The organism is Streptomyces sp. NPDC020845 (assembly GCF_044334165.1).
Classification (GTDB): Bacteria; Actinomycetota; Actinomycetes; order Streptomycetales; family Streptomycetaceae; genus Streptomyces.
In genome coordinates this window covers 57,672-115,342 of sequence record NZ_JBIRSJ010000026.1, presented here as the reverse complement: position 1 = coordinate 115,342, position 57,671 = coordinate 57,672, and the positions used below count along the sequence as shown (strand labels likewise).

Sequence of the window (57,671 nt, the reverse complement as noted above, 5' to 3'; positions counted from 1 at the left end):
ATTCTCGGCGACCAGCTTGACCGCGCCGGTCTGCAGATAGCGCAGACCGCCGTGGAGCAGCTTGGAGGAGGCCGAGGAGGTGGCGCCGGCGAAGTCGCCGGCGTCCACCATGGCCACCCGCAGTCCCGACTGCGCCGCGTGCCAGGCAGTGGTGATGCCCAGAATGCCGCCGCCGATCACCAGGAGGTCATGCGTTGCCTTGGACAGCTGTTCCCGGGTTTCGGCGCGGCTCGGAAGCGAGCCGGCAGCCGGGTGCGTCCCTAGGGCCGGGACGCTCTGCAGGGTGGTCATTGCTTACTCCTCGTCTTCGATCCAGCCCATGGTCCGCTCAACGGCCTTGAGCCAGTTCTTGTACTCGCGGTCGCGGATGTCCGCGTCCATACGGGGGGTCCACTCGGCGGCGCGGCGCCAGTTGGCGCGCAGCGCCTCGGTGTCCGGCCAGAAGCCGACGGCCAGACCGGCGGCGTAGGCGGCGCCGAGGCAGGTGGTCTCGGCGACCATCGGCCGCACCACGGGCGCGTCCAGGGCGTCGGAGAGCGTCTGCATCAGCAGGTTGTTGGAGGTCATACCGCCGTCGACCTTGAGCGCGGTGAGCTCCACGCCGGAGTCCTTGGTCATCGCGTCGACGATCTCGCGGGTCTGCCAGGCGGTGGCCTCGAGCACGGCGCGCGCGATGTGGGCCTTGGTGACATAGCGGGTCAGACCCGCGATGACGCCACGCGCGTCGGCCCGCCAGTAGGGGGCGAACAGACCGGAGAAGGCGGGCACGAAGTAGGCGCCGCCGTTGTCCTCGACCGAGCTGGCCAGGGTCTCGATCTCGGCCGCGCTGTTGATCAGCCCCATCTGATCGCGCATCCACTGGACCAGCGAGCCGGTGACGGCGATCGAGCCCTCGAGGGCGTACACCGGCTTCTGGTCGCCGATGCGGTAGCCGACGGTGGTCAGCAGGCCGTTGTACGAGTTGACGGGCTTGCCACCGGTGTTCATCAGCAGGAACGTTCCGGTGCCGTAGGTCGACTTGGCCTCGCCCTCGGAGAAGCAGGTCTGGCCGAAGAGGGCGGCCTGCTGGTCACCGAGCGCGGAGGCCACCGGCACGCCCGCGAGGACGCCCTCGGCGGTGGTCCCGTACACCTCGGCGGAGGAGCGGATCTCGGGCAGCACGGCCGCCGGGATCTCCATCGAGGACAGGATGCGCTCGTCCCAGTCGAGGGTCTGGAGGTTCATCAGCAGCGTGCGGGAGGCGTTGGTGACGTCGGTGACGTGCACGCCTCCGTTGGTGCCGCCGGTGAGGTTCCAGATCACCCACGAGTCCATGGTGCCGAAGAGGATCTCGCCGGCCTCCGCGCGCTCGCGCAGCCCCTCGACGTTGTCGAGCAGCCAGCGGATCTTCGGGCCCGCGAAGTACGAGGCGAGCGGCAGACCGGTCTCCCGGCGGAACCGGTCCTGGCCGACGTTGCGGCCGAGCTCGCGGCACAGGGCGTCGGTGCGGGTGTCCTGCCAGACGATGGCGTTGTGCACCGGCTCGCCGGTGTTCTTGTCCCACAGCAGCGTGGTCTCACGCTGGTTGGTGATGCCGATCGCCTTCACGTCGGCGGCAGTAATGCCGGCCTTGCTGATGGCCCCGGCAACGACTTCCCGGACGTTCTCCCAGATCTCGGTCGCGTTGTGTTCGACCCAGCCGGGCTTGGGGAAGATCTGCTCGTGCTCCTTCTGATCGACCGAGACGATGCGGCCGTCGCGGTCGAAGACGATGCAACGGCTCGAGGTGGTGCCCTGGTCGATGGCCGCGATGAACGGGCCGGTGGAGTGGGTGTCGGTCATGGTGTGCGGCTCTCCTGCGCGTCAAGAGGGGGTGGAATGGGGTTAGGGCTAGGCGAAAGCGATCTCGTAGATGCCGCCGGCGATGGCGCCGCCGATGAGCGGGCCGACGACGGGGATCCAGGCGTAGCCCCAGTCCGAGCCGCCCTTGTTGGGCAGCGGCAGGAGGGCGTGGGCGATACGGGGACCGAGGTCACGGGCCGGGTTGATGGCGTAGCCGGTCGGTCCGCCGAGGGAGAGGCCGATGCCGACCACGACCAGCGAGGTGATCAGCACGCCGATGACGCCCAGGCCGTGGCCGTCCCCGTTCAGACCCTGGGTGAGGATGGCCAGCACCAGGACGGTCGTGGCGATGATCTCGGTGGCCAGGTTCTGCACCGTGTTGCGGATCTCGGGGCCGGTGGAGAAGACACCGAGCACCGGGCCGGCGTCGGACTTCGCCTGGGCGGCGGCCTTGGCCGTGTCCTGGGCGCCGGGGCCGCCGACGATCTCGCGGTCGGTCAGATGGGCCTGGAAGTGGCCCAGGTAGGCGACCCACACCAAGGTGGCCCCGATGATGGCGCCGGTCATCTGGCCGAGCACATAGATCGGCACATCGCTCCACTCGGTGCCGCCCTCGATCGCGAGGCCCAGCGTCACAGCGGGATTGAGATGCGCCCCGGACAGGGGGGCCGAGATATACGCGCCGGTCAGTACGGCGAAGCCCCACCCGAAGGTGATGGCCAGCCACCCCGCGCCGAACGCCTTGGAGCGCTTCAAGACAACGCCGGCGACGACACCACCGCCGAGCAGGATGAGTACGGCGGTACCGATGGTCTCGCCAATGAAGATGTCGGAGCTGGACACCCGCGACTCCTTTGTCCTTCGTCCAGATGGACACCGGGAAGCGCCGTACCACGGGAATCAACCGATGGTCCGCGCCCCCTCGGTGAGGGCTGGTCGGCCCGCGGCGAGTCACACCTTAGCGAATATTGTCGTCAGATGTTCGACAATGCCGACCGACGAACGGCAGTTTTCTGCACGGTGAAGGTTGAGGTCAAGGGTCGTGTGACTGAAAACTCGTATCGGGATGAGCGGGGGTGAACCGACCGATACCGGCCGGTAACTCTCAGAAGCGACTGGCGCCCAAATCGCGGGAAACGGACCGTGCGCAGTCCCGCACCGCGGCGATCAGATCGGAGCGCAGCTCACCCTCCTTGCACACCCGCTCCACCGCTCCGGCGACACCCACCGCGCCCACCGGCATCCGCCGCCGGTTGTGGATCGGGGCGGCGATCGACGCCACGCCCTCCCAGGTCTCCTCCACGTCCGAGCCCCAGCCGCGCGCCCGGGTCAGGTCCAGGACGGACTCGAAGCCCGTCATGGAGGTCACCGTGCGGGGCGTGAACGCCTCGCGCTCGGCCTCGGCCGCCTCGCTGTGCGCCACCGGGTCGTACGCGGACAGCACCTTGCCCAGCGCCGTGGAGTGCAGCGGCTGCATCGCGCCGACCTCCAGCACCTGGCGGCTGTCGTCGGGGCGGAAGACATGGTGGACGATGAGCACGCCCTGCTGGTGCAGCACGCCCAGATACACGCTCTCCCCGCTGGAGCGCGCCAGGTCGTCGGTCCACACCAGGGCGCGGGCGCGCAGCTCGTGCACGTCCAGATAGCTGTTGCCCAGGCGCAGCAGCTCGGCGCCCAGCTGGTAGCGGCCCGACGCCTCGTCCTGCTCGACGAAGCCCTCCTGCTGGAGCGTGCGCAAAATGCCGTGCGCAGTGCCCTTGGCCAGCCCCAGCGACGAGGCGATGTCTGACAGCCCCAGACGGCGCTCGCCCCCGGCGAGCAGACGCAGCATCGCGGCAGCCCGCTCGAGCGACTGGATGGTCCGTGCCATCGCGCACCCCTCCTGACACTACGGTTCGACAATGCTGAACACTATCGGTCCATGCCGACCCCGTGGTACAGCGGGGAAAGGGTAAACGATCACAGACCCTCCGTGGGCGGCGCCCATCCCGCCCCATGCGAGCTGTCCCGTCACGTGGAACACCACTCGCCGAAAGCTCCCCGGCGGCTACTCTGGCTTGGTGCGCCCTCCGCCGAGGAGGGCGCAAAGCCGACAGCCGTCGCACCCAGGGAGCTCACCCATGGCCTCGCATACGCCTACGTCCGCAGCCACCGACCCCGCCGACCGGGTCCGCGCACTCCGCGAGGCCCTCGCCACCCGCGTGGTGGTCGCCGACGGCGCGATGGGGACGATGCTCCAGGCCCAGGACCCCACCCTCGAGGACTTCCAGCAGCTCGAGGGGTGCAACGAAATCCTCAACATCACCCGCCCCGATATCGTCCGCTCGGTCCACACGGAGTACTTCGAGGCCGGCGTCGACTGCGTGGAGACCAACACCTTCGGTGCCAACCACGCCGCGCTGGGGGAGTACGAGATCTCCGACCGGGTCTACGAGCTGTCCGAGGCCGGCGCCCGGGTCGCCCGCGAGGTCGCCGACGGATTCGCGGCCGACGGCCGCCTTCGTTGGGTGCTCGGCTCCATGGGCCCCGGCACCAAACTGCCGACGCTGGGCCACGCCCCGTACACCGTGCTGCGCGACGCCTACCAGGCGAACGCCGAGGGCCTGATCGCCGGCGGCGCCGACGCCCTGCTGGTGGAGACCACCCAGGACCTGCTGCAGACCAAGGCCGCGGTCCTCGGCGCCCGCCGCGCCCTGGACGCCTCGGGCTCCGACGCCCCGGTGATCTGCTCGGTCACGGTGGAGACCACCGGCACCATGCTGCTCGGCTCGGAGATCGGCGCCGCGCTCACCGCGCTGGAGCCGCTGGGCATCGACATGATCGGCCTGAACTGCGCGACCGGCCCGGCCGAGATGAGCGAGCACCTGCGCTATCTGGCCCGCCACTCCCGTATCCCGCTGTCCTGTATGCCGAACGCCGGCCTGCCGGTGCTGGGCAAGGACGGGGCGCACTACCCCCTCACCCCGGGCGAGCTGGCCGACGCCCAGGAGACCTTTGTGCGCGAGTACGGGATGTCGCTGGTCGGCGGCTGCTGCGGCACCACGCCCGAGCATCTGCGCCAGGTCGTGGAGCGGGTCCGCGAGCTGACCCCCACCGAGCGCAGCCCGCGCCCCGAGCCCGGCGCCGCCTCCCTCTACCAGACCGTGCCGTTCCGCCAGGACACCTCGTATCTGGCGATCGGCGAGCGGACCAACGCCAACGGTTCGAAGAAGTTCCGCGAGGCCATGCTGGAGGGCCGCTGGGACGACTGCGTGGAGATGGCCCGCGAGCAGATCCGCGAGGGCGCCCACCTGCTCGACCTGTGCGTGGACTACGTCGGCCGGGACGGCGTCGCCGACATGGAGGAACTGGCCGGCCGCTTCGCCACCGCCTCCACCCTCCCCATCGTGCTGGACTCCACCGAGGTCGACGTCATCCGCGCCGGCCTGGAGAGGCTGGGCGGCCGCGCGGTCATCAACTCCGTCAACTACGAGGACGGCGACGGCCCCGACTCGCGCTTCGCCAAGGTCACCCGGCTGGCCCAGGAGCACGGCGCCGCGCTGATCGCGCTGACCATCGACGAGGAGGGCCAGGCCCGCACCCCGCAGAAGAAGGTCGAGATCGCCCAGCGGCTGATCGCCGATCTGACCGGCAACTGGGGCATCCACGAGTCGGACATCCTCATCGACACCCTGACCTTCACCATCTGCACCGGCCAGGAGGAGTCCCGCAAGGACGGCGTCGCCACCATCGAGGCGATCCGCGAGCTCAAGCGCCGCCACCCGGATGTGCAGACCACGCTGGGCCTGTCGAACATCTCCTTCGGCCTCAACCCGGCCGCCCGCATCCTGCTCAACTCCGTCTTCCTCGACGAATGCGTCAAGGCGGGCCTCGACTCGGCGATCGTGCACGCCTCCAAGATCCTGCCGATCGCCCGCTTCGACGAGGAGCAGGTCACCACCGCCCTCGACCTGATCTACGACCGCCGCAGCGAGGGTTACGACCCGCTGCAGAAGCTGATGGCGCTGTTCGAGGGCGCCACCGCCAAGTCCCTCAAGGCCGGCAAGGCCGAGGAGCTGGCCGCCCTGCCGCTGGAGGAGCGCCTCAAGCGCCGCATCATCGACGGCGAGCGCAACGGCCTGGAGGCCGACCTGGACGAGGCCCTGCGAGAGCGGCCCGCCCTGGACATCGTCAACGAAACCCTGCTGGACGGCATGAAGGTCGTCGGCGACCTCTTCGGCTCCGGGCAGATGCAGCTGCCGTTCGTCCTCCAGTCCGCCGAGGTGATGAAGACCGCGGTGGCCCATCTGGAGCCGCATATGGAGAAGTCCGAGGACAGCGACGGGGCGGGCAAGGGCACCATCGTGCTCGCCACAGTCCGCGGCGATGTCCACGACATCGGCAAGAACCTCGTCGACATCATCCTGTCCAACAACGGCTACAACGTGGTCAACCTGGGCATCAAGCAGCCGGTCTCGGCCATTTTGGACGCCGCGCAGGAGCACCGCGCCGATGTGATCGGAATGTCCGGGCTGCTGGTGAAGTCCACGGTGATCATGAAGGAGAACCTGGAGGAGCTGAACCAGCGCAAGCTGGCCGCCGAATACCCCGTCATCCTCGGCGGGGCGGCGCTGACCCGGGCGTATGTCGAACAGGACCTGCACGAGATCTACGAGGGCGAGGTCCGCTACGCCCGCGACGCCTTCGAGGGCCTGCGGCTGATGGACGCGCTGGTCGCCGTCAAGCGCGGTGTACCGGGCGCGACCCTGCCCGAGCTCAAGCAGCGCCGGGTCCCCAAGCGCGCGGCGGCCGTCGAGGTGGCGACGCCCCCCGAGGATCTGGCGGGGCCGGTCCGCTCCGACGTGGCCACCGACAACCCGGTGCCCACCCCGCCCTTCTGGGGCAGTCGCGTGGTCAAGGGCATCCAGCAGGCGGACTACGCGTCCTGGCTGGACGAGGGCGCGCTGTTCAAGGGCCAGTGGGGCCTCAAGCAGGCCCGTACCGGCGAGGGGCCGAGCTATGAGGAGCTGGTGGAGACCGAAGGCCGGCCGCGGCTGCGGGGCTGGCTCGACAAGCTGCACACCGAGAACCTGCTGGAGGCGGCCGTCGTCTACGGCTACTACCGGTGTGTGTCCAAGGGCGACGACCTGGTCCTGCTGGGCGAGGACGGCAGCGAGCTGACCCGCTTCACCTTCCCGCGCCAGCGGCGCGGTCGGCGGCTGTGCCTGGCGGACTTCTTCCGCCCGGAGGAGTCCGGCGAGACCGATGTGGTCGGGCTCCAGGTCGTCACCGTCGGCTCGAAGATCGGTGAGGCCACCGCCGAGCTGTTCGCCGCCGACTCCTACCGCGACTACCTCGAGCTCCACGGGCTGTCCGTGCAGCTGGCGGAGGCGCTTGCCGAGTACTGGCACGCCCGCGTCCGCGCCGAGCTGGGCTTCGCGTCCGAGGACCCCGCGGACGTCACCGACATGTTCGACCTCAAGTACCGCGGCGCACGCTTCTCCCTGGGCTACGGGGCCTGCCCCGACCTGGAGGACCGCGCGAAGATCGCCGACCTGCTGCGCCCGGAGCGGATCGGGGTCAAGCTCTCGGAGGAGTTCCAGCTGCACCCCGAGCAGTCCACCGACGCGATCGTCATCCACCACCCGGAAGCCAAGTACTTCAACGCACGGTAACGGACCCGTCGCGTTCCGCGGCGTTCGGCGGGAAGCCGTCGGGCGCCGCGCGGCGGGCCGTCGTACACTGGTCGATCCGGTAGAGGCCGGTCGTCTTCCGCATCGTGAGAACCGCGAAAACCGCGAAACCAGCGAAAACCGCGAGACTCACGAGAACCGCGGAAGACGGCCGGCCTCCGTGCCCCTCTCCCGGAGGTGATCGGATGACCAGCAGCATCCCCGCCGTCGACCCTCGTACGGCCGAAGGCTCCGCTCTGCAAGCCGTCCTGCTCGACATGGACGGCACCCTGGTCGACACCGAGGGCATCTGGTGGGACACGGAGGTCTCCATCTTCGCCGAGCTCGGCCACGCGCTCGCCGAGGAGTACCGCGAGGTGGTCGTCGGCGGCCCCATGACCCGCAGCGCCTCCTTCCTGATCCAGGCCACCGGCGCGGACATCGCGCTCGCCGAGCTGACCGGGCTGCTGAACAGCCGCTTCACCGAGCTGATCGACGGCACCGTGCCGCTGCTCCCGGGCGCCCGCAGGCTGCTCACCGAGCTGGTTGCGCACGGCGTGCCCACCGCGCTGGTCTCGGCCTCCCACCGGCGGGTGATGGAGTCGGTGCTGCGCTCGATCGGCCCGGAGCACTTCGCGCTCACGGTCGCGGGCGACGACATCGGCCGGACCAAGCCGCACCCGGACCCTTATCTCTTCGCCGCCGCGGGGCTGGGCGCGGACCCGGCGCGCTGTGTGGTGGTGGAGGACACGGTGACCGGCGTGACGGCGGCCGAGGCGGCCGGATGCCAGGTGGTGGCCGTGCCGTCGCTGGCGATGATCGAGCCTGCCGTGGGGCGTACCGTCGTCGGCTCGCTGGAAGAAGTCGACGTCCCGTTTTTGCGCACTCTGATCACCGGAATGCACTGATCGCGCACCGAGCGTATTTCGGTTAGGACAGGCCGGGAAATGGACTGTCCTAATTCCGCTTACCCAATGGCATGACGGAAGAAGTGATGTTTCTCACCGCGCCCGCCGTCGACAGGGTGGCGAGGGGTCTGCCTCGAGTCCCGTCTGGTCTGATTTGTGCGGACCCATGTGTCCGGATTGATGGCATGTCAGTGGAAACGTGATGGCGTCCGGATATCGGTGAACCGTTACATGTTATCGGGGCGTGATAACGCCTCAACTTCGTTGTGTTCCAGTAGGGCTGGCGCCGCGGACTAATCTCTTCGCGAGTAGTTGATCGATCGCAGGGAGACTCCCGAGAATGAACCGTAAGTCGCTGGTGCTGCCGGTCCTGGCGGGACTGATGACCTCCACGCTCGCCGCGTGCGGCGGTACCGACGGCGCAGGGTCGGACGACGGGGCGATCGTCGTGGGGAGCACCGACCGCATCGAGGCCTCGAAAGTTGCGACCGCGCCGCTGGACCCGGCCCAGGCATATGACTTCGCCTCCTGGAGCGTGCTGCACAGCACCTTCCAGACGCTGATGAGACTGCCCCGCTCCGGAACCGACCCCATCCCCGACGCCGCCGAGCAGTGCGGCTTCCAGGACCGGCAGAGCGAGCAGTACCGCTGCAAGCTGCGCAAGGGGCTGAAGTTCTCCAACGGCCACGATCTGACCTCCGCCGATGTGAAGTTCTCGCTGGAGCGGGTGCTGCGGATCAAGGATGAGAGCGGGGTGTGGTCCCTGCTGTCCAACGTGGACAAGGTGGAGACCCCCAACGACCGCGAGGTCGTCATCCACCTCTCCAGCCCGGACGCCACATTCCCCTCCAAGCTCACCACGCCCGCCGCGGCGATCCTCGACAGCGAGGTCTACAAGAAGGACGCGGTGCGGAAGGGCTTCGACATCGTGGGCTCCGGCCCCTACACGGCGAAGACCGAGGTGGAGAACAACCGGCTGACGAAGGTGGTCTTCACCAAGAACTCCGAGTACCAGGGCGATATCCAGCCGCGCAGCGACAAGCTCGAGATGCGCTTCTTCGATGACGCCAAGACCCTGGAGAAGGCCCTGACCAAGGGCGATGTCGACGTCGTCAACCGCGGCTTCTCGCCCGAGCAGATCGAGCGGATGGACACCACCGGTATCAAGGGCATCCAGCTCCAGGAGACCTCCGGCCAGGGCATCCGCTACCTCGTCTTCGACACCTCGGCCCCGGTGGTGAAGAACAAGGCCGTCCGCCAGGCCATCGCGAACATCGTGGACCGCCAGGCGCTGGTGCGCGATGTGTACAAGCGGACCGCCGAACCGCTGTACTCGATGGTCCCCAACAACATCTCCTCGCACACCAACTCGTTCCACAACGAGTACGGCGACCCGAACGTCGGCGCCGCGCGCGATCTGTTGCAGCGGGCCGGCATCGACACCCCGGTGCAGCTGACGCTGGCCTACACCACCGACCACTACGGCCCTGAGACGGCCCTGGAGTTCAAGAAACTCCAGGCCCAGCTGAACGCCAGCGGGCTGTTCTCGGTCAGGATCAAGGGCGTCAAGTGGACCGAGTTCCGCCCGGCCGTCGTCAAGCGGGAGTACGCCGTCTACGGCATGGGCTGGCTGCCCGACTTCCCGGACGCGGACACCTACGTCGCGCCGTTCCTCACCAAGGACAACTGGCTCAACTCCCCGTACCACAACAAGACCATCCAGGACGAGCTGATCCCAAGGACCCGGCAGGAGGCCCAGCGGGCCCTCGCGGTCAAGGACCTCCAGAAGATCCAGAACCTCGTCGCGAGCGATGTGCCGTATCTGCCGCTGTGGCAGGGCAAGCAGTACGTGGCCGCCCGCGACGGCGTCGTGGGGACCGAGTACCTGCTCGACGCCTCGAGCATGCTCCAGCTGTGGGAGCTCGGCCGCACCAGCGACGGCTGAGTCCGGCTCGGGACCTGGGCAGGACGAGACAGCGCCGAGGGCCGTATCCCGCACCGCCAGGAGGCGGCGGGGGATACGGCCCTCGGCCTTGTCTTACGTACGTCGGTGCGCCTCGGCGCCTCGGTGCGCGCAGACGCGCCTTGAAGCGAAGCGGAGGGCTTGCACGCTACTGCGCGCCGGGGCGCACCAGCCCGCTCTCATACGCGTAGACGGCGGCCTGCACCCGGTCCCGCAGCCCCAGCTTCGTCAGCACATGCCCCACATGGGTCTTCACCGTCGTCTCGCTGACGAACAGATCCGCCGCGATCTCCGCGTTGGACAGCCCCTTGGCGACCAGCTTCAGGACCTCCACCTCGCGCTCGGTGAGGGTGTGCAGCGTGTCCGGCACCGGCTCCTCGCCGGACGGCAGATGCCCGGCGTACTTGTCGAGCAGCCGCCGGGTGATGCTCGGCGCCAGCATCGCCTCGCCCGCCGCCACCACCCGGATCGCCTGCACCAGCTCATGGGCGGGCGCGTCCTTGAGCAGAAAGCCGCTGGCCCCCGCGCGCAGCGCCTCCACCACATACTCGTCCAGGTCGAAGGTGGTCAGGACCAGCACCTTGGCCGGACCGTCCCGGCCCGGGCCGGTGATCTGCCGGGTCGCCTCCACACCGTCCATCCGCGGCATGCGGATGTCCATCAGCACCACATCCGGCTGCAGCGCCCGCACCTGGTCCAGGGCTTGCAGACCGTCCCCCGCCTCGCCGACGACCGCGAGATCCTGCTCCGCCTCGAGAATCATCCGGAAGCCGGTGCGCAGCAGCGGCTGGTCGTCGACCAGTAGGACGCGGATAGCCACAGGTTCTCCTTCGCTGGACCGCTAGACCTGCCCCATTCTGCCGGACTGCGCGGGCACGGCGGCCGCCGGATAAGGCGGGGGAGTCCCACCGAATTCCGGGCAATGCGCCTGGTGGTCGCACCAGCCGCACAGCTTGGTCTGGCGCGGCAGGAAGACGCCGGTCTCCATCGCCTCCGAGATCGCCTCCCACAGGGCCCGCACCTTGCGCTCCACGGCCAGCAGATCCGACTCGTCCGGGTCGTACGTCAGCACATCCCCGCTGCCCAGATAGACCAGTTGGAGCCGGCGCGGCACCGCTCCCCGCAGCCGCCACAGCACCAGGGCGTAGAACTTCATCTGGAACAGCGCCCCCGCCGCGTACTGCGGGGCGGGCGCCTTGCCGGTCTTGTAGTCGACGATCCGCACCTCGCCGCTCGGCGCGACGTCCACCCGGTCGATATAGCCGCGCAGCGTCAGCCCGCTGTCCAGCTTCGTCTCCACATACAGCTCCCGCTCGGCGGGCTCCAGACGCGTCGGGTCCTCCAGCGAGAACCACTGCTCGACCAGCCGCTCGGCATCCGCCAGCCACTGCTCCAGCCGCTCCGGCTCCTCCGCGCCGTCCTCCGTGCGGAACAGCTCCGTCAGCTCCGGCCGTGCCTTCAGCAGCCGCTCCCACTCGCCCGGCACCATCGAGCGGGCGCGCGAGGCGGTGCGCTCCGCGGCCGGGGCATCGAACAGACGCTCGAGCACCGCGTGCACCACCGTGCCCCGGGTCGCGGCGGCGCTCGGCTTCTCCGGCAGTTTGTCGATCACTCGGAAGCGGTACAGCAACGGACACTGCATGAAGTCCGCCGCGCGCGACGGCGACAACGACGGCTTCGACGGCGACGCGGCCGGCGGCACAGCGGAGGACCGACCGGACTGCGGCGCCCGATCGGCCCGTTCGGCCTTCCCGGTGGAGGTTCCCATGGCGCAGACCCTACGGCCCGCCACCGACAGCCGGACGCATACCATCGACGTCCGAGGTCCTCGCACTGCATGATCGTGGGGACCATACCGAAGAAGGGGTGCGAACCACGCATCCGACGAGGGGACACCGTGGACAACAGCGGGCAGCGGCAGTCCGACAGCGGGGGATCGGACCGGACGACCGAGCCCGAGGGCGAGAAGCCGCAGCGCCCCCGTGAGGCGGGCGGCGGCTTCCTGATGGGCCGGCCGTTCGGTGTGCCCGTGTACGTCTCGCCCAGCTGGTTCCTGGTCGCCGCGCTCATCACCTGGGTCTTCGGCGGCCAACTGGAGCGGGTGCTGCCGGAACTGGGCGCCGCGCGCTACATCGTCTCGCTCTTCTTCGCGGTGGCCTTCTACGCCTCCGTGCTGGTCCACGAGCTCGCCCACACCGTTGCGGCGCTGCGTTTCAAGCTCCCGGTGCGCCGGATCCAGCTCCAGTTCTTCGGGGGCGTCTCGGAGATCGAGAAGGAGTCCGAGACACCCGGCCGGGAGTTCGTCCTGGCCTTCGTCGGCCCGCTGCTCTCGCTGATCCTCTCCGGCCTGTTCTACCTGGGCATGCTGCTCGTGGAGCCGGACACGGTGGTCGGGGTGCTGCTGGCCGGGCTGATGATCTCCAACCTCATCGTGGCCGCCTTCAACCTGCTTCCCGGCCTGCCCCTGGACGGCGGCCGGATGCTGCGGGCCGTCGTCTGGAAGATCAGCGGCAAGCCCATGACGGGCACCATCGCCGCGGCCTGGACCGGCCGGGCGCTGGCGGTCGCCGTGCTGGTGGGCCTGCCGCTGGCCACCCAGACCGGCGGGTTCGGCGACGAGGCCGAGGGCTTCGGCAGCGTCGACTCGCTGACCGACGCGCTGCTCGCCGCCATACTCGCCGCGATCATCTGGACCGGCGCCGGCAACAGCCTGCGCATGGCCCGGCTGCGCGAGCGCCTTCCGGACCTGCGGGCCCGTACGCTCACCCGGCGAGCCGTCCCGGTCGCGGCGGACACCCCCCTCTCGGAGGCGCTGCGCCGCGCGAACGAGGCCGGGGCGCGCGCCCTCGTCGTGGTCGACGGCCAGGGCGCACCCACCGCCGTGGTGCGCGAGGCGGCCATCGTCGGGGTCCCCGAGCACCGCCGCCCCTGGGTCGCGGTCAGCGGCCTCGCCCAGGACCTCAAGGAGGGCATGCGGGTCTCCGCCGAGCTCACCGGCGAGGAACTGCTGGACACCCTGCGTGCCACCCCGGCCACCGAGTACCTGGTGGTCGAGGACACCGGTGAGATCTACGGCGTCCTGTCGACGGCCGACGTCGAGCGCGCCTTCGTGGCCGCGATGGCCAGGACGCCCTCTTGAGAGGCCGGCTTGCCTCCGGGCGCTCGCCGTGCCCATCAGCGGCCTCCGGCCGCGGGCCTGTCGACACTCCTCGACACTGCGCTCTGTCGCTCGTACCTCGCTCCGACGCCTGGCCTCGTCGCTTTCGACAGGGGCGCGCCCTTTGGCGCTCGCCCGAGCCTCACCGGACCGGCGGTCGGCGCGTCCCCACAGGCCCGGTAGGCTGGCCACATGTCCGAACCGACCGGTGCCGCCCGCCGTCGCGGGCCCTTCCAGGTCGGGGACCAGGTCCAGCTCACCGACCCCAAGGGACGCCACTACACCTTCACGCTCGAGGCCGGGAAGAACTTCCACACCCACAAGGGTTCCTTCCCCCACGACGAGCTGATCGGTGCCCCTGAGGGAACCGTCGTGCGTACCACGGGAAACGTCGCGTACCTCGCGCTGCGCCCCCTGCTCCCCGACTATGTCCTGTCCATGCCACGCGGTGCCGCCGTGGTCTACCCCAAGGACGCGGGGCAGATCCTGGCAATGGCCGACATCTTCCCCGGCGCGCGCGTCGTCGAGGCGGGCGTCGGCTCGGGGTCGCTCAGCACCTTCCTGCTGCGTGCCATCGGTGACCAGGGCATGCTGCACTCCTACGAGCGCCGGGCCGACTTCGCCGAGATCGCCAAGCAGAACGTCGAGCGCTACTTCGGCGCCCCGCACCCCGCCTGGCGGCTCACCGTCGGCGACCTTCAGGACAACCTCTCCGACACCGACGTCGACCGCGTCATCCTGGACATGCTGGCCCCCTGGGAGTGCCTGGGCCCCGTCTCCAAGGCGCTCGTCCCCGGCGGCATCCTGTGCGCGTACGTCGCCACCACCACGCAGCTGGCCCGCACCGTCGAGGCCATCCGCGAGCACGGCACCTTCAACGAGCCCGCGGCCTGGGAGACCATGGTCCGCACCTGGCACGTCGAGGGCCTTGCGGTGCGCCCCGACCACCGCATGATCGGCCACACCGGCTTCCTGCTCACCGCCCGCCGCCTCGCGGACGGCGTGGAGCCCCCGCTGCGCCGCCGCAGGCCCGCCAAGGGCGCCTACGGCGAGGACTACGCGGGCTGGGGCAGCGGCGGCGGGGCGGCCGCGGGCGCGGACAGCGCCACAAACGGCTCCACCGACCGCGGCTGACCCAAGCGCGTACCGCCAACCCCGCACCAACACCTGGGCGCGGCCACCGACTTCCGCCGGGATTTGCGCGGGGAGGCGGTGGCCGCGCGCTGTGAGATGTGGCACGATGCGGGGCACCCCCTGACGCCACCGCTCTCACAGGAGTCACGCCGCGTGCTGCCTCTGGGCCCGGACCTTCCGCACACCCACCCCCGGCCGGTGCACTGGCTCGCGACAGCGGCCGCCCTCGCCGCCGTCGTCGCCGGGGCCGCGGTGCTCCAGCCCTCCGACGCCAAGGCCACGACGGACCCCTCCACGGCCTCCGCACCGGGGTCGGGCGCCCCGGTGGTCAAGGCCCCGGACCCCACCGCCGCGGACTATCCCGTGGACTGCGGCCCGGCGAAACTGGACGTCACGGACCGCGCCTCGGGCGATCTGGACGGTGACGGGCGGCCGGAGACGGTGGCCGTGGTGCGCTGCCACTCCGAGACCGGCACCCCGCCCAGCGGCATGTATGTGCTGGCCCAGCCGGGCGGCAAGAACAGCGAGGGCGGCAACGACAGCGGGACGGCCGGCAAGGGCGGCAAGGGGAGCGGCAGTGGCCCGGCGAGGCCGCGGATCGTCGCCACCTTCCTGGATCCCAAGGAAGGGATGAGCATCAAGGATTTCGCGCTGCGCGGAACCAAGGTTTCGGCCACTCTGCTCGGCTACTCATCGGAGCAGGTGCCGCGCTGCTGTCCCGACCTTCAGCGCAAAGTCAATTGGCAGTGGAAGGACGGCAAGTTCGTCCTCAAGGCCCTGCCGGTTCCGGGCAGTGTCTGATCGATCACTCGGCGTCGGGCCCGTACACCTCGACCCGGTCGGACACTCGCCGTACATGGATGCACTCACCGGGACACTCCTTGACGGAATCCACGACCTCGGTGAGCAGGGGCAGCGGGACGCGTGTCGTCGCGCCCTGGTCCTGCAGCAATTCGTCGTCGGCGCTCTTGACGTAAGCTAGACCGTCGATGTCGAGTTCGAAGATCTCGGGTGCGTACTGGGCACAGATCCCGTCGCCCGTGCACAGATCCTGGTCGATCCAGACCTCAAGGTCACCGAGCTCCTCGTTCCGCACAGTCACGATCTGCCGTCCCCTGATACATGATTCAACATTGACTAAATAGCGCCAGCCTTGGCGGGTGTTGACCACCTCGACGATACAACCGGTCGCTTTCCGATGTTGTTGGGTGGGTATTCACCTGGCGTGAGGGAGTGCGCAAGGGTGAAGATCGGACACACGCCGACCGGGTTTGTGATCTAGGGGTTTCAACCCGCACCGGCCCAGGTAGGGTCAGGAAGCGTCCAGCTCCCCTTGGAGGAGGTGAGGACCGTGGCAGCCCACGACGACGACATCAACCGCGGCATCCGGCCGGGGCGGGGGTCTGACGACCCAGCCGGCCAGGTTGCCTATCTCGAGCAGGAAATCGCCGTCCTGCGACGCAAGCTCGCCGACTCTCCGCGGCACACGAGGATTCTCGAAGAGCGGATCGTCGAGCTGCAGACAAACCTGGCGGGCGTGTCCGCGCAGAACGAGCGGCTCGCCAACACGCTCCGTGAGGCCCGCGACCAGATCGTGGCCCTCAAGGAGGAGGTCGACCGGCTAGCGCAGCCGCCGGCCGGCTTCGGGGTGTTTCTGCAGGCGAACGAGGACGGCACGGCCGACATCTTCACCGGAGGACGGAAACTCCGGGTGAACGTCAGCCCGAGCGTCGATCTCGAGGACCTCAGGCGCGGCCAGGAGGTCATGCTCAACGAGGCGCTCAATGTGGTCGAGGCCATGGAGTTCGAGCGCGCCGGGGACATCGTCACCCTCAAGGAGGTCCTTGAGGACGGCGAGCGCGCCCTGGTGATCGGGCACACCGACGAGGAGCGCGTGGTGCGGCTCGCCGAGCCGCTGCTGGACATCACCATTCGCCCCGGCGACGCCCTGCTGCTCGAGCCCCGCTCCGGCTACGTCTACGAGGTCGTGCCCAAGAGTGAGGTCGAAGAGCTCGTCCTCGAAGAGGTCCCGGACATCGACTACACCAAGATCGGCGGCCTGGGCAACCAGATCGAGCTGATCAGGGACGCGGTCGAGCTCCCGTACCTCTACCCCGACCTGTTCAAGGAGCACGAACTGCGGCCGCCCAAGGGTGTGCTGCTGTACGGCCCGCCCGGCTGCGGTAAGACGCTGATCGCCAAGGCCGTGGCCAACTCCCTTGCCAAGAAGGTCGCCGAGGTGACCGGGAAGCCCGCGGGGAAGAGCTTCTTCCTCAACATCAAGGGCCCCGAGCTGCTGAACAAGTACGTCGGCGAGACGGAGCGGCACATCCGGCTGGTCTTCCAGCGGGCGCGGGAGAAGGCCAGCGAGGGCACACCGGTCATCGTCTTCTTCGACGAGATGGACTCCCTCTTCCGGACCCGCGGCTCCGGTGTCAGCTCGGACGTGGAGAACACCATCGTCCCCCAGCTGCTCTCGGAGATCGACGGCGTCGAGGGCCTGGAAAATGTGATCGTCATCGGCGCCTCCAACCGCGAGGACATGATCGACCCGGCGATCCTGCGCCCCGGCCGCCTCGATGTGAAGATCAAGATCGAGCGTCCGGACGCCGAGGCCGCGAAGGACATCTTCTCGAAGTACCTGACGGAAACCCTGCCGATCCACGGGGACGACCTCACCGAACACGGCGGGTCCCCCAAGGCCGCCGTCGGCGGCATGATCCAGTCGGTCGTCGAGCAGATGTACACCGAGTCCGAGGAGAACCGCTTCCTCGAGGTCACCTACGCCAACGGTGACAAGGAAGTCCTCTACTTCAAGGACTTCAACTCCGGCGCCATGATCCAGAACATTGTGGACCGGGCCAAGAAGATGGCCATCAAGGACTTCCTGGACCACAACCAGAAGGGCCTGAGAGTCTCCCATCTGCTCGCCGCCTGCGTGGACGAGTTCAAGGAGAACGAGGACCTGCCGAACACCACGAACCCCGACGACTGGGCCCGGATCTCCGGCAAGAAGGGCGAGCGGATCGTCTACATCCGCACCCTGGTCACCGGAAAGCAGGGCGCGGACACCGGACGCTCCATCGACACGGTGGCGAACACCGGTCAGTACCTGTAACACCGCGGTCCGGCTGCGGATGTCCTGGACGGGGCATCCGCAGCCGGATGCGCTTTTCGGACCGTGATTTCGGATGTGTATGTCGGACCTGTCAGCACAGCGAGCGGGCACCTACGAGCCGGACCGGAGCAATGACTGAAATGATCGCCTCAGGGCCGTGCAGCGGCTCTAGGCTCTGCGGTGCCGCGGCAGCGCGGTGCGGAGGATCGGGGGCCGCGCACGGACCGGAAGCACAGCGGTACTTGAGCGCCGAACCCGCCCGGGGGCGGCGCCGGGCAAGGAGGGCCGCATGACCGTACGGCGAGTAATGGGGATCGAGACGGAGTACGGGATCTCCGTCCCGGGCCACCCGAACGCCAATGCCATGCTCACCTCATCCCAGGTCGTCAACGCGTACGCGGCGGCGATGCACCGGGCGCGCCGCGCCCGCTGGGACTTCGAGGAGGAGAACCCGCTGCGGGACGCCCGCGGCTTCGACCTCGCCCGCGAGTCCGCGGACGCCAGCCAGCTCACGGACGAGGACATCGGCCTGGCCAATGTGATCCTCACCAATGGGGCGCGGCTCTACGTCGACCACGCGCACCCCGAGTACTCCGCCCCCGAGGTGACCAACCCCAGGGACGCGGTGCTCTGGGACAAGGCGGGCGAGCGCATCATGGCCGAGGCCGCCCTGCGCGCCGGCCAGCTGCCCGGAGCCCAGCCGATCCACCTCTACAAGAACAACACCGACAACAAGGGCGCCTCCTACGGCACGCATGAGAACTACCTGATGAAGCGGGAGACCGCCTTCTCGGACATCGTGCGCCACCTGACCCCCTTCTTCGTCTCCCGGCAGGTCGTCACCGGCGCCGGCCGCGTGGGCCTGGGCCAGGACGGCCATGAACATGGGTTCCAGATCAGTCAGCGGGCCGACTACTTCGAGGTCGAGGTGGGCCTGGAGACCACCCTCAAGCGCCCCATCATCAACACCCGCGACGAGCCGCACGCCGACGCCGAGAAGTACCGGCGGCTGCATGTGATCATCGGCGACGCCAACCTCTCCGAGATCTCGACCTACCTCAAGCTCGGCACCACCTCCCTGGTGCTGTCGATGATCGAGGACGGCTTCATCGCCGTGGACCTCGCCGTGGACCAGCCCGTACGCACCCTGCACCAGGTCTCCCACGACCCGACGCTGCGCCGCCTGGTCACGCTGCGCAGCGGCCGCACACTCACCGCGGTGCAGCTCCAGATGGAGTACTTCGAGCTGGCCCGCAAGTACGTCGAGGACCGCTTCGGCGCCGACGCCGACGAACAGACCCGGGATGTGCTCACTCGCTGGGAGGACGTCCTGAACCGGCTGGAGCGGGACCCGATGAGCCTGTCCGGCGAGCTGGACTGGGTCGCCAAGCGCGAGCTGATGGAGGGCTACCGGCGCCGTGACGGCCTCGAGTGGGACGCCGCCCGGCTGCACCTGGTGGACCTCCAGTACGCCGACGTACGCCCCGAGAAGGGTCTGTACAACCGTCTGGCGGCCCGCGGCAAGATGAAGCGGCTGCTGGACGAGGACGAAGTGTCCCGGGCCCGGAGCAAGCCGCCGGAGGACACCAGGGCCTACTTCCGCGGCCGCTGCCTGGAGCAGTACGCCGACGACGTGGCCGCGGCATCCTGGGACTCGGTGATCTTCGATCTGCCGGGCCGGGACTCCCTTCAGCGGGTCCCGACGCTGGAGCCACTGCGCGGCACCAGGAACCACGTCAAGGAGCTGCTGGACCGCTGCCGCACGGCCGAAGACCTGGTCCGGGTGCTCTCGGGGGGCTGAAATGGGCCGCGGCCGGGAATCATCGAGGTGGCCTCGGTGCGTTGTAACAACTGCGAGGCCGATGTCGGACCCGGCTTGTAGGGTCTGATCTTGACCGATCGAATCAAGCTGGGGCGAACCGAGCGGGGTGAGGGATATGGCGACAAAGGACACCGGCGGCGGACAGCAGAAGGCGTCGCGCACGACCGAGGAGGTCGAGGAGCAGGCGCAGGACGCGCAGGCGGCGGAAGATCTCAAGGAGCGGCACGAGAAGCTTTCGGATGACGTCGACTCCGTGCTGGACGAGATCGATGACGTACTCGAGGAGAACGCAGAGGATTTCGTGAGGTCCTTCGTTCAGAAAGGTGGCCAGTAGGCTGCTTTTACCTTCGATTCCAAGGCAAAGGTCGAGGGTTGCGCGGAGTGAACGAAGAGACGGAAGCGAGGCGCTGTTCGCGTTGCAAGCAGGACCTCCCGCGGACTGCCTTTGCAAGCAACAGGTCCATGCCCGATGGTCTCCAGGCGTACTGCCGGGAGTGCTACGCCGAGTACTACCGGCAACGCCAGGAGGCCAAGGGGAAGAGGGTTCGGGAGAAGGTCCCGGTCCCGCCGGGACACAAGCGGTGTCCGCAGTGTGAACAGGTGAGGCCACACTCCGAGTGGGAGCGCAACAAGTCCTCCTCGGACGGCTGGGCGAGCTATTGCCGTGCGTGCAGGGCAAACCGGAACCGGGTCAGCTATTTCAAGCGCAAGTACGGCCTCACTCCAGCGGAGTTGGACGCGCTGGTCGCCGAGCAGCAAGGCGTCTGCTGTATATGTCTTGCCGCCCCGGCTGTACATGTGGATCACTGCCATGAGAAGGGTAGGGTCCGTGGCGTACTGTGCTTCAGCTGCAACGCGGCACTGGGGCAGTTCAAGGATCGGCCCGACGTGATAAGGCGGGCTGCGACATACGTGGAAGGAAACGCGTGGAAGCCAATTCTCGTAGCACCGGGCGTCTACCATCTGCCTTCCTGACGCCTGGGTCGGCCTCGTTCATGGACTTCCTGTCCGAGCACCAGCCCGAGCTGCTCCCGGGGAAGCGCCCGCTCCCCCCGGTGCAGGGCGCGATCGAGGCCCCTCACGGCACGACGATCGTCGCGGCCACCTTCCCCGGCGGGGTCGTGCTCGCCGGTGACCGCCGCGCGACCATGGGCAACCTCATCTCCCAGCGCGACGTCGAGAAGGTCTTCCCCGCCGACGAGTACTCGGCCGTCGGCATCGCGGGCACGCTCGGCTTCGCCGTCGAGATGGTCAAGCTGTTCCAGCTGGAGCTGGAGCACTTCGAGAAGGTCGAAGGCACCACCCTCTCCCTGGAGGGCAAGGCCAACCGGCTGTCGACCATGATCCGCGGCAATCTCGGCATGGCCATGCAGGGCCTGGCCGTCGTCCCGATCTTCGCGGGCTGGGACGTCGACCGCGAGAAGGGCCGCATCTTCTCCTACGACGTGACCGGCGGGCGCTCCGAGGAGCACGGCTTCGCCGCCACCGGCTCCGGCTCCCTGTTCGCCCGCGGCGCGCTCAAGAAGCTGTACCGCGAGGATCTGACCGAACCCGACACCGCCACCGCCGTCGTCCAGGCGCTGTACGACGCCGCCGACGAGGACTCCGCGACCGGCGGCCCCGACCTCGGCCGGCGCATCTACCCCATCGTCACGGTGATCACCGAGGACGGCTTCAAGAGGCTCACCGAGGCGGAGGTCTCCGAGATCGCCCGCACCATCCACGAGCGGCGGCTCGAGCAGCCGGACGGCCCGCGGGCCTCGCTGCTCTGAGGGGACGGTTGACCCGGAATGCATTCGCCATTGACAGAAAGGGACGGATAGCCGGTGACGACGCCGTTCTATGTATCGCCCCAGCAGGCCATGGCCGACCGCGCCGAATACGCCCGCAAGGGCATCGCGCGCGGCCGCAGCGTGGTCGTGCTGCAGTATGCCGACGGCATCCTCTTCGTCGCGGAGAACCCGTCCCGCGCACTGCACAAGGTCAGCGAGATCTATGACCGGATCGCCTTCGCGGCGGTCGGCAAATACAACGAGTTCGAGAATCTGCGCATCGGCGGTGTCCGCTACGCCGACCTGCGCGGCTACACGTACGACCGCGACGATGTGACCGCTCGCGGCCTCGCCAATGTCTACGCCCAGACGCTCGGCACCATCTTCTCCAGCGCCGCGGAGAAGCCCTATGAGGTCGAGCTGATCGTCGCCGAGGTCGGGGACGGCCCCGAGGACGACCAGATCTACCGGCTGCCGCACGACGGTTCCATCGTCGACGAGCACGGCTCGGTCGCGGTGGGTGGCAACGCCGACCAGATCAGCAGCTATCTCGACCAGCGCCACGTGGACGGCATGACCCTCGCCGAGGCGCTGAAACTGGCCGTCGAATCCCTCGCCCGGGACAGCAACGGCGGCGAGCGCAGCCTCACCGCCGAGCAGCTCGAGGTCGCGGTGCTGGACCGGACGCGACCGCAGCAGCGGAAGTTCAAGCGGATGCTGGGCAGCCAGCTGACCCGCCTCCTGGAGAGCGCCACGGCCGAGGGCGAGGCCGCGACCGATTCCGAGGCGGATTCCGAGGCCGAGACGTCGGCCGAGGAGTCCTCCGAGACGGAGGAGTAGCCCTCCCCGCCACCTCACCCACCATGGCGCGCCCCGGCCCCAGCCGAGGCGCGCCGAGGCGTCTGCGGCCCCGGCAGTCGGCCTCGGGCATACCGACCGGCGCATGACGGGCGAAGCGGCAGGGGCCACCCCAACGGCGGCTGGGGGAGTGCCAGAGCGGCGTGCGGGCAATCCCTGGCTGGTGCGGGGCTAGCGTGGTGGCGGTGCGCTGGAGCCGCGGGGGACGAGTTCCACCGGGAGCGATGTGTCGCGTGCCGGCTCGCCGGCCAGGACCGCCATCAGGGCCCGCATACCGGCCGCACCGACCGCCTCCGCCGGCAGCCGTACGGTCGTCAGCTCCGGGTCGACCGCGGTCGCCAGCGCGAGGTCGTCGAAGCCGGTGACCGAGACGTCGTCCGGCACCCGCAACCCCAGTCGCCGGGCGGCCTTGCAGGCGCCGGCCGCCAGGATGTCGTCGTCGCATACGAGCGCCGTGGGGCGGGGGCCGGGGCGGGTGAGCGCCCGTTCGGCCGCGCGGCGGCCCTCGTCGACCGTCAGGGGGGCCGCCTCGGTGTGCAGGGAGGCGCTCGGGACCGCGCCCACCGCCGCCGCCAGGGCCCGCGCGCGGACCTGGAAGGTCCAGGTGTCCACGGCCGCCGCGACATGGGCGATACGGCGGTGTCCCAGGCCCAGGAGGTGCCCGGCGGCCTGTCGCATGCCGTCGGCGATGTCGAGGTTGACCGTGGCCGCCGCGGCGGTCTCATCGGGGGAGCTGTCGAGCATCACCAGCGGGAGCCCCCCGCCGCGCACCGTGGCCAGCGCGTCCGCCGCCATCGAGGAGGCGATCACGCCGTCGAGCGAGGCGCGCGCCGAGTCGAAGGGGTCGCGCGCCGGGCCTACGCCCTCCGGGGACGGGTAGAGCACCACCCCGAAGCCGCCCTCGGCGGCTACGCGCGCGGCGCCGGTGTACACCCGGGCGAAGAACTCCGTGGTGAGCGCCGGGACGACGAGCAGCGCGGTCCTGGTCCGGCCGAGGCGGAGGCTGCGCGCCGCGAGGTTCGGGCGGTAGCCGAGCTCGCGCGCGGCGGAACGCACCGCCGCCGCGGTGCGTTCCGACACGCGTCCGGCCCACTTGTCGCCCAGGACCAGCGAAACGGTCGCCTGCGACACGCCCGCGACCCGCGCCACATCCCGACTGGTCGCCCGACCCCCGGCCGCCCGCCGCCCCCCGCGCCCCCCGCCCGGTCCCTGGCCGGCACCGGTCTCGCCCGCCGTCCGCCCGCCCACGTGACCTGAGCCGCTCGCGCCGCCTGAGCTGTCCATGCCGCCTGTGCCATCCGCGTGCCCCGCACCCAGTCCCCGGCTGGCACTCGTCTCACGCGCCGTACGCCTGCCCACGTGACCCGAGCCGTCTGCGTCGGCCGCGCCGTCCATGCCGCCCCCGCGCCCCGCGCCGCCCACGCCGCCCGTGTGGTCCCGGCCCGGCGCCCCGCCGCTCGCGTCGGCCTCGGCGTCGGCCCCGGTCTCCGCCGAACCGTGGCTCTCCAGAGCGGCCGGACCCGCGAGCGCGCCCGCGCCCCCGCGCTGCGCGCCGGGGGCGCGCGCCCCGTCGCCATTCGCGCTCGCCACCATCGCCTTCCCCTCGCCATGGTCATCACGGTCGCCCACCGTGAGGTGGACCGCGGTCGGCAGCCATGGTACGTATAACGGCGGACGTTATACGTAAAACTTCGGGCCGACTCGCCCGAGGGAGCACACGAACCAGAAACCCCGAACAGAAAGGGCAGGCGATGGCCGCCGGCTACAGGGACCTGCTGCGCAGCAAACACGCGGCCCGCCTCCTCATCGGCACGCTCGTCGGCCGGCTGCCGAACGCCACCGCCGCCCTCGCCGTCGTGCTCTTCACGCGCGCCGAGGGCGGCAGCTACGCCCTGGCCGGTGTGCTGTCCGCGGTCTACGGCGTGGGCAACGCGGTCGGTCAGCCGCTGCTCGGCCGGGCCGTGGACCATTACGGGCAGCCGCGGGTGATGCTGCCCGCGGCGGTGGCGTCCGCGGTCGCCATGGCCGTGTTCGCCGTGGTCGGGCTCGATCCGTTGCCCGTCGCGTACGCCGCGATGCTGGCTGCCGGCCTGTTCACCCCGCCATTGGAGGGCGGGCTGCGGGCGCTGTGGCCGGGGGTGCTCGGGCGGGAGGAGCGGGTGCATGCGGCGTACGCGCTGGACGCCGTCGCGCAGGAGGTGATTTTCTCCGTCGGGCCGCTGCTGGTGACCGCCCTGGTGGCGCTGTGGTCGGAGGCGGCGGCGCTGCTGGTGATCAATGTGATCGGGGTCGCGGGCGCGCTGTCGGTCGTGGTCTCGCCGCCCTCCCGCCAGTGGCGCTCGGCGCCGCGCGAGGCGCACTGGCTGGGCGCGCTGCGTTCGCGGGGGCTGCTGGTGCTGCTGGGCACGTTCTTCTTCGTCGGCATCGCCCTCGGCTCGATCGGCGTGGCGGCCGTCGGCTACGCGGACGAGCACGGCGGCGGCATGGTCTCCAGCTATCTGCTCTCCGCGCTGGGCGTCGGCGCGCTGGTGGGCGGTCTCGCGTACGGGGCGCGGCCCTGGGCCGGCCCGCCGGAGCGGCGGCTGCGGGTCCTGGTGGCCGCGCTGGCGCTCGGCTATCTGCCGCTGGTCCTGGTGCCCGGGGTGGCCGCGATGACGGCCCTCGCCGGGCTCTCCGGCATCTTTCTGGCTCCTGCGCTCGCCTGTGTCTTCGTGGTCGTCGACCGGCACGCCCCGGGCGGCACGGTCACCGAGGCGTTCTCCTGGCTGGTGACCACCTTCGTGGTCGGAAACGCCGCGGGAACGGCCGCCGCGGGGCCGGTGATGGAGCACGGCGGGGTGGCGGCGGGCTTCGCCGTTCCGGGGGCCGCCGGGGCGGTGGCGCTGGCCGTGTTGCTGGCCACCGCGCGCTTCCTCACCGGTACACCAATCGGTACGCCAACCGGCACACCAGGGGGGACACCGGGTGAACCTCAGGCGGAAAATGATCGCAACCGTGCCGTCGAACCCGGTTTCAGAGCAGGCCATCAGGCGTAATGTTCAGGCATGGACCGCCGCATTTTCGGGCTGGAGAACGAGTACGGCGTCACGTGCACATTCAGGGGACAGCGCCGGTTGTCTCCTGACGAAGTGGCGCGCTACCTCTTCCGCCGTGTCGTCTCCTGGGGCCGCAGCAGCAATGTCTTCCTGCGCAACGGCGCCCGCCTCTATCTCGACGTGGGCTCGCACCCGGAATACGCAACTCCCGAGTGTGACAACGTGACCGAGCTGGTCACCCACGACAAGGCAGGCGAGCGCATTCTCGAAGGTCTGCTCGTGGACGCCGAGCGCCGCCTGCACGAGGAGGGAATCGCGGGCGACGTCTATCTCTTCAAGAACAACACCGACTCGGCGGGGAACTCATACGGCTGTCACGAGAACTATCTGGTGGCCCGACACGGTGAGTTCTCCCGCCTCGCCGACATTCTCATCCCCTTCCTGGTGACCCGGCAGCTGCTGTGCGGCGCCGGCAAGGTGCTGCAGACGCCGCGCGGCGCGGTCTACTGCGTCAGTCAGCGCGCCGAGCACATCTGGGAGGGCGTCAGCTCCGCGACCACCCGCTCCCGGCCGATCATCAACACCCGCGACGAGCCGCACGCCGACGCCGAGCGCTATCGCAGGCTGCATGTCATCGTGGGCGACTCCAACATGTCCGAGACGACCATGCTGCTCAAGGTCGGCGCCACCGATCTGGTGCTGCGCATGATCGAGGCGGGCACGGTGATGCGCGATCTGACCCTGGAGAACCCCATTCGGGCCATCCGTGAGGTCAGCCATGACATCACCGGACAGCGCAAGGTACGGCTGGCCAGTGGGCGCGAGGCATCCGCCCTCGAGGTCCAGCAGGAGTACTACGAAAAGGCGGTCGACTTCTGCGAGCGCCGCGGAATCCGTACCGGCACCGTCGAGCGCGTCCTCGAACTGTGGGGCCGCACTCTGGACGCGATCCGCACCGAAGAGCTGGACCGGATCGACACCGAGATCGACTGGGTGATGAAATACCGGCTGATCGAGCGGTACCGGGCGAAGAACAACATCACCATGTCCCATCCGCGGGTCGCCCAGATAGACCTCGCGTATCACGACATCCACCGCCGTCGAGGGTTGTACTACCTCCTGGAGAAGCGGGGTCAGGCGGCCCGGGTGTGCAACGACTTGAAGATTTTCGAGGGCAAGTCGGTGCCGCCGCAGACCACCCGTGCCCGGCTGCGCGGCGATTTCATCCGCCGCGCCCAGGAGCAGCGCCGCGACTTCACCGTCGACTGGGTGCACCTCAAACTCAATGATCAGGCGCAGCGTACGGTGCTGTGCAAGGACCCGTTCCGCTCGGTGGACGACCGTGTGGAGAAGCTGATCGCCGGAATGTGACGACGGCGCCCGGACGGCCCATGTCCGGCGCGGGGCCCCGTACGTTTCGCGTACGGGGCCTCCGGCACGTCGTAGAGTGGCGCGCATTGCCCCCGCAGGATCTACCCAACGAGGACTTTCGTGCGCCGACGTTCCGTACTTCTTGCCGTGCCCGCCGGCTTGCTCACCGTCGCGGGCTGCGGCAGCGAGAAATCAGGATCCGAAAAGTCGTCCAAGGCCTCGCCGTCGCCGGAGACCAGCAGCCCGAAGGCCGCCGAGCCCACCGGCAAGATCGTGAGCGGGCCGGTGCCGGCCATCACCGGCGGTACGAAGTTCGGTGAGAAGCCGAAGGTCGCCAAGGGCACGGGTACGCCGTCCCCGGACCTGGCCGTCAAGACGGTCATCAAGGGTGACGGGGCCGAGGTGGCCTCGGGCGACTATCTCCAGGTGCACTATCTCGGCCAGATCTGGAACACCGCCAAGGTCTTCGACAACTCCTACGACCGGGGGCAGCCCGCCGTCTTCCCGATCGGCGTCGGCCAGGTCATCCCGGGCTGGGACAAGGGGCTGGTGGGCAAGCAGGTCGGCAGCCGGGTGGAGCTGGCGATCCCGCCGGCTCTCGGTTACGGCAAGCAGGGCCAGCCGCAGGCGGGGATCAAGGGGACGGACACGATGGTGTTCGTCGTCGATATCAAGAACGCCTTCAACGGCAAGAGCTCGGCCAAGGGCGACACGGTGGCGCAGAGCAACCCCGATCTGCCCAAGGTCGGCACCGGGACCGATGGCAAGGCGCCGTCCATCGACGTCCCCAAGAAGGCCGCGCCCAAGAAGCTCGTCTCCGCCTATGTCATCGAGGGCGACGGGCCGAAGGTCAAGGCCACCGACTCGCTGCTCGTCCAGTACAAGGGCGTGCTGTGGGACGGCGGCAAGCAGTTCGACGCGACCTATAAGAAGGGCCAGCTGGCACAGTTCTCGCTGCAGCAGGTCGTCAAGGGCTGGGCGCAGGGGCTGACCGGCAAGAAGGTCGGCAGCCGGGTGCTGATCGTCATTCCGCCGGACCTCGGCTACGGAAAGCAGGCCCAGCAGGGCATCCCGGCCAACTCCACACTGGTCTTCTCCGTCGACATCCTGGCCGTTCTGTAAGACGGCGGTTCTGTAAGACTGGGCAGGTTGCCCACCACGTAAGAGGAGCAAGTTCGTGAGCATCGACAAGCCCGAGGTCGACTTCCCGGGCGGCGAGCCGCCGAAGGACCTGGAGATCAAGGACATCTGGGAGGGCGACGGCCCCGTCGCCAAGGCCGGAGCCACCGTCTCCGTCCACTACGTCGGCGTCGCCTTCAGCACCGGCGAGGAGTTCGACGCGAGCTGGAACCGCGGCACCCCGCTGCAGTTCCAGCTCGGTGCCGGCCAGGTCATCTCCGGCTGGGACCAGGGGGTGCAGGGCATGAAGGTCGGCGGCCGCCGCCAGCTGATCATCCCGCCGCACCTGGCCTACGGCGACCGGGGCGCCGGTGGCGGCCGGATCAAGCCGGGCGAGACGCTGATCTTCGTATGCGACCTGGTCGCCGCCTGAGGCCAGCGCGCCCAAGGCCCGTGCCCGCCTGAGGCAGGCGCGGTCAAGGCCCGCGGGTTGAGCGCCACGCCCGTGGCCCGAGCGCCCTCGTGGGGCCCCTGCCGCCCGGCAGGGGCCCTCGGCTTTTGTCCCGCGTCCCGGTAGCGGTACGGTCACGGTCGGAAGGTCACGAAGAAGGGGCGTCGATGGCGATTGCCAAGGCCGAGCGGCTGATGAATCTGGCGCTGTGCCTGTTGGGAACCCGGCGCCCGTTGACGAAGCGCGAGTTGCGCGAATCCATAGAGGCATACATCGAAGCTGCCGCGGCTGCTTCGGCCGCCAACTCGGCCTCCGGCTCGGGCGGCGACGAGGCGTTCAATCGCATGTTCGAGCGGGACAAGGACGATCTGCGTGAACTCGGCCTGATCATCGAGACCGTGGAGAGCGTCGACGGCGAAATCGGCTATCTCGCCCGCCGCGACAGCAACCGCCTCCCTGCGATCACCCTGGACGCCGAGGAGGCCGCGGCCCTCGGCCTGGCCGCGAAGGTCTGGCAGCAGGCCCGGCTCGCGGGCGCCGCCAGCGGTGCGCTGCAGAAGCTGCGCGCCGCCGGGATGCCGCTGGCCGAGGACCCGTACGACCCCCAGCCGGCCGGCGCCCTGGAACCGCGGATCCCGGTCCACGAGGCCGCCTTCGAGCCCCTGATGCTCGCCTGCCGCGACCGCCGCCCCGTCATGTTCGACTACCGCAAGTCGAACGCCGCCCGGCCCGAGCAGCGCCATGTCGAGCCGTGGGCGCTGGAGTGCTGGCGCGGCCACTGGTATCTGGCCGGATGGGACCGCGAGCGCACGGCGGAGAGGGTCTTCCGGCTCTCCCGGATCACCGGCAAGGTGCGCCTGCGGGCCGGCGCCTACGCCGCCGAGGTGCCCGACCACGTCACCGTGCGCGAGACCGTGGAGCGGTGGTCGGGGGAGACCGCCACCCGCACCGCCCGGATCAAACTGCGCTCCGGCCACGGCTACCCGCTGCGGGCCAGGGCGCTGCACACCCACCCGCTGGGCGACGGCTGGGACGAGCTGGAGGTCCCGTACGGACACGGGCTCGACGCCTGGCTGGTGGAGTTCGGCCCGGACGTGGTCGTCCTGGCGCCCGACGAACTGCGGGCCGATGTCATCGACCGGCTGCGCGCCGTGGCCAAGGGCTGAGGGGGGATTCCACATGGCCGGAAACGCCATTGACCAGACCCGCCGGATGCTGTCCCTGGTGACGTATCTGCGCGAGCGCCCCGGTGCCCATATCGCCGATGTCGCCCGCGCCTTCGGCATCACCGAGGACGAGCTGATCTCGGACCTGGACGTACTGCCGCTGTGCGGCACCAGCTTCCGCGGCGGCGACCTGCTGGACATCGACACCGACGGCGAGCGCATCTGGTGGCACAACCCCGACGATGTCGCCGAGCCGCTGCGGCTCGCCGCCGACGAGGCCACCGCGCTGCTGGTCGCCGCCCGCGCCGTGGCCACCCTCCCCGGGCTGCGCGAGGGCGACCGGGACGCCCTGCTGCGCGCCACGGCCAAGCTGGAGGCGGCCGCCGGCGAGGCGGCCGGGGCCAGCTCCCGGCTGTCGGTCACCTTCGAGTCCGAGGGCGGCGTCTTCGCCGACGTCGACCGGGCCATCGCCGAGCGCCGCCGCCTGTGGCTGCGCTACTACTCGCCCGCGCGGGACGAGCTCACCGAGCGCGAGGTCGACCCGATCCGGCTGTTCGCCGTCGGCCGTACATACATGGAGGCGTGGTGCCGGCTCTCCGAGGCGCGGCGCACCTTCCGTCTCGACCGGGTCGCGGAGATCAAGCTGCTCGACGCGCCCGCCGACCCGCCGCCGATCGAGCTGCGTGATCTGTCGGACCTGTCCGCCGGGCTGGTGCAGACCGGCGCCGAGGACCCGGAGGTGGTCGTCGAGGTCGGCCCCGGCGGGCGCTGGGTCGCCGAGTACTACCCGCACGACAGCGCGGAGGAGCTGCCCGACGGCGGCCTCAGGATCACGCTGCGCACCCCCGACCCCGGCTCGCTTCGCCGCCTGGCGCTGCGGCTGGGCAGGGACGGCAGGATCGTCTCCCCGCGGGGGCTGGCGGACAGCGCGCGGGACGCGGCGCAGCAGGCGCTCGCGGCCTATGGTGAGTGAAGGGACACGCACAGTGACCGCTGGGGGGAATCCCACCTCGGTGATCTTCAAGGCAGCCTGCCCGGACTGCCGTGGCCGGTTCGAGCTGGCGGCCACCGCCCTGCGGCTGGCGATCGGGGGGAGTGACCGCACCACGTTCTACTCCTTCACCTGCCCGGACTGCGGATCGGCGGTGCGCAGACCGGCGGGGGAGCGGATCGTGGAGCTGCTCACCGGCGGTGGGGTGAGCACGTTGCGGCTGCACTCCAAGGTCTAGGCTCTGGCGCATGCTCTGGCCGATGCTCGCCCTCGCTCTCGCCGTCACCGGAATCGCGGTGCTCGCCGTGCCCGCCGTACGGGTCTTCGTCGAAGTGCGCCGGCTGGCCCGGCAGGTGGGGGAGAGCTCGCGGCGGATCACCCGGGCCGCCGAGGACCTGGAGCGGGCCACGGCCCCGCTGGGCGGTCATGTGGACGCGCTGCGCCGCGGCCGGGACGACGTACTCGCGTCGGACGACGGACTGTCCTCCGACGGCGTGCTTTCGGCGGACGGCGTACTTTCGTCAGAGTCGGCGGCTGACCGAGGCCAGGGACTGACGCACGGGTCAGCGGGGTAGGCTGCTTGGCGCAGTTGTGACGGCGGCACCGCGGACGCAACGGGGAGTATGCATGGGCATTGCCCAGGGTTTACTCCTGCGGGTTACGATCGCTGCCAGCACTAGCACGCCAGTCCGATCCCATACGGCAGGCATGAAAGTTACGCCGCCCCGGCGAGAAGGTAGTCGCACATGCTCGGCAATCTGAGGCCCACCGAGATCGTTCTGATCCTCGTTGTCATCCTGCTGCTCTTCGGCGCCAAGAAGCTCCCGGACATGGCTCGGTCCCTCGGCAAGTCGGCCCGCATCCTCAAGAGCGAGGCCAAGGCCATGAAGAAGGACGACGAGGCGGCGAAGACCGCCGAAGCTCCGACGACCGCGTCGGCGCCCGCCGACCCCACCCCGCAGGCCGCGCCGCGGACCATCCAGGCGGCCCCCGGCGATGTGACCAGCTCCCGCCCGGTCACCGAGCCGAACCGCACCGCCCAGGGCTGACGGAGCCGACGCAAGCCGAGAGTGCCGCCGCGGCTCGCTGAGCCCGCGACGGCCTTCGCACGAGACGAGGACGTGGGTTGCTCAAGTCTGCCCGCAAACAGCAGAAGGACCCTGAGGGGCGGATGCCTCTCGCGGAGCATCTGCGTGAGCTGCGCAACCGACTGCTGAAGGCGGTCGTCGCGATCATCGTGGTCACGGTCGTCGCGCTGATCTACTACAAGCAGATCGCGGAGTTCCTGACCGGCCCGGTGATGGACAGCGTCGGCTGCAAGAAGGGCGAGGCCGTCGGCGGCGGCGCCGACCCCAAGCCCTGCGCGCAGATCACCGCCAACGGCCTTCTCGCCCCCTTCACGATCATGCTGAAGGTGAGCCTGATGACCGGCGTCGTCATCTCCAGCCCGGTCTGGCTCTACCAGCTGTGGGCCTTCCTCGCGCCCGGTCTGCACAACCACGAGAAGAAGTACGCGCTCGGCTTCGTGGCCGCGGGCGTGCCGCTGTTCCTGGCAGGCGCCTGGCTCGCCTACGCCGTGCTGCCCACCACGGCCGGGGCCCTGGTCGGCCTCACCCCCGAGGAATGGACCAACCTGTTCCCCGCGGACGAGTTCTTCGACATCGTCACGCGCATGGTGATCGTCTTCGGCCTCGCCTTCGAACTCCCGCTGCTGCTGGTGCTGCTGAACTTCGGCGGGGTGATCACCGGCCGCCGGATGCTCGGCTGGTGGCGGGGCATGGTCGTCGGCATCACCGTCTTCGCCGCCATCGCCACACCCACCGGCGACCCGCTGACCATGTCGCTGCTCGCGGCGCCCATCGTGGTGCTGTACTTCGGTGCCACGGGCATCTGCCTGTTCAACGACCGCCGGCGCCGCCGCGGCAACCCGGACGCCGGGCTGAGCGACGACGAGGCCTCCGACCTCGATCTGACCCCCGCGCCCGTCGGTGACATCGAGCAGGTGTCCCCGACGCCCCGCCCCGACGATCCGGATGACCCGGGCCCGACCCGGCGCAACGGCTACGACGACATCACCTGAGCCGACCGGACCGGTGCCGGTGTCGGTACCGGCACCGGTAGGGTCCGCGGGTGACCTGCGACATCACCCTTCTCGTCAACCCGACGGCGGGCCGCGGGCGAGGCGCCCTCGCCGCCCGGCCCGCCGTCCAGACCCTGCGGGGCTGCGGATTCACCGTGCGGACGGTAGTGGGCGCCGACGCCGCGGAGGCCCTGCGGCGGGCCCGTGATGCGGTGGCGGGAGGCACCGGCGCGCTGGTGGCCGTCGGGGGCGACGGCATGGTCTCGCTCGCCCTCCAGGCGGTCGCCGGGACGGGCACCCCGCTGGGAGTGATCGCCGTCGGCGGCGGCAACGACTTCGCCCGGGCCACCGGGCTGCCGATACAGGACCCGGGCGCGGCAGCCCGGCTCATCGCCGCGTCGCTCAAGGGCGACGGCGGCCGCGAGGTCGACCTGGGGCGGGTGGACAACCTGGGGCGGGTGGGCGACGTCTGGTTCGGCACCGTCCTCGCCTCCGGATTCGACTCCCGGGTCAACGAGCGCGGCAACCGGATGCGCCGGCCGCGCGGTCGGCTCCGCTACGACCTGGCCATGCTCGCCGAACTGGCGGCCCTGAAGCCCGTCCGCTACCGGATGAGCCTCGACGGCGGGCCGCAGCGCGAGGTCGAGGCCACCTTGATCGCCGTCGGCAACGGCACCTCGTACGGCGGCGGCATGCGGATCTGCGCGCGGGCGGTCCTCGACGACGGGCTCTTCGACATCACGGTCGTCGGCCCGTGCAGCCGCACCACACTGCTGACGGTCTTCCCCCGCGTCTACCGCGGCACCCACCTCGGCCACCGGGTGGTCACCACCCACCGGGCCGCCTCGGTGTCCCTGGCCGCCGAGGGCCTGACCGCGTACGCGGACGGCGAGCGCCTGGGGCCGCTGCCGCTCACCGCCACGGCGGTCCCCGGCGCCGTACGGCTGCTGGGGACGCCCGGGCCGGGCACGGGCGCCTGAACCCGGGCCGGCCCTGGGCCGTCGCCGTGCCCCTGCCGTCCCTGAGCGCCGTGTCCCTGTTGCCCCTGGGCGCAGCGCCCCTGCGGCCCGTCCCGATCGGTGAGAAAGATCGCGTGCGTTGTCAGAGGCGGCCGGTAGTCTCGTACGTACGATGACCGACGAGCTAACTCCCGCCGAGCGCTACACCGCGGCCCGTCTGCGGGCGGCCGAGGAGGCCACCGCGCTGGCCCCCTTCCGCGAGATGTACGACTTCGATCTTGACCCGTTCCAGATCGAGGCGTGCAAGGCCCTGGAGGCTGGGAAGGGCGTGCTGGTCGCCGCCCCCACCGGCTCGGGCAAGACCATCGTGGGCGAGTTCGCCGTCCACCTGGCGCTCACCCAGGGCCGCAAGTGTTTCTACACCACGCCCATCAAGGCGCTGTCGAACCAGAAGTACACCGACCTCGTCAAGCGCTACGGCGCCGACCGCGTCGGCCTGCTCACCGGCGACAACAGCATCAACTCCGAGGCCCCGGTGGTCGTCATGACCACCGAGGTGCTGCGGAACATGCTGTATGCGGGCTCCCAGTCGCTGCTGGGACTCGGCTATGTGGTGATGGACGAAGTCCATTACCTCTCCGACCGGTTCCGCGGCGCCGTCTGGGAAGAGGTCATCATCCACCTCCCCGAGTCGGTCACGCTGGTGTCGCTGTCCGCCACCGTGTCCAACGCGGAGGAGTTCGGCGACTGGCTCGACACGGTCCGCGGCGACACCGAAGTGATCGTCTCCGAGCACCGCCCCGTCCCGCTGTGGCAGCACGTGCTGGCCGGGCGCCGGATGTACGACCTCTTCGAGGAGAAGAGCGGGCAGGGGGACGGCCAGGTCGGCCGCCGGGAGGTCAACCCCGACCTGGTCCGGCTGGCCCGGATGGAGAACACCCGCCCCAGCTTCGGCCGCGACAAGCGCCGCGGGCGGAACAATATGCGCGAGGCCGACCGGGAGCGCGAGCGCCGTCAGCGCAGCCGGATCTGGACCCCCGGCAGGCCCGAAGTCATCGAGCGGCTCGATGCCGAGGGGCTGCTGCCCGCGATCACCTTCATCTTCAGCCGGGCCGGCTGCGAGGCGGCCGTACAGCAGTGCCTGTACGCCGGGTTGCGGCTCAACGACGAGGCGGCGCGCGCCCGGGTGCGCTCCATCGTCGAGGAGCGCACGTCGGGCATACCGGACGAAGACCTGCATGTGCTGGGCTACTTCGAATGGCTGGAGGGCCTGGAGCGGGGCATCGCCGCCCATCACGCGGGGATGCTGCCGACGTTCAAGGAGGTCGTGGAGGAGCTGTTCGTCCGCGGGCTGGTCAAGGCGGTGTTCGCCACCGAGACCCTGGCGCTCGGCATCAACATGCCCGCCCGTTCCGTGGTGTTGGAGAAGCTCGTCAAGTGGAACGGTGAGCAGCACGCCGACATCACCCCCGGCGAGTACACCCAGCTGACCGGCCGGGCCGGCCGGCGCGGTATCGACGTCGAGGGCCACGCCGTGGTGCTGTGGCAGCGCGCGATGGACCCGGCCGCCCTCGCGGGCCTGGCCGGCACCCGTACGTATCCGCTGCGCTCGTCCTTCAAGCCCTCGTACAACATGGCGGTCAATCTGGTCTCACAGTTCGGGCGGCACCGCTCCCGCGAGCTGCTGGAGACCTCCTTCGCGCAGTTCCAGGCCGACAAGGCGGTCGTCGGCATCTCCCGGCAGGTGCAGCGCAACGAGGAGGGCCTGCGCGGCTATCGCGCCTCCATGACCTGCCACCTGGGCGACTTCGACGAGTATGCGCGGCTGCGCCGCGATCTGAAGGACCGCGAGACCGAACTGGCCAAGCAGGGCGTGGCGCAGCGGCGCGCGGCCGCCGCCGACGCGCTGGAGAAGCTGCGCCCCGGCGATGTCATCCACGTCCCGACCGGCAAGTACGCGGGGCTGGCGCTGGTGCTCGACCCCGGGCTGCCGGCCGGGCGTACGGGGGGCCACCGCGGCCTGGAGTACCACGACGGGCCGCGTCCGCTCGTGCTCACCGTCGAGCGGCAGGTCAAGCGGCTGGCCGCGATCGACTTCCCGGTGCCGGTCGAGCCGTTGGAGCGGATGCGGATCCCCCGGTCCTTCAACCCGCGCAGCCCGCAGTCTCGTAGGGACCTGGCGTCCGCGCTGCGCACCAAGGCGGGCCACCACGAGATGCGCCGCCATCGCAAGGAGCGCTCGGCCGCGGCCGACGACACCGAGATCGCCCGGCTGCGCGCCACCCTCCGGGCTCACCCCTGCCACGGATGCGACGAGCGCGAGGACCACGCCCGCTGGGCCGAGCGCTACCACCGGCTGCTGCGCGACACCCGCCAGTTGGAGCGGCGCATCGAGGGGCGTACGAACACCATCGCGCGCACCTTCGACCGGATCTGCGCCCTGCTGTCCGAGCTCGGCTATCTGAGCGGCGAGGAGGTCACCGACGACGGCAAGCGGCTCGCCCGGCTCTACGGCGAGCTCGATCTGCTCGCCAGCGAGTGCCTGCGCGAGGGCGTATGGGAGGGGCTGGCCCCCGCCGAGCTCGCGGCCTGCGCCTCCGCGCTGGTCTACGAGGCGCGGGCAGCGGACGACGCGATGCCGCCCAAGCTGCCCGCGGGCCGGGCCAAGGGGGCGCTGGGCGAGATGGTCCGCATCTGGGGCCGGCTGGACGCCCTGGAGGACGACCACAAGATCAAGCAGGCGGAGGGGGTCGGCCAGCGCGAGCCCGACCTGGGCTTCGCCTGGGCCGCGTACCGCTGGGCCTCCGGACACGGCCTGGACGAGCTGTTGCGCGAAGTCGACATGCCCGCGGGCGACTTCGTGCGCTGGTGCAAGCAGGTGATCGATGTGCTGGGCCAGATCGCCGTGGCCGCCCCGGAAGGCGGCACGGTGGCGCGCGCCGCCCGCCGGGCGGTGGACGCGCTGCTGCGCGGTGTGGTGGCGTACTCCTCCGTGGGCTGATCCGCCGAACGGCGTTCTTTTCGGGCCGTGTCCGGCCGGGGCGAGTCCCCGGCCGGACACGGCCTGTCGTATGCCGCTTCCCGCTTCCTGCTTCCCGCTTCCTGCTTCCTGCTTCTTGAGATCCACACGTGGCCGTAGAGTCGGCGCAGTCGCGATACATCGCGGTTGACGCCTCCGTCGAGTCGCGATATGTTCGGCGACGGATATACGGGGGCGAGGTGATGACGGTGACGGCGAAGCGGCGCAAGCTGAGCAACCCCTTGGCACTCGCGGTGATGGCGCTCCTGAGTGAGCGGCCGATGCACCCGTACGAGATCGCGCAGGTGCTCCGGCGACGGGGCAAGGAACACAGCATCAAGATCAATTACGGCTCGCTCTACACCGTCGTCCAGAACCTGGAGAAGCACGGCTTCGTCGAGGTCGCCGGCACCCAGCGGCAGGGGCTCCGCCCCGAGCGCACGGTGTACGGACTGACCGAGGACGGCCGACGGGAGCTGCACGACTGGCTGGCGGAGCTGGTGTCCGTCCCCGCCCGGGAGTACCCCGCCTTCTCGGCCGCGCTCTCGCTGATCCTGGTGCTGCCCATCGACGAGGCCGACGAGCTGCTGCGGCGGCGGGCCGAGACGCTGGAGGCCCAGGCCGAGGCCCTTGACGGCACGATCGGCGCCCTGAAAAAGGACCTGCCCAGGGTGTTCCTGCTGGAGACGGAGTACGAACTGCACATGATCCGCGCCGAGATGGAGTGGGTCCGTTCGCTGCGCGAGGAGCTTGCGGCGGGCAACCTCTCCGGCGCGGCCGCATGGCGGGCGCTGAGCCGGACCGGCGAGATGCCGGCGGAATGGGTCGAGATAGAGGAGAGAACCAAGCCACAGGAGTGAAGTAGGCCCTGGTGCGCGCTGCGCCAACAGCGCGCACCAGGGCCCTGACCCCGGACCGGACCTGCGGTGATGGCAGGCCAGGCGATCGAGGTGCGGCACACCCAGGATAGCCCGGCTCTCCACCCGCGGATCGGTGCGGCGGATTTCGCACGCGACAGCACGCGACAGGTCGATGTCGTACGACAGATCAGATGCGACAGATCAGAGTGGAGACACGCCACCATGGCGCCAACAACCGGGGGACGCACCCCGCACCACACGCGCACACGCGCGCTCGCAGTGGAAACCAATCAACTGGTCAAGACCTACCCCGGCGGGGTGAAGGCCCTTGACGGCATGGAACTGGCCGTCGAGTCCGGCATCGTCTTCGGCCTGCTCGGCCCCAACGGGGCCGGGAAGTCCACCACCGTCAAGATCCTCACCACCCTCGCCCGCCCCGACGCGGGCACGGCGGCCGTCGCCGGACACGATGTGCTCCGCCACCCCGGGCGGGTGCGCGCCGCCATCGGCGTCGTGGCCCAGAAGTCCGGCGCCGACCCGGTGGCCACCGGGCGGGAGAACCTGCTGCTGCAGGGCCGGCTGTACGGGCTGCGGGGCGCCGCCTGCGCCCGCCGCGCCGATGAGCTGCTGGCGCGCTTCGACCTCGCCGACGCCGGAAACCGCCCGGTCAAGGGCTACTCCGGCGGGATGTGCCGCAGGCTCGACGTCGCGCTCGGGCTCGTACACCGCCCCGAAGTGCTCTTCCTCGACGAGCCCACGACCGGGCTCGACCCCGAGGCCCGCGCGGCCATGTGGGAGGAGATCGCCCGGCTCGCGGGGGAGGACGGCCTGACGATCGTGCTCACCACGCACTACCTCGAAGAGGCCGACCGCCTCGCCGAGCGCATCGCCATCGTCGACCGCGGCCGGGTCGTGGTCGAGGGCACCCCCGACGAGCTCAAGGGCGAACTGCGCGGCGACGCCGTCCACCTGGAGCTGAGCGAGGCTGTCGCGGACGGAGCGGCGCCGCCGCTGCGCGACGCGCTCACCGCGCTGCCGGGCGTACACGAGGTGGCCGTGGACGGCCGGCGCGTCAGCGCCCGCGCCGACGACGGCGCCGCCGCCGTGCCCACGCTGCTCACCGCCCTGGAGCGGGCGGGCGCCGCCGTGGCCACCGCGACCGTCGCCCGCCCCTCCCTCGACGACGTCTATCTGCGCTATGCGGGCCGCAGCTTCACCGAGGCGGAGGCCGCGGCCGAGGCGCCCGTGCCGGCCGCTGCCGCGGGAGGTGTCCGATGAGCGCGACCCTCACCCAGACCTGGTACATGACACAGCGCCAGCTGATGGCCTACTGGCGCCAGCCCGTCTTCCTGCTGATCAATCTGATCCAGCCGGTCATCTGGCTGTTCCTCTTCGGCTCCCTCTTCCGCAAGATCACCGACCTCGGCGGCTTCGGTACCGGCTCGTACCTGGACTATCTGGTCCCGGGCATCGTGGTGATGAGCGCCCTGTCCTCCAACATGTGGGCGGGCATGGGGACCTTGGAGGAAATCGAGCGCGGCACCCTCAACCGCTTTCTGACCACGCCCGTCTCCCGCGGCGCCCTGATGAACGGCAATGTGGTCTCTCAAGGCATCACCACTGCCGTGCAGTCCGTCATCATCGTGGCGCTCGGCAAGCTCGGCGGCGCGGACTACCCGGGCGGCATCACGGGGCTGGCGCTGCTGATCGTGGCGTCCACGCTGCTCGGCACGGTCTTCGGCGCGCTCTCCAACGCCCTGGGCATGCTGGTCCGCGAGCGTGAGTCGATCATCGGCATCAACACCTTCCTGCTACTGCCGCTGACCTTCCTCTCCGAGGCATTCATGGCCCCCTCCCTGATGCCGGGCTGGATGCGGCACATCGCCGACTTCAACCCGGTCAACTGGGCTCTGGTGGCCGGCCGCTCGGCCATGGCGGAGGACCCGGACTGGGCCGATGTGGCAACCCGCGGCGGAGCTCTACTGGCGCTCGCGCTGGCCGCGGTCTGGCTGTCGACCCGCACCTTCCGGTCGTACCAGCGCTCGGTCTGACCGCACTCCGCGCGAGTGGACCACGGCGCGGACCACGGCGCGACGGGCGGCCCCGGCGGTGTCTGCACACCGCCGGGGCCGCCCCGTGTGCGTCTCTCCCGGATACGGGCGGAGCCCGCCCATCGGGCGGGGCGCCGCGGATACGGGCACGGCGCCGCGGATACGGGCACGGCGCCGCGGATACGGGCACGGCGCCGCGGATACGGGCACGGCCCCGCGGATACGGGCACGGCCCCGCGGATACGGGCACGGCCCCGCGTACGGGGCAGGCCCCGCAGTCAGGCCCCGCAGAGCGGCCTGGCCCACCAGGCCACGACCGCGCGTCGGGCCAGGCCGCCACCCCTGTATCGGGGCGGCCCCGCAGACCAGGCCCGACCCCACGCGTCAGGCAGCCGCAGCCCCTGCGCCGCCCGCGGCTTCAGCCGCTCCCGCGCCGTCCGTAGCCCCCGCGGTCCCTTCTTGCTCTGCCTCCACCTGCTGGTTCCACTCCCGCTTGGACGCCTGCCAGCCGTCCTCGTCGTGGCCGCGCCGCCAGTAGCCGGAAATCGACAGCCACTCGCGCGGAACGTCTCGCTCGAGCCGCAGATAGCGGCGGATCTGCTTCACAAAGCCCGCCTCGCCGTGGACGAACGCATGCACCTGGCCGGACGGGAAGTCCAGTGCGCGTACGGCCGCCACCAGCGCCTCGCCGACCGGCCCGCCACCGCGGTGCAGCCAAGTGATCTCCGCCCCGTCCGGCACGCTCAGCTTGAGCTCTTCCTCCGGACCGGCCACCTCGACCAGGGCGTGCACCGGCGTGCCCGTCGGCTGCTCCGTAAGCCGCTCCAGCGCGACGGCGATCGCGGGCAGGGCGCTCTCGTCGCCCACGAGCAGATGCCAGCCGGCCTCCGGGCTCGGGGCGTACGCCCCGCCGGGGCCGAGGAATAGGATCTCCTCGCCGGGCTCGGCACGCGCGGCCCACGGCCCGGCCAGGCCCTCGTCTCCGTGGATCACGAAGTCCAGGGTCAGCTCCTGGGCCGCGCGGTCCCAGGCGCGCACGGTGTAGGTGCGGGTGCGCGGCCACTGGTCGCGCGGGAACTCGGCGCGGACCTGAGCAAGGTCGAACGGCTCGGGGTAGACGACACCCTCGGCCGGGAAGAGCAGCTTGACGTAATGGTCGGTGCACTCGCCGGCGGAGAAGCCGGCCAGGCTCCCGCCGCTGAGCACCACCCGCGTCAGATGGGGCGTCAGCCGCTCGGTGCGCGCTACCCGCGCCCGGTTGACCTGCGGCGTCTTGCGGGCCGGACGGTCTGCCACGGCCACCTCCCTGATCCACAACGAGTTAGGGTCACCTAACTTAACACCTCACCCCTCAAGAGTGGAGAGCAGTCGGCGCAGTGATCCGCCGAGACCCCACCGCTCCGCCAGCGCCTCCACCGCCCCCGCGTCCCGCGGCTGCCGCGGCAGCGCCGGGTCGAAGACGGGCAGCGGGACGTCCGAGGCCACCCGCACCACCTTCGGCGCGACCGCCACGTACTCCCGCGCCTCCTCCAGCCGCCTGCGCTGCGCCGGGGTCAGCTTGGAGGCGGGGTCGGCCGCCGCGGCCATGATCCCGGCCAGGTCGCCGTACGAGGCGAGGAGCTTGGCCGCGGTCTTCTCGCCGATCCCGGGCACGCCCGGCAGCCCGTCGCTGGTGTCGCCGCGCAGCAGCGCCAGATCCGCGTACCCCGCGCCACCCACGCCGTACTTCTCGCGCAGCGCGTCCTCGTCGAACACCTGCAGCGTGCCCACGCCCTTGACCGGGTAGAGCACCCGCGCCGCGCGCCGGTCGTCGACGAGCTGGAACAGGTCGCGGTCGCCGGTGACGATGTCGACCGGGCCGGACGCCCGGCCCGCGAGCGTGCCGATGATGTCATCCGCCTCGTAGCCATCCGCGCCCACCCGGGCGATCCCGACCGCGTCCAGCACCTCGTCGATCACCGGGACCTGCGGGGAGAGGGTGTCGGGCACCTCCTCCTGGTCCACACCGTCTGACGCGGGAGCCTCCTCGGCCACCCGGTGCGCCTTGTACGAGGGGATCAGATCGACCCGCCACTTGGGGCGCCAGTCGAAGTCCATGCAGGCCACCAGGTCGTCGGGGTGGTGGTCCTGGACCAGCCGGGCGATGAAGTCGAGCAGCCCGCGCACGGCGTTCACAGGTGTGCCGTCGGGGGCGCGGACGGAGTCCGGCACCCCGAAATAGGCGCGGAAGTAGAGGGACGAGGTGTCGAGGAGCATCAGGCGTCGGGTCACGCCTCGATGATGCCGCACGCCACTGACACAAACGCCCCTGGAATGTGATGTGGGTCACCGATTGGTTTACGCCAAACGGTTCAGGGCAGGCGCGCAGCCGGAGCGGACCCGTTAGGCAAAACAACTATTGCATCGGGCACGCGGTCGGACACCGCCCGCTCCACGACCTGCCGGCGGGGGTGGCGGGTCGTTTTTTGGTGCGACCCGAGAGGTATATGTGTCCAGGCTGCAAGCCGAACACCTCTACAAGGTGTTCGGCAGACGACCCGATGAGGCGGTGGCGAAGCTCGAGGGCGGTACGGACCGTGACGAGCTGCGCACGGATGGCACGACGGCGGCGGTCATCGACGCGTCCTTCGCCGTTGAGGCGGGCCAGATATTCGTCGTCATGGGTCTGTCCGGATCCGGTAAGTCCACGCTGCTGCGCATGCTCAACGGACTGCTGGAGCCGACCGCCGGGCGCGTCCTCTTCGACGGCCAGGACCTGACGGCCCTGGCCGCGCGCGAGCTGCGCGAGGTGCGCTCCCACAAGATCAGCATGGTCTTCCAGCACTTCGCGCTCTTCCCGCACCGCAGCGTCCTGGAGAACGCCGCGTACGGCCTCGAGGTGCAGGGCGTGACGCGCGCCGAGCGCGAGCGCCGCGCCACCGAGGCGCTTGGCCTCGTCGGCCTGGCGGGCTGGGAGAAGTCCTGGCCCGACGAGCTCTCCGGCGGTATGCAGCAGCGCGTCGGCCTGGCCCGCGCGCTGGCCACCGACGCCGACCTGCTGCTGATGGACGAGTCCTTCAGCGCGCTCGACCCGCTGATCCGCCGCGATATGCAGGACCAGCTGCTGGAGCTGCAGAAGCGGCTGAAGAAGACCATCATCTTCATCACCCACGACCTCAACGAGGCCATGCGCCTCGGCGACCGCATCGCCGTCATGCGCGACGGCCGGATCGTCCAGATCGGCACCGCCGAGGACATCCTGGTCACCCCGGCCAACGACTATGTCGCCTCCTTCACCCAGGACGTCGACCGCACCCGGGTGCTCACCGCCGGCGCGATCATGGCCGATCCCGAGGAGGCGCTGGGCACCACGACCCCGGACGGCACGGTGCTGCGCACCGAGAGCGACATCCTGGCGGCCGCCCCCGCGACCGTCACCGCCGACACCCCGATCGTCGAGCTGTTCACGCCCTGCTCGCGCAGCGGCGTCGCGGTCGCGGTGGTCGACGAGGACGAGCGCTCGCTCATCGGCGTCGTCCCCCGAGCCCGGCTGCTCGCCGTGCTCGGCGACCCTGAGCCGGGGGCGGACGACGGACCGGACGCGACCGCCGGGGGCCCCGAGGCCATCAAGGCCTCCAAGACCTCACAGACTCCCGAGTCACCCGAGACACCCGAGGCTCCCGAGGGGAAGGTGATCGCCGGTGCCTAGGATCGAGCTCGGAAGTTGGATCCGGTCCGGCATCAACTTCCTCCGCGACCACTTCGAGTGGCTCTTCGACTTCATCTCCAAGGTCGTCCAGGGGATGTACGACGGCGTGCACGATGTGCTCGCCGCCCCCGACGCCCTGCTCCTCGCGGGCATCCTCGCGGTGCTCGCCTGGTGGCTGCGCGGCCTGGTGCCCGCCGTCCTCGCCTTCGCCGGCTTCGCGCTCATCGACTCGATCGAGCAGTGGGACGAGGCGATGGAGACGCTGTCGCTGGTGCTGGTCGCCGGTGCGATCACGATCGTGCTGGCCGTACCGCTGGGCATCTGGGCGTCGCGCAACCGCGCCGTGAGCGCCGTGCTCCGACCGGTGCTGGACTTCATGCAGACGATGCCTGCCTTCGTCTACCTGATCCCCGGCATCTTCTTCTTCGGTGTGGGCGTGGTTCCGGGCGTGATCGCGACCATCGTCTTCGCCATGCCGCCGGGCGTACGGATGACCGAGCTGGGCATCCGCCAGGTCGACGCGGAACTGGTCGAGGCGGCCGACGCCTTCGGCACCACCCCGGGCCGGACCCTGCTGAGGGTCCAGCTGCCGCTCGCCCTGCCCACGATCATGGCGGGCGTCAACCAGGCCATCATGCTCGCGCTGTCCATGGTCGTCATCGCGGGCATGGTCGGCGGCGGCGGCCTCGGCTCCTCCGTCTTCGAGGCGATCAGCTCGGTCGACGTGGCCCTCGGCTTCGAGGGCGGCATCGCGGTGGTCATCCTCGCCATGTACCTCGACCGGATGACCGGTGCCCTCAACCAGCGCGTCTCGCCGCTCGGCCGACGGGCCCTGGCCAAGCAGGCCGCGAGCGCCGTGGGCGGCCTGAAGGTGCTCCAGTGGCGCCCCGCGACCTCGGTCGCGATGGTCGGCGTCATCGTTCTCGCGCTCGTCGCGGGCGGCCTCAATGTCTTCGGCGATGACGACGACGGCCAGAAGGTCACCGCCGACGTCGGCAAGGGCAGCACGGTCAAGCTCGGCTACATCAACTGGGACGAGGGCGTCGCCTCCACCTACCTGTGGAAGGAGATCCTGGAGCAGCGCGGCTTCAAGCCGAAGCTCCAGACGTACGACGTCGGCGCGCTGTTCACCGGTATGGCCGCGGGCGATATCGACATGCAGACCGACGCCTGGCTGCCCGCCACCCACGCCTCGTACTGGAAGCAGTACAAGGACCAGCTGGAGGACCTGGGCACCTGGTACGACAAGACCTCGCTCGAGGTCGCGGTGCCCTCGTACGTCAAGGACGTGAAGTCCCTGGACGACCTCAAGGGCAAGGCCGGCACCTTCAAGGGCAAGATCATCGGCATTGAGCCGGGCGCCGGCGAGATGAAGATCATGAAGGACAAGGTCCTCCCGGACTACGACCTGAACGGCGAGTACACGCTGGTCAAGGGCTCCACCGCGGGTATGCTCTCCCAGCTGGAGCGCTCCTACGCCAAGAAGGAGCCGGTCGCCGTCACCCTGTGGTCCCCGCACTGGGCGTACAGCAAGTACAAGCTCACCAAGCTCGCCGACCCCAAGGGCGCCTTCGGCAAGGGCGACGGCATCCACACCATCGGGCGCAAGGGCTTCTCCCAGAAGCAGCCGCAGATCGCCAAGTGGATGAAGAACTTCAAGCTCTCCGAGAAGCAGCTCACCAGCCTCGAAGCGGCCATCCAGGACGCGGGCAAGGGCAAGCAGCAGGAGGGCGTGCGCGCCTGGCTGAAGAAGAACCCCGGTGTGGTCGACAAGCTCGCCCCGGCGGGCGGCGCCGGCACCACCACCCAGGGCAAGCAGGCCGGGGCCGCGCCCCGGATCGGCTACTTCCCCTGGGACGAGGACATCGCCACCACCTACCTGTGGAAGAACGTCCTGGAGAAGCGCGGCTACAAGCCGTCGATCAAGCAGTACGACGTGGGCTCCATGTTCACCGGGATGAGCGCCGGGCAGATCGACGTCGAATTCGACGGCTGGCTACCGGTCGCCCAGAAGCAGTACTGGGACCGCTACAAGAAGAACCTCGTCGATATCGGGCCGTGGTACGACAAGACCTCGCTCGAGATCGCGGTGCCTTCGTACGTCAAGGATGTGAAGTCCCTGGCGGACCTCAAGGGCAAGGCCGACAAGTTCAAGGGCAAGATCATCGGCATTGAGCCGGGCACCGGCGAAATGCAGCTGCTCAAGAGCAAGGTCCTCAAGGAGTACGACCTGGACAAGGAGTACGAGGTCACCAACAACGCCTCCCCGGCCATGCTCGCCCAGCTCGAGCGCTCGTACGCCAAGAAGGAGCCCGTCGCCGTCGTGCTGTGGACCCCGCACTGGGCGTACAGCAAGTACCAGCTCACCAAGCTGGCCGACCCGAAGAAGGCGTTCGGGGCCAACAATGAGATCCGCTCGCTGGGCCACAAGTCCTTCCCGAAGAAGTACTCCGAGTTCTACGGGTGGCTGAAGAACTGGCACATGACCGAGCAGGAACTGGCCGGCCTGGAGCAGGCTGTCCAGGATGCCGGCAAGGGCAATGTCGAGAAGGGCGTCCAGAAGTGGATCGACGCCCACCCCGGCATCGTCGACAAGATGGCCCCGGTGAGCTGACGGCCTACCGGAACCAACCGGAACCAACCGGAATCACCAGTGACCGCCGCCGCGGCCCGGAGCAAGTGCTCCGGCCCGCGGCGGCGGCCGTAGGGGCCGCTCACACGCCCCCAACGCGCGACGCACAACCGCGCGACGCACAACCGCGCGACGCACAACCAACGCGCGCCGTCACCCCTCCCCGTCGCAGCAGGTGTCCCGCCGCAGCAGCCGCCCCACCTCCAGCCAGTGCTCCGCCGACTTCCCGTGCCGCGCCCGGCCGCCCTCCGGGAAGGCGCGTACGAGCTCGTCCTGCTCGTACGGCACGCCGCCGCGCAGCACCGAGACCGTGCGCACGAGCGAGTCGAAGTCCGTGAAGGGATCGCCGTCCACGACCGTCAGGTCCGCCAGCTTCCCCACCTCCAGGGTGCCGAGGTCCCGGTCCGCGCCGAACGCCCGCGCGGGCAGCAGGGTCGCGGTGCGCAGCGCCTCCGCCGCCGAGAGCCCGTACTTGTGCAGCGCCCGCAGCCCCATGTGCAGATGGAGCCCCACCGGCACCAGCGGCGCGTCCGTGCCCAGGGCGACCACCCCGCCGCCGGCGAGGATCCGCCGGTAGACCCCGATCTCGGTGCGCAGGGTGGCGAGCTGGGCGGCGGTGGGCGGGGCCTGGGCCAACTGCCGCACCAGGGCGGTGTCCCAGGGCGGCATGAGCCGGGTGACCCGTTCGTCCTCGGCCAGCGACGGGTCGGCCCCGACCAGCGGCGAGGCCGTGAACGGCGTGGCTATCAGACGGAAGTCGGTCGCGGTGTAGATCTCCGTCACGTCCTGGAACGACTGCCCGGTCGCCGTCGTGGCGTGCCCGTACTCCAGGCGCTGCGTGGCCTGCAGATGGGTGGTCAGGTCCTGTCCGAGCTGCACGCCGGGCGAGCAGAGATGGCTGCCGGCGCGCACCCCGAGCCGGTCGTGCGCGAAGCGGGCGGCCTCCTCCATGATCCAGCCGGGCGCGCGTACGTACGTCTTGACGAAGTCCCAGTCGAGCGCCGCCCCGCGCTCCAGCGAGCGGCGCAGCCCCTCGCGGGTGCGGTGCGCCCGCCCCATGCTGTACGCGACGCGCGGCCCGTCCAGCAGCTCTCCGGTGGCCAGCAGCCGGGGCCCGGCCAGCGCGCCCGCCGCGATGGCCTCGCGCAGCCGCGCCTGCTCGTACGCGAAGCCGCCGAGCGAGACGGCGGTGGTGATGCCGTAGGCGAGCTGCAGCATGGTCTGCCGGGCACCGTAGGTGTACTGCCAAGGATGGGTATGGGCATCCCAGAGACCGGGCACGACGGTGCGGCCGGAGGCGTCCACGCGGCGCTTCGCGGGCCGCCCGGCGCGATGCGCCTCGACGGCGGTGACGCGCCCGCCGCGCACCACGATGTCGACGTCCTCGCGCAAAGTGCCGTCGTCGCCGGTGCCGTCCCAGAACCTCCCGGCGTGGACGACGGTGTCGGCGGGGCTCGGGCGCCGGTGGTCGAGCGGGACGCGCACGGTACGGGCCGTGCCGCTGTCGACGTCCAGCAGCCGCAGCTTGCCCGCCGACAGATACAGGAGGGAGCGCGAATCCCCCGACCAGGAGGGGTGGTCGGCGCTCTCCTCGGTCAGCCGGCGCGGCTCGCCGTCCGGGGTGCCGTCGGGCCGTACGGGCAGCAGCCACAAGGCGGACTCGGCGATCACGGCCAGATGGCGGCCGTCGGGGGACCAGACGGGGCCGGAGTCGTAGCGGTCGGAGAGCGAGGTGTGTGGCGCCAGCGCGTACAGCCTGGCCGCGCCGCTGCTCGCAGCCACGATCCGGATGAGGTTGTAGCCCTCGCGGAACCGTTGGTTCAGCCGGTTGCGATCGCAATAGGCGATAAAGCGACCGTCCGGCGACCAGCTCGGTCTGCCGGGCAGCCCACCGCCGCCGAGCGGCGCGGCCAGCGTGCGCTCGGTGCCGGCTGCGAGGTCGCGCAGGATCAGGTTTCCCGACATGTCGATACAGGCGAGGCGATCGCCTGCGGGGGACAGCGCCGGATGCACCCGGCCCCCGGAGGCCAGCTCGGTCTCCTCGCCCGAGGCCAGGTCCCGGCGGCGTACGGCGAGCAGCCCGTCGCGGTCGTCGGCGTAGATCAGCGCCCGCCCGTCGGGCGTCCACGTCGGGCCCAGCAGATAGCGGGTGGGCGAGGCCCGTACGATCCGGCGCGGGACACGGCCGCCGGTGGTGTCCGCGACCCACAGGGAGTTCAGCGCGGCGAAGGCCACCTTGCGCCCGTCGGGGGACAGCGCGGGCAGATGCACCCCGCGCACCGGCCGCGCCCCGCCGCCGCTGTCGAAGTCGTACTGCTTGACGCGGTAACGCGGCCGGCCGATCGGCAAGGCGGCCTTGAACGGTATCTCCTCCCCGCCGCCCGGCACCTCGGGTCGCACCAGCCGGAACCGCCCGCCCACGGTGAGCAGCAGCTCTCCTCCGCCCGTCCAGCGCGGCGGCACCGGCTGTACATCGCCCTCCACCGGGACGGCCGTACCGTCGACGACCAGCGTGCAGGAGGCCTCGGGGGCGGGGGTGGTCCGCAGATAGGCGAGCGTGCCGCCGGGCGACACCGAGGGCGCGAGCACCTGCACCCCGGAGGCCGTCTCGGTGTGCTCCACCGTCACCGGCCCGCTCCCGTCGGCCCGTACCGAGGCGACCGTACGGGCGTCCAGCATGGCCCCGGCGAGCCGGCCGCGTACGAACAGCACCCGCTCGCCGTTGGGGGACCACGCGGGGTCGAAGTCCTCCCAGACGCCGTCCTGCAGCGGCCCGTCCTGCCCCGGCACCCCGGTCAGCCGGGTGAGCTCCCCGGTGGCCACCTCCAGCACCCACACCCGGTACGGGCTGCCCGCCACCGTGTCGCCGCCGCGCTCGGAGGCGAAGGCGATCCGGGTGCCGTCCGGCGACCAGGCCGGCCCCCGGTCGTCCCAGGGCCCGTCCGTTCGCTGACGCACATCCGAGCCGTCCGGTCGCAGCGTCCACAGATGGAACCCGCCGCCCCGGTACGCACAGACCGCCAGCAGCTTCCCGTCGGGGGAGAAGACCGGCCGCGTGGGCTCCAGATCGGGCGGGGTGAGCGCGGTGGCGGCGCCGCCCTTCCGGGGCAGGGACCACAGCACATTCTGGACCTCGGCGACCAGCCGGTCACCGGAGGGAGAGAGCGTCGCGGCGCCGTTGGTGGCCCCGGTGAACGACAAGGTGAGCGAGGCCCGCCGCGCCGAGGCGGCGGCGCTTTGCGCCGGCAACCCGGCCGCCGCCCCGGCCACGGCAGCGGTACCGGCGGCGGCCTGCAGGAACCGGCGGCGGGAGAGCGAGGGCGGCGCGGCATCGCCGGGGCCGGGCTCGGGGGAGGGGGCGGGCTCGGCTGTGGCGGCAGTGTCTGCGGTCTCCAACGGTCCTCCTGGAACACGTAGTTGTGCGGAGCAGGAGTGGGCAGTGGTGCGTGCAGCACTTGATCGTTTCATAGGCCTCGGGCCCGGGGTCAACACTGCGTCGCGAGGAAGACGCGGAGGCACGACGCAGGGAGGGGTGTGCCTCCGGCCCGGGCGGGAAGAGCGTGCCTCGGCGGGGAGTGCGTGCCTCCGGCCGGGTGGGAAGAGCGTGCCCCGGCAGGAATAACGTGCCGGGACCCGGAGGGATGGGCGTGCCCCCGTCGGGAAGGAGTGATCCCATCGCGGCGGCCGCGGCGTCCCACGCCTCGGCGAACACGGGGTGGCCGCGGTGGACCCCTCCCTCCCTCCCTCCCCCCTCCCTCCCACACAGGAGAGTTCCCCCTCCCCTCTCACACAGGAGATGAGAAGGCATGCCGACGGACGGCATCACCCACCACACCAACCACCTCCCCACCCAGGACGGCGTAAGCCTGGCCACCTACACCTGGCTCCCTGAGTCACGCCCCCCACGCGCGATCGTCCAGATCGCCCACGGCGCGGCGGAACACGCCCAGCGCTACGACCGCTTCGCCCGCTTCCTGTGCGACCACGGCTACGCCGTGGTCGCCTCGGACCACCGCGGCCACGGCGCGACCGCCGCCTCCACGGGCGGCCTCGGCGTCGTGGGCGAGGAGGGCGACGGCTGGCGGGCCATCGTCAAGGACCTGCGAACCGTCGGCGACCGCACCCGGCAGGCCCTGCCCGGGGCGCCGCTGTTCCTGCTGGGCCACAGCATGGGCTCGATGCTCGCCCGCGACTGCGCCCAGGAGTACGGCGACGACCTCTCCGGCCTGATCCTCTCCGGCACCTTCCGCTCACTGCCCGCGACAGACCCGGACGAGGCCATCACCCGCCTGGAGACCGAAATCACCAAGCACGGCCGCACCGCCCTGTCCAGCTTCACCACCGAGCTCTTCGCCTCCTTCAACGACCCCTACGAACCCGGCACCGGCTACGAGTGGCTCTCCCGCGACCCCACAGAGGTGGCCACCTACACGGCGGACGAGCGATGCGGCTTCCCCTTCAGCGCCGGCCTCTCACTCGACTGGGTCCGTGCCGTCCGCAAGATCAACAACCCGCACAACCAATCCCGCACCCCGCTCCGGCTGCCCGTCCACATCGCTGTGGGCGCCGAGGACCCCTGCAACCAGCGATTGACACTGGTCCACGAACTCCTCGAGGACTTCCGCTACCTCGGCACCCACGACCTGAGCTGGAAGAGCTACCCCGACGCCCGCCACGAGATCCTCAACGAAACCAACCGCGACCAGGTCCAGCAAGACCTACTGACCTGGCTGAACGCCCACACCTGAGCCCCCGCGCCTAGCCGCCCTCCTACCCCGTCCGAACGGAGGCGCAGCCACACCTGGACACACCCCGCCATCATCTGTGAACCCAAAGTAACGAGAGGTTCATCCCCGGCCTGCCGCACCCCCACCGAAAGGTGGCAGCGACCACCCCCTGAAGTGCGGTATTGTTCTCTTGCGCGACCGGCCAGGGCGAAAGCCGAAGCCGGGCAAGCACCGGGACGTGGCGCAGTTTGGTAGCGCACTTGACTGGGGGTCAAGGGGTCGCAGGTTCAAATCCTGTCGTCCCGACCAGCATCATCGCAGGTCGGAGGCCGTTTCCGCGGGTAGCGGAAGCGGCCTTAACCATGTCCGGGCTGGGAGCAAGTGGGAGCCCTCTGGGAGCCCTCATGCTCCCAACTCGCAGACGTGTCAACGCTACCCGATTCGTCCGTCACCCGATCCGGTAGACCTACCGCGCCGTACAGAGTCCCTGTGCGCCGTCGTCAACTGCAGGCCCCCGGGGTCACTCGATCGATTTGGATGCTCTCTACATCGAGAGGCATAAGAACCCCTTGTCGGCTCTCGACCCCCTTTCGAGGTGGGAGCGTGGTGTCGTGCTCCCCATGCGACAGGGGGGAAGGTGTGGGCTGACGGCCTCGGTCGGCCCGTTTCTGCGGGCAGCCGGGGCTCGGGTGCCCCGGTCGCGAGTTGCCTGCTGCGTCAAGGCGGGGCAAAGCCCCTTGGCGTCCGCGTGCAGATGGGGCACTCCCAGGGCGTGAGCGCCGTATCCGGCTCTACGGCGCAATGGCGAGACGGCCGACTGGGCGTGAAGGGTGTCTTTATTGCCGTATGGTGGTTGACCTGGGGCTTTGCGATCACTCAAGTATGGGCATGATCAGTGATCGTGGGTCTGCGACTGCTGTACCTGGTCTTCTGTCGGCTGCTGGGCTGCTTCCTTTTGCTGGGCCGATCGACCGCCGCGAACAACGCCGAGATCCTCGTGCTTCGGCATGAGGTCGCTGTGCTGCGTCGGCAGGTAGAGCGGCCGCGGCTTTCATGGGCTGATCGTGCCGTGCTCTCCGCTCTCGCCCGGCACCTGCCATCCGCCTTGCGCCGCCATCGGCTGGTTACCCCGGGGACGCTGCTGGCCTGGCACCGTCGTCTGGTGCGCTGGAAGTGGCGTCAGACGGCGGTCAGACCCGGTCGGCCACCGCTGGCAGAAGAGATTGCGGCGCTCATCCAGCGCCTGGCGCGAGAGAACCCGACCTGGGGGTACGTCAGGATCCAAGGTGAGCTGCGACGGCTTGGCCATCGGGTTGCCGCCGCCACGATCCGGCGCGTCCTGCGCCGCTCCGGTCTACCGCCCGCACCGCAGCGAGCATCCCAGCAGACCTGGCGTACCTTCCTTCGAGCTCAGGCCCACACGCTTCTGGCCTGCGATTTCATGCACGTGGACACTGTCTTCCTCAAACGCCTCTACGTCTTCTTCGTCATGGAGACTGCCACCCGGCGCGTTCACGTCCTGGGCGTCACCGCCCGCCCGACCGGCGCATGGGTCACTCAACTCGCCCGCAATCTGCTCATGGACCTCGGCGACAGGGCTGGGTGCTTCCGGTTCCTCATCCGTGACCGGGACAGCAAGTTCACCGCTGCGTTCGACGCCGTCTTCGCCGGCAACGGCACAGCCGTCATCCCGACTCCGCCGCAAAGCCCCCAGTCAAACGCGTTCGCCGAACGATGGATACGTACAGCCCGCGCCGAATGCACCGACCACCTCCTCATCACCGGTGAACGACACCTGCATACGGTCCTCAACCTGTACGCCGAGCACTACAACACGGGACGGGCCCACCGAAGCCTTGGCCTACGAGCACCCGACGACGACCCGAACGTCATCCCCCTGCCCGCTGCCGCGGTCAGGCGCCGCCAGGTACTTGGCGGACTGCTCAACGAGTACCACACCACGTCACCCCGGCTGCCTCACCATCCACAGGAAAGGCCCAGCTCAGCAGCCTAAATGGAATATTGACACCCTTCAGGTCACGCGGACATGCTCTCAGCCGAGGCCGAATACCTGACGTCACCTGCAGCGACGACTTTCCGAGCCCCACAGGATCAGCGAGGACAGGGCTGCGAACCAGAGACGGTCCGCCGGCTCGTACCGTACCCGCCCCTGCAACTGGCGTCGTAGCACAGCGTTTTCGTGCCGCAGGACGAGAAGCTCAGCTTCCTTCGAGGTGTCTCGCTGTAGGAGCACTGCTGGGACGGAGAGAAGACGTCGAGTCATCCGGTAGAGAAGCGACACGACCATCCAACCAGGATCGCAGTGCTAGGCGAAGGCCGTGGCGTTTTGACCAGCAGCGATGAATATCCGAGCCCCACACGCGCGGGAAAGTCCCCGGGCCCACGTGGCCTGGACAGAAATTGGCCCAACTACTGGGCCGAGAAGGACTGACGCTCAGCGCCGGCGGGGGCCTGGTCGCCGGCGAGTGCGTCATGGGCGGCTTCGGGGATGACGCAGTTGCAGGTGAAGCAGACCGATGCCAGAGCCTCCTCGCTCGCTACGCGCAGGCTGTCGATGAGGGCGTGGTTCTGACACCTCGGGCATTCTCGCCGGAGCCCTTGCTCCCGGCGTGTCAGGATGAACCGCATGACCTCGGCGCGGCGGAAGACCCGCTCGCAGAAGAAGCAGCGATGGTTCGGTTGCGCGGCGGTGAGGACCAGCGCGTTCTGGCCGCACGACGGGCAGTCGATGGTGCGGGGCTCGTGGCCCTTGAGGTCACCGCGTAGGCGTCGCATGCGCTGTTTCACGAATGCATCGATGGAACGCACACCCTTCACTACGAGGTTCAGCTCGTAGGACAGACTCTCGTCTGGCGTGCCGATCGTCGGGTTGATCAACTCCGTGTGGATGAAGCGATACAGGAAGTCCAGCACACGACCGGCACGAGCTTCCACGGCGTGGGCGTTCTGGGTCAGACCGTAGTGTTGCAGCGCGTTGCGGTCGGCGGCCAGGGCTATCAGGGCGCTGCGTTCGTCGTCAGTGATGTCGCAGCCGACGATGCTCCGAAGTCGCTGCACGGCCTGCTTGGTTGTGCAGCTCTCGAAGTCGCCCTCATGAAAACGTCGGAGGGTGGCTTGGCCGGGGTCAGTGAACACGAGAGTCCAGTGCTCCCGGCTCAGACGCTCTTTGAGAAGGACTTCGATGCCGGCCTGTAGGTGGAGCACCGCGTACTTGAGGTCACGGGGGCCCACATTGTCCTTGGTCAGGTGGTCGACGACGCTGACGAGGTAGTCGGCCCCGTTGCGGATGGGCGGGAAGTGCAGCTCCTGCTGGCGGGCATGACTAGAAGCGGTCGTACCTGCATCTTCCACGGAGCTACCCTCACTGTCGGAGTATGGCTTGACGGCAAGTATGAAGATCACATGGAGTCTACTCGTGGTTGGTGCGGTGCTGGCCGTCGCCATATGGGTGTTCGCGCGCCGGTCCCTGGCGTGCGCCATGGCGGCGGCAGCCATGTTTGCGTACATCTTCCCGACCGTGTCCGCTGGGTCCGAGAACGGCAGGTCCGCGCGCTGGCCGCTTCAGTCGCTGCTGTGTTCCTTTGCAGCGCTTCAACAGGAGTTCTGAGTTGTTGAGGCCAGCCACGCGGAAACACCGTACGCCGCCGTGGGCGGTTGGGGGCGCCTGTGGGGCCCGGCGGGCGGAGCGCCGACGGTTCGGGCACCGTGGTACGGCGCCGCTGGCCCCGGATGACGCCTTCCAGGCCCAGCTCGCGCATCAGCCGCTCCACCGTGCCGCGGGCCACCGCCACACCCTTGCGCCGCAGGGCCCGGGAGATCCGCCGGACCCCGTAGGTGCCGCCCGATTCGGTGTGGATGTCCTCGATCAGCGGCATGAGCTGCTCGTCGCGCAGCCGGCGGGCCGGCTTCGGCCGCTTCTTGCGGGCGTAGTAAGCAGACTCGGACAGTTCCAGCATCCGGCAGGTGAACCCGACCCCGAGGCCCTTGTCCCGAAGGTGTTCGATCACCTGGTCGGCCTCGTCCGGGGACGGTCGAGTTCGGCCGCAGAAAACGCGCTCGCGGCTTTGAGGATCTCGTTCGCCCGCCTCAACTCCGTTACTCTTTGCGGAGTTGTTTCAGTTCCTCCAGCTCGGCGGTGGTTAGCCGGTCGTCACGTTCCCCGGCGTCGGCCTCGGCCTGGCGCATCCAGCCACGCAGGGCCTCCTTGTGGATGCCGAGGTCCTTCGCGACGTGCGCGATGGGGCGGCCGGTCGTGCGGACCTCGCGGACGGCCCGCTCGCGCAGCTCGTCCGGATATTTACAAGGCCGCGTAGTTAGGGATCGATCGTGGTTGTCAACACGGCGGAAGCGGCATCGTGCTGGGCCTCGGGCGTGATCCACTCGTCGTTGAGTGTGTAGACGCCGCGAGCGATCCTGCGGAGGATGCCCTCGTTGACCCAGCGGCCGAGTTCGGCACGCAGTCCTCGCGCATCATCCAGACCGATCCTGCGGGTGCCGATAAATCATCCGCGCAGCTCAGGCGGCGTGCTGGTACTGGTGGAGCGTTCCGCCGATCCGATCTCAGTCGCTGGAGTTGCTGAGGTCCTGGATACGGGCTTGTATCAGGGGGAGGATCTCGGCAGTGGCTCGTTCGACGGAGGCGGCGAGCACTTCAGCGTGGAGCTTGCGGTGCGGTAGGTGAGCGAGTTTGTCTCGCAGTGCGATGGGGCCGCTGTATGCCTGTGTGACAAGGCCGTGAGATGCCTGTTTCAGCATTTCGCCGAAGGTGAGCATGCAATAGGCCAAGGCGAGGAGGCCTTGGTCACCTGGCTTCGGTGTTCCATTGCGGATGATTGAGCGGGCCTGGTCGAGCGCTGCTGTTGCGTCGGTCAGGCGTAGCAGTTCCTGGCGCTCTCGGTCGGTGCGTGTGGTCACGCTGCCCCGCGCAGATCGTTCAGAGGTTCGGTTTCGTCGATGTCCACGCCGGGGCCTCGAGGGACGACTTCCACGAGGGCGCCGAGGATGGTGGACAGATCTGTTTCGAAGCTGGTGATGTCGAAGTAGGAGCGGTCGGCGTCCAGGGTTGCCACGAGTTCCCCGGGTTCGGTGCTGAGCGCGAAGGAGTGCAAGCCGTGCTGACGCCCGAGCTGGTGGATGGTCGCGGCATTGGCGCGGAGCTTCGTGGCAGTGGCTGGCCTCATAGCTCATCCTCCTTCGTGATCTCGGGTACCAGGGTCGGCAGTGGCCAGAATATAGGAGTGTGGCAGCGGGATGAGCGTGCTCGGGAGCCCCCCGCTGGGAGCGGCGTTCTCTTCCTCTGTACGGCGCTGTACGGCTCCGAGACCTGCCGCTACCGTGCGCTACAGATCGTCGCGGAGGGTAGTCACTGAGCTGGGGGTCAAGGGGTCGCAGGTTCAAATCCTGTCGTCCCGACCAGCATCATCGCAGGTCGGAGGCCGTTTCCGCGGGTAGCGGGGGCGGCCTTAACCATGTCCGGGCTGGGAGCAAGTGGGAGCCCTCTGGGAGCCCTCGTGCTCCCAACTCGCAGACGTGTCAACGGTGCCCGATTCGTCCGTCACCCGATCCGGTAGACCTACCGCGCCGTACCGCGCCCCTGTGCGCCGTCGTCAACCGCAGGCCCACGGGGTCACCCGATCGATTCGGATGCTCTCTGCATCGAGAGGCATAAGAACCCCTTGTCGGCTCTCGAGCACCTTTCGCGGTGGGAGCACGATCTCGTGCTCCCCATGCGACAGGGGGAGGGTGGACTGCTGCTGATCTCTCCGGGCCGGTTTTCGCAGGCAGTTCGCGCGTGGGGTTCCTGGCTGCCGGGGTGCGCCCCGCGTCAAGGCAGGGCAAAGCCCCTTGTCGTCCGCCGGCAGATGGGGCACTCCCAGGGCGTGAGCGCCGTATCCGGCTCTGTGGCGACGTAGCGAGACAGTCCGCTGGGACCCCATGGTAAGAAAAGTGTGCCATGCGAGGCAGGGGCGTGCCGGGGGTGTGGTGTCGCCGGAGCAGACATCCCAGCGTTGATGCCCGATGCTGGGCAGCTAGGGAGCTAGACAGCACGCGCAGCATCTGACTTGCGCGGATGGGTTTATTGGCACTCGCACTGTCTGGTGCCATGGGGGAGACCTCATGGCTTCCCCTTGATCGTGGACACCTGGAGACTGGGACGTGAGGTTCCAGAGGAAGTAGTGCCAGGTGGGTAGTCAGTACTCGAAGCGGTATTCGGAGGAGTTCAAGCGGGACGCGATCGCGTTGGCCCTGTGCTTGCCGAGAATGTCATCCTCCCTGGTCGGAGGCCTGTATCGGGGCTGGCGGTCGTCGGCCTCGCCGCCCGGGTAGGCGCTCTCGCGTAGTCGGTGGTTCACGCGTCATGATGATCGACCGTGCTGCTGCGACTGGCCTACCTGGGCGTGACCAACGCGTTCGCGCTGCTGCGTCTGCTGCCGATGAGCGACCGGGGCAAGGATGCGGAGATCCTGGCTCTCCGTCATCAGATCACGGTGCTCGAACGCCAACTCGGCGGTGCCCGACTACGGTTCACTCCGAGCGATCGGGCGCTCCTGGCTGCGCTGCTGCACCGGATGCCGTTCCCCGCTCTGCGGCGTCTTCGACTGCTCGTACGTCCTGACACCGTGCTGCGCTGGCACCGCGACCTCGCAAGACGCCAGCATGCCTGAAGTGAAGGGTGTCAATATTCCAATCAGGCCGCTGAGCTGGGCGTTTCCTGTGGATGATGAGGCAGCCGGGGTGGCATGGTGTGGTATTCGTTGAGCAGTCCGCCGAGTATCTGCTGGCGCCTGACCCCGGCAGCGGGCAGGGGGATGATGTGCGGGTCGTCGTCGGGTGCTCGTAGGCCGAGGCTGCGGTGGGCTCGTCCGGCGTTGTAGTGCTCGGCGTACCTGGTGAGGACCGTGCGAAGGTGTCGTTCGCCGGTGATGAGGATTCGGTCGGTGCATTTGGTGCGGGCTGTGCGTATCCATCGTTCGGCGAACGCGTTGGATCGTGGGCTTTGCGGTGGGGTCGGGATGGCGGCTGTGCCGTTGCCGGCGAGGACGGCGTCGAATGCGGCGGTGAACTTGCTGTCCCGGTCACGGATGAGGAACCGGAAGCAATCAGCCCTGTCGCCGAGGTCCATGAGCAGATTGCGGGCGAGTTGAGTGACCCATGCGCCCGTCGGGTGGGCGGTGACGCCCAGGACGTGAACGCGCCGGGTGGCAGTCTCCATGACGAAGAAGACGTAGAGGCGCCCCCGGAAGACGGTGTCCACGTGCATAGAATCGCAGGCCAGAAGCGTGTGGGCCTGGGTTCG

General features: G+C 69.8%; 48 protein-coding genes, 1 tRNA gene and 3 pseudogenes (2 of these 52 cut by a window edge). 33 read left to right on the top strand and 19 right to left on the bottom strand.

Annotated elements, in window-relative coordinates; translation table 11 throughout:
- The 4 genes from ACH4U7_RS47815 to ACH4U7_RS47800 form a co-directional block, all read right to left on the bottom strand.
- A protein-coding gene (locus ACH4U7_RS47815; RefSeq protein WP_398534021.1) for an FAD-dependent oxidoreductase crosses the window boundary here: on the bottom strand, positions 1-291 show its beginning. Its footprint begins 1,323 nt before the window's first position; 291 of the gene's 1,614 nt are visible here — the first part of the coding sequence; its start codon is at positions 289-291; its stop codon lies beyond the left edge, outside the window.
- Positions 292-294: 3 nt separating this feature from the next.
- A complete protein-coding gene (gene glpK / locus ACH4U7_RS47810) occupies positions 295-1,821 on the bottom strand; it encodes a glycerol kinase GlpK (protein ID WP_398534020.1) in 1,527 nt (508 codons plus the stop codon).
- A gap of 48 nt (positions 1,822-1,869) precedes the next feature.
- Positions 1,870-2,664 carry an MIP/aquaporin family protein gene (locus ACH4U7_RS47805; protein ID WP_398534019.1) on the bottom strand — a complete coding sequence of 265 codons (795 nt, stop codon included), beginning with the start codon at positions 2,662-2,664 and terminating at the stop codon, positions 1,870-1,872.
- A gap of 262 nt (positions 2,665-2,926) precedes the next feature.
- Complete coding sequence (locus ACH4U7_RS47800; RefSeq protein ID WP_398534018.1) at positions 2,927-3,691, bottom strand: IclR family transcriptional regulator; 765 nt, start codon at positions 3,689-3,691, stop codon at positions 2,927-2,929.
- 250 nt (positions 3,692-3,941) lie between these two features.
- Here ACH4U7_RS47800 and metH point away from each other — a divergent pair, with 250 nt between their 5' ends.
- From metH to ACH4U7_RS47785, 3 genes are all read left to right on the top strand, one after another.
- Entirely contained in the window at positions 3,942-7,475 is a 3,534-nt protein-coding gene (gene metH / locus ACH4U7_RS47795) for a methionine synthase (RefSeq protein WP_398534017.1), read from the top strand.
- Positions 7,476-7,678: 203 nt separating this feature from the next.
- Positions 7,679-8,380 carry an HAD family hydrolase gene (locus ACH4U7_RS47790; protein ID WP_398534016.1) on the top strand — a complete coding sequence of 234 codons (702 nt, stop codon included), beginning with the start codon at positions 7,679-7,681 and terminating at the stop codon, positions 8,378-8,380.
- Positions 8,381-8,720: 340 nt separating this feature from the next.
- Positions 8,721-10,325 (top strand): ABC transporter substrate-binding protein, encoded by a 1,605-nt coding sequence (locus ACH4U7_RS47785; RefSeq protein ID WP_398534015.1) that lies wholly within the window; start codon positions 8,721-8,723, stop codon positions 10,323-10,325.
- A 166-nt stretch (positions 10,326-10,491) separates the two neighbouring features.
- Here the strand turns inward: ACH4U7_RS47785 and ACH4U7_RS47780 are convergent, their stop codons facing one another.
- Positions 10,492-11,163, bottom strand: coding sequence for a response regulator transcription factor (locus ACH4U7_RS47780; protein WP_014181038.1), 672 nt, complete (start codon positions 11,161-11,163; stop codon positions 10,492-10,494).
- A 21-nt stretch (positions 11,164-11,184) separates the two neighbouring features.
- Positions 11,185-12,111, bottom strand: coding sequence for a RecB family exonuclease (locus tag ACH4U7_RS47775; RefSeq protein ID WP_398534014.1), 927 nt, complete (start codon positions 12,109-12,111; stop codon positions 11,185-11,187).
- Positions 12,112-12,180: 69 nt separating this feature from the next.
- Here ACH4U7_RS47775 and ACH4U7_RS47770 point away from each other — a divergent pair, with 69 nt between their 5' ends.
- The 3 genes from ACH4U7_RS47770 to ACH4U7_RS47760 all read left to right on the top strand — a co-directional run bounded on the left by ACH4U7_RS47770 (position 12,181) and on the right by ACH4U7_RS47760 (position 15,435).
- Entirely contained in the window at positions 12,181-13,482 is a 1,302-nt protein-coding gene (locus ACH4U7_RS47770; protein ID WP_398534013.1) for a site-2 protease family protein, read from the top strand.
- Positions 13,483-13,692: 210 nt separating this feature from the next.
- Positions 13,693-14,634 carry a tRNA (adenine-N1)-methyltransferase gene (locus ACH4U7_RS47765; protein WP_398534012.1) on the top strand — a complete coding sequence of 314 codons (942 nt, stop codon included), beginning with the start codon at positions 13,693-13,695 and terminating at the stop codon, positions 14,632-14,634.
- Positions 14,635-14,787: 153 nt separating this feature from the next.
- On the top strand, positions 14,788-15,435 hold the full coding sequence (locus tag ACH4U7_RS47760; protein WP_398534011.1) for a hypothetical protein: 648 nt from the start codon (positions 14,788-14,790) through the stop codon (positions 15,433-15,435).
- Between the two features lie 4 nt (positions 15,436-15,439).
- Here ACH4U7_RS47760 and ACH4U7_RS47755 read toward each other — a convergent pair whose 3' ends face one another.
- The gene (locus ACH4U7_RS47755; RefSeq protein WP_358645491.1) at positions 15,440-15,730 is read right to left on the bottom strand and encodes a ferredoxin; all 291 of its coding nucleotides are present in this window, start codon (positions 15,728-15,730) and stop codon (positions 15,440-15,442) included.
- Between the two features lie 255 nt (positions 15,731-15,985).
- Between ACH4U7_RS47755 and arc the strand changes: the two genes are divergently transcribed.
- The 6 genes from arc to prcA all read left to right on the top strand — a co-directional run bounded on the left by arc (position 15,986) and on the right by prcA (position 22,186).
- Positions 15,986-17,752, top strand: a complete 1,767-nt coding sequence (gene arc / locus ACH4U7_RS47750) for a proteasome ATPase (RefSeq protein WP_089509447.1) — start codon at positions 15,986-15,988, stop codon at positions 17,750-17,752.
- 289 nt (positions 17,753-18,041) lie between these two features.
- A complete protein-coding gene (dop, locus tag ACH4U7_RS47745) occupies positions 18,042-19,553 on the top strand; it encodes a depupylase/deamidase Dop (RefSeq protein ID WP_370656706.1) in 1,512 nt (503 codons plus the stop codon).
- A 136-nt stretch (positions 19,554-19,689) separates the two neighbouring features.
- The gene (locus ACH4U7_RS47740; protein WP_089509449.1) at positions 19,690-19,908 is read left to right on the top strand and encodes a ubiquitin-like protein Pup; all 219 of its coding nucleotides are present in this window, start codon (positions 19,690-19,692) and stop codon (positions 19,906-19,908) included.
- Between the two features lie 128 nt (positions 19,909-20,036).
- On the top strand, positions 20,037-20,549 hold the full coding sequence (locus tag ACH4U7_RS47735; RefSeq protein ID WP_398534010.1) for an endonuclease VII domain-containing protein: 513 nt from the start codon (positions 20,037-20,039) through the stop codon (positions 20,547-20,549).
- Positions 20,501-21,346 carry a proteasome subunit beta gene (gene prcB / locus ACH4U7_RS47730; RefSeq protein ID WP_398534009.1) on the top strand — a complete coding sequence of 282 codons (846 nt, stop codon included), beginning with the start codon at positions 20,501-20,503 and terminating at the stop codon, positions 21,344-21,346. Before ACH4U7_RS47735 ends, prcB begins: the two co-directional genes overlap by 49 nt.
- A gap of 54 nt (positions 21,347-21,400) precedes the next feature.
- Positions 21,401-22,186 carry a proteasome subunit alpha gene (prcA, locus tag ACH4U7_RS47725; RefSeq protein ID WP_089509452.1) on the top strand — a complete coding sequence of 262 codons (786 nt, stop codon included), beginning with the start codon at positions 21,401-21,403 and terminating at the stop codon, positions 22,184-22,186.
- A 189-nt stretch (positions 22,187-22,375) separates the two neighbouring features.
- Here prcA and ACH4U7_RS47720 read toward each other — a convergent pair whose 3' ends face one another.
- Positions 22,376-23,353, bottom strand: coding sequence for a LacI family DNA-binding transcriptional regulator (locus tag ACH4U7_RS47720; protein WP_398534040.1), 978 nt, complete (start codon positions 23,351-23,353; stop codon positions 22,376-22,378).
- Between the two features lie 602 nt (positions 23,354-23,955).
- On the opposite strand from ACH4U7_RS47720, the gene ACH4U7_RS47715 reads away from it, so the two are divergent.
- The 15 genes and pseudogenes from ACH4U7_RS47715 to ACH4U7_RS47645 all read left to right on the top strand — a co-directional run bounded on the left by ACH4U7_RS47715 (position 23,956) and on the right by ACH4U7_RS47645 (position 39,306).
- On the top strand, positions 23,956-25,239 hold the full coding sequence (locus ACH4U7_RS47715; RefSeq protein ID WP_398534008.1) for an MFS transporter: 1,284 nt from the start codon (positions 23,956-23,958) through the stop codon (positions 25,237-25,239).
- 9 nt (positions 25,240-25,248) lie between these two features.
- Positions 25,249-26,610 carry a Pup--protein ligase gene (gene pafA / locus ACH4U7_RS47710; RefSeq protein WP_385626605.1) on the top strand — a complete coding sequence of 454 codons (1,362 nt, stop codon included), beginning with the start codon at positions 25,249-25,251 and terminating at the stop codon, positions 26,608-26,610.
- Positions 26,611-26,730: 120 nt separating this feature from the next.
- Positions 26,731-27,732: an FKBP-type peptidyl-prolyl cis-trans isomerase gene (locus ACH4U7_RS47705; protein WP_398534007.1), complete on the top strand. Its 1,002-nt coding sequence runs from the start codon at positions 26,731-26,733 to the stop codon at positions 27,730-27,732.
- 55 nt (positions 27,733-27,787) lie between these two features.
- Positions 27,788-28,162: an FKBP-type peptidyl-prolyl cis-trans isomerase gene (locus ACH4U7_RS47700; RefSeq protein WP_014181055.1), complete on the top strand. Its 375-nt coding sequence runs from the start codon at positions 27,788-27,790 to the stop codon at positions 28,160-28,162.
- A 185-nt stretch (positions 28,163-28,347) separates the two neighbouring features.
- Positions 28,348-29,346, top strand: coding sequence for a helix-turn-helix transcriptional regulator (locus ACH4U7_RS47695; protein ID WP_398534006.1), 999 nt, complete (start codon positions 28,348-28,350; stop codon positions 29,344-29,346).
- A gap of 13 nt (positions 29,347-29,359) precedes the next feature.
- Positions 29,360-30,319, top strand: a complete 960-nt coding sequence (locus tag ACH4U7_RS47690) for a helix-turn-helix transcriptional regulator (RefSeq protein WP_398534005.1) — start codon at positions 29,360-29,362, stop codon at positions 30,317-30,319.
- Complete coding sequence (locus ACH4U7_RS47685) at positions 30,309-30,575, top strand: hypothetical protein (protein ID WP_398534004.1); 267 nt, start codon at positions 30,309-30,311, stop codon at positions 30,573-30,575. The genes ACH4U7_RS47690 and ACH4U7_RS47685 overlap by 11 nt, the downstream gene beginning before the upstream one ends.
- Before the next feature lie 10 nt (positions 30,576-30,585).
- Positions 30,586-30,777: pseudogene (locus ACH4U7_RS47680) on the top strand (hypothetical protein); the annotation flags it as partial.
- 306 nt (positions 30,778-31,083) lie between these two features.
- A complete protein-coding gene (gene tatA, locus ACH4U7_RS47675; protein WP_398534003.1) occupies positions 31,084-31,386 on the top strand; it encodes a Sec-independent protein translocase subunit TatA in 303 nt (100 codons plus the stop codon).
- Between the two features lie 122 nt (positions 31,387-31,508).
- Positions 31,509-32,417: a twin-arginine translocase subunit TatC gene (tatC, locus tag ACH4U7_RS47670; protein WP_398534002.1), complete on the top strand. Its 909-nt coding sequence runs from the start codon at positions 31,509-31,511 to the stop codon at positions 32,415-32,417.
- Positions 32,418-32,467: 50 nt separating this feature from the next.
- The gene (locus ACH4U7_RS47665) at positions 32,468-33,397 is read left to right on the top strand and encodes a diacylglycerol kinase (RefSeq protein ID WP_398534001.1); all 930 of its coding nucleotides are present in this window, start codon (positions 32,468-32,470) and stop codon (positions 33,395-33,397) included.
- A gap of 151 nt (positions 33,398-33,548) precedes the next feature.
- Positions 33,549-36,377 carry a DEAD/DEAH box helicase gene (locus ACH4U7_RS47660; RefSeq protein WP_398534000.1) on the top strand — a complete coding sequence of 943 codons (2,829 nt, stop codon included), beginning with the start codon at positions 33,549-33,551 and terminating at the stop codon, positions 36,375-36,377.
- 221 nt (positions 36,378-36,598) lie between these two features.
- Positions 36,599-37,255, top strand: a complete 657-nt coding sequence (locus ACH4U7_RS47655; protein ID WP_398533999.1) for a PadR family transcriptional regulator — start codon at positions 36,599-36,601, stop codon at positions 37,253-37,255.
- A 222-nt stretch (positions 37,256-37,477) separates the two neighbouring features.
- Positions 37,478-38,533 (top strand): ATP-binding cassette domain-containing protein, encoded by a 1,056-nt coding sequence (locus tag ACH4U7_RS47650; RefSeq protein WP_398533998.1) that lies wholly within the window; start codon positions 37,478-37,480, stop codon positions 38,531-38,533.
- On the top strand, positions 38,530-39,306 hold the full coding sequence (locus tag ACH4U7_RS47645; protein ID WP_398533997.1) for an ABC transporter permease: 777 nt from the start codon (positions 38,530-38,532) through the stop codon (positions 39,304-39,306). The genes ACH4U7_RS47650 and ACH4U7_RS47645 overlap by 4 nt, the downstream gene beginning before the upstream one ends.
- A gap of 384 nt (positions 39,307-39,690) precedes the next feature.
- Here ACH4U7_RS47645 and ACH4U7_RS47640 read toward each other — a convergent pair whose 3' ends face one another.
- Together ACH4U7_RS47640 and ACH4U7_RS47635 are read right to left on the bottom strand one after the other, a co-directional pair.
- Positions 39,691-40,602 carry a siderophore-interacting protein gene (locus ACH4U7_RS47640; protein WP_398533996.1) on the bottom strand — a complete coding sequence of 304 codons (912 nt, stop codon included), beginning with the start codon at positions 40,600-40,602 and terminating at the stop codon, positions 39,691-39,693.
- A 48-nt stretch (positions 40,603-40,650) separates the two neighbouring features.
- Positions 40,651-41,577: a 5'-3' exonuclease H3TH domain-containing protein gene (locus ACH4U7_RS47635; RefSeq protein ID WP_398533995.1), complete on the bottom strand. Its 927-nt coding sequence runs from the start codon at positions 41,575-41,577 to the stop codon at positions 40,651-40,653.
- Between the two features lie 217 nt (positions 41,578-41,794).
- Between ACH4U7_RS47635 and ACH4U7_RS47630 the strand changes: the two genes are divergently transcribed.
- A complete protein-coding gene (locus ACH4U7_RS47630; RefSeq protein ID WP_398533994.1) occupies positions 41,795-42,994 on the top strand; it encodes a glycine betaine/L-proline ABC transporter ATP-binding protein in 1,200 nt (399 codons plus the stop codon).
- Positions 42,987-45,608 carry an ABC transporter permease/substrate binding protein gene (locus ACH4U7_RS47625; RefSeq protein ID WP_398533993.1) on the top strand — a complete coding sequence of 874 codons (2,622 nt, stop codon included), beginning with the start codon at positions 42,987-42,989 and terminating at the stop codon, positions 45,606-45,608. Before ACH4U7_RS47630 ends, ACH4U7_RS47625 begins: the two co-directional genes overlap by 8 nt.
- Before the next feature lie 171 nt (positions 45,609-45,779).
- On the opposite strand, the gene ACH4U7_RS47620 is transcribed toward ACH4U7_RS47625, so the two are convergent.
- Complete coding sequence (locus tag ACH4U7_RS47620; protein WP_398533992.1) at positions 45,780-49,022, bottom strand: amidohydrolase family protein; 3,243 nt, start codon at positions 49,020-49,022, stop codon at positions 45,780-45,782.
- Between the two features lie 410 nt (positions 49,023-49,432).
- Here ACH4U7_RS47620 and ACH4U7_RS47615 point away from each other — a divergent pair, with 410 nt between their 5' ends.
- The 3 genes from ACH4U7_RS47615 (at position 49,433) to ACH4U7_RS47605 (ending at position 52,367) form a co-directional block, all read left to right on the top strand.
- Positions 49,433-50,374 (top strand): alpha/beta hydrolase, encoded by a 942-nt coding sequence (locus ACH4U7_RS47615; RefSeq protein WP_398533991.1) that lies wholly within the window; start codon positions 49,433-49,435, stop codon positions 50,372-50,374.
- Positions 50,375-50,585: 211 nt separating this feature from the next.
- Positions 50,586-50,662 (top strand) — tRNA-Pro (locus ACH4U7_RS47610).
- Positions 50,663-51,254: 592 nt separating this feature from the next.
- Positions 51,255-52,367, top strand: coding sequence for an integrase core domain-containing protein (locus ACH4U7_RS47605; RefSeq protein ID WP_398533990.1), 1,113 nt, complete (start codon positions 51,255-51,257; stop codon positions 52,365-52,367).
- 96 nt (positions 52,368-52,463) lie between these two features.
- On the opposite strand, the pseudogene ACH4U7_RS47600 reads toward ACH4U7_RS47605, so the two are convergent.
- The 7 genes and pseudogenes from ACH4U7_RS47600 to ACH4U7_RS47570 form a co-directional block, all read right to left on the bottom strand.
- Positions 52,464-52,661: pseudogene (locus ACH4U7_RS47600) on the bottom strand (integrase); the annotation flags it as partial.
- Between the two features lie 122 nt (positions 52,662-52,783).
- Positions 52,784-53,881: a hypothetical protein gene (locus tag ACH4U7_RS47595; RefSeq protein WP_398534043.1), complete on the bottom strand. Its 1,098-nt coding sequence runs from the start codon at positions 53,879-53,881 to the stop codon at positions 52,784-52,786.
- Entirely contained in the window at positions 53,773-54,330 is a 558-nt protein-coding gene (locus tag ACH4U7_RS47590) for an IS3 family transposase (protein ID WP_398533989.1), read from the bottom strand. Before ACH4U7_RS47590 ends, ACH4U7_RS47595 begins: the two co-directional genes overlap by 109 nt.
- Positions 54,331-54,469: 139 nt before the next feature.
- Entirely contained in the window at positions 54,470-54,754 is a 285-nt protein-coding gene (locus ACH4U7_RS47585; protein WP_398533988.1) for a transposase, read from the bottom strand.
- Positions 54,688-54,864 (bottom strand): annotated as a pseudogene (locus tag ACH4U7_RS47580) (IS4 family transposase); the annotation flags it as partial. The gene ACH4U7_RS47585 and the pseudogene ACH4U7_RS47580, both read right to left, overlap by 67 nt.
- 70 nt (positions 54,865-54,934) lie before the next feature.
- A complete protein-coding gene (locus tag ACH4U7_RS47575; protein ID WP_398533987.1) occupies positions 54,935-55,288 on the bottom strand; it encodes a hypothetical protein in 354 nt (117 codons plus the stop codon).
- Positions 55,285-55,554 carry a hypothetical protein gene (locus ACH4U7_RS47570; protein ID WP_398533986.1) on the bottom strand — a complete coding sequence of 90 codons (270 nt, stop codon included), beginning with the start codon at positions 55,552-55,554 and terminating at the stop codon, positions 55,285-55,287. Before ACH4U7_RS47570 ends, ACH4U7_RS47575 begins: the two co-directional genes overlap by 4 nt.
- Positions 55,555-56,745: 1,191 nt before the next feature.
- On the opposite strand from ACH4U7_RS47570, the gene ACH4U7_RS47565 reads away from it, so the two are divergent.
- Positions 56,746-57,039, top strand: coding sequence for a hypothetical protein (locus tag ACH4U7_RS47565; RefSeq protein ID WP_398533985.1), 294 nt, complete (start codon positions 56,746-56,748; stop codon positions 57,037-57,039).
- A 23-nt stretch (positions 57,040-57,062) separates the two neighbouring features.
- Here ACH4U7_RS47565 and ACH4U7_RS47560 read toward each other — a convergent pair whose 3' ends face one another.
- A protein-coding gene (locus tag ACH4U7_RS47560; RefSeq protein ID WP_398533984.1) for an integrase core domain-containing protein crosses the window boundary here: on the bottom strand, positions 57,063-57,671 show its 3' portion. It continues 504 nt past the right edge of the window; only the last 609 of its 1,113 coding nucleotides appear in the window; its start codon lies beyond the right edge, outside the window — the gene reads right to left on this strand; its stop codon occupies positions 57,063-57,065.

Excerpts from the sequence above, each read along its gene's own strand:
- ACH4U7_RS47790 (WP_398534016.1), top strand. The coding sequence starts at position 7,679 with ATGACCAGCAGCATCCCCGCCGTCGACCCTCGTACGGCCGAAGGCTCC.
- ACH4U7_RS47800 (WP_398534018.1), bottom strand. The coding sequence starts at position 3,691 with ATGGCACGGACCATCCAGTCGCTCGAGCGGGCTGCCGCGATGCTGCGT.
- ACH4U7_RS47740 (WP_089509449.1), top strand. The coding sequence starts at position 19,690 with ATGGCGACAAAGGACACCGGCGGCGGACAGCAGAAGGCGTCGCGCACG.
- ACH4U7_RS47655 (WP_398533999.1), top strand. The coding sequence starts at position 36,599 with ATGACGGTGACGGCGAAGCGGCGCAAGCTGAGCAACCCCTTGGCACTC.
- ACH4U7_RS47590 (WP_398533989.1), bottom strand. The coding sequence starts at position 54,330 with ATGCTGGAACTGTCCGAGTCTGCTTACTACGCCCGCAAGAAGCGGCCG.
- ACH4U7_RS47595 (WP_398534043.1), bottom strand. The coding sequence starts at position 53,881 with ATGTACGCAAACATGGCTGCCGCCGCCATGGCGCACGCCAGGGACCGG.
- ACH4U7_RS47570 (WP_398533986.1), bottom strand. The coding sequence starts at position 55,554 with ATGAGGCCAGCCACTGCCACGAAGCTCCGCGCCAATGCCGCGACCATC.
- metH (WP_398534017.1), top strand. The coding sequence starts at position 3,942 with ATGGCCTCGCATACGCCTACGTCCGCAGCCACCGACCCCGCCGACCGG.
- ACH4U7_RS47765 (WP_398534012.1), top strand. The coding sequence starts at position 13,693 with ATGTCCGAACCGACCGGTGCCGCCCGCCGTCGCGGGCCCTTCCAGGTC.
- ACH4U7_RS47615 (WP_398533991.1), top strand. The coding sequence starts at position 49,433 with ATGCCGACGGACGGCATCACCCACCACACCAACCACCTCCCCACCCAG.
- ACH4U7_RS47770 (WP_398534013.1), top strand. The coding sequence starts at position 12,181 with ATGATCGTGGGGACCATACCGAAGAAGGGGTGCGAACCACGCATCCGA.
- ACH4U7_RS47775 (WP_398534014.1), bottom strand. The coding sequence starts at position 12,111 with ATGGGAACCTCCACCGGGAAGGCCGAACGGGCCGATCGGGCGCCGCAG.
- ACH4U7_RS47685 (WP_398534004.1), top strand. The coding sequence starts at position 30,309 with ATGGTGAGTGAAGGGACACGCACAGTGACCGCTGGGGGGAATCCCACC.
- ACH4U7_RS47695 (WP_398534006.1), top strand. The coding sequence starts at position 28,348 with ATGGCGATTGCCAAGGCCGAGCGGCTGATGAATCTGGCGCTGTGCCTG.
- pafA (WP_385626605.1), top strand. The coding sequence starts at position 25,249 with ATGGACCGCCGCATTTTCGGGCTGGAGAACGAGTACGGCGTCACGTGC.
- ACH4U7_RS47785 (WP_398534015.1), top strand. The coding sequence starts at position 8,721 with ATGAACCGTAAGTCGCTGGTGCTGCCGGTCCTGGCGGGACTGATGACC.
- tatA (WP_398534003.1), top strand. The coding sequence starts at position 31,084 with ATGCTCGGCAATCTGAGGCCCACCGAGATCGTTCTGATCCTCGTTGTC.
- ACH4U7_RS47690 (WP_398534005.1), top strand. The coding sequence starts at position 29,360 with ATGGCCGGAAACGCCATTGACCAGACCCGCCGGATGCTGTCCCTGGTG.
- glpK (WP_398534020.1), bottom strand. The coding sequence starts at position 1,821 with ATGACCGACACCCACTCCACCGGCCCGTTCATCGCGGCCATCGACCAG.
- dop (WP_370656706.1), top strand. The coding sequence starts at position 18,042 with ATGACCGTACGGCGAGTAATGGGGATCGAGACGGAGTACGGGATCTCC.
- ACH4U7_RS47735 (WP_398534010.1), top strand. The coding sequence starts at position 20,037 with ATGCCCGATGGTCTCCAGGCGTACTGCCGGGAGTGCTACGCCGAGTAC.
- tatC (WP_398534002.1), top strand. The coding sequence starts at position 31,509 with ATGCCTCTCGCGGAGCATCTGCGTGAGCTGCGCAACCGACTGCTGAAG.
- ACH4U7_RS47645 (WP_398533997.1), top strand. The coding sequence starts at position 38,530 with ATGAGCGCGACCCTCACCCAGACCTGGTACATGACACAGCGCCAGCTG.
- ACH4U7_RS47660 (WP_398534000.1), top strand. The coding sequence starts at position 33,549 with ATGACCGACGAGCTAACTCCCGCCGAGCGCTACACCGCGGCCCGTCTG.
- ACH4U7_RS47715 (WP_398534008.1), top strand. The coding sequence starts at position 23,956 with ATGGCCGCCGGCTACAGGGACCTGCTGCGCAGCAAACACGCGGCCCGC.
- ACH4U7_RS47650 (WP_398533998.1), top strand. The coding sequence starts at position 37,478 with ATGGCGCCAACAACCGGGGGACGCACCCCGCACCACACGCGCACACGC.